The sequence below is a fragment of the Parahaemophilus parainfluenzae genome (genome assembly GCF_001053575.1).
Lineage (GTDB): Bacteria > Pseudomonadota > Gammaproteobacteria > Enterobacterales > Pasteurellaceae > Haemophilus_D > Haemophilus_D parainfluenzae_S.
The window spans coordinates 1-57,671 of sequence record NZ_JVSL01000041.1 but is presented as its reverse complement, the minus strand read 5'-3'; the positions used below and the strand labels follow the sequence as shown (position 1 = coordinate 57,671).

At 38.8% G+C, this 57,671-nt stretch carries 48 protein-coding genes and 1 CRISPR repeat array (1 of these 49 running past the window's edge); of the genes, 32 read left to right on the top strand and 16 right to left on the bottom strand.

The window, feature by feature from the left end:
- The 8 genes from mscK to AC979_RS09645 form a co-directional block, all read left to right on the top strand.
- Positions 1 to 1,975, top strand: partial view of a mechanosensitive channel MscK gene (gene mscK / locus AC979_RS09680; protein ID WP_049374009.1) — the 3' portion only. It extends 1,370 nt beyond the left edge of the window; 1,975 of the gene's 3,345 nt are visible here — the last part of the coding sequence; its start codon lies off the left edge, out of view; it ends in the stop codon at positions 1,973 to 1,975.
- Between the two features lie 15 nt (positions 1,976 to 1,990).
- Entirely contained in the window at positions 1,991 to 3,064 is a 1,074-nt protein-coding gene (gene aroC, locus AC979_RS09675) for a chorismate synthase (RefSeq protein ID WP_049374008.1), read from the top strand.
- Positions 3,065 to 3,127: 63 nt separating this feature from the next.
- Positions 3,128 to 4,000, top strand: a complete 873-nt coding sequence (gene mepA / locus AC979_RS09670; RefSeq protein WP_014065622.1) for a penicillin-insensitive murein endopeptidase — start codon at positions 3,128 to 3,130, stop codon at positions 3,998 to 4,000.
- Between the two features lie 10 nt (positions 4,001 to 4,010).
- Positions 4,011 to 4,778, top strand: coding sequence for a TSUP family transporter (locus AC979_RS09665; RefSeq protein ID WP_049374007.1), 768 nt, complete (start codon positions 4,011 to 4,013; stop codon positions 4,776 to 4,778).
- Positions 4,779 to 4,787: 9 nt separating this feature from the next.
- A complete protein-coding gene (gene lpxM, locus AC979_RS09660; RefSeq protein WP_049374006.1) occupies positions 4,788 to 5,747 on the top strand; it encodes a lauroyl-Kdo(2)-lipid IV(A) myristoyltransferase in 960 nt (319 codons plus the stop codon).
- A 113-nt stretch (positions 5,748 to 5,860) separates the two neighbouring features.
- On the top strand, positions 5,861 to 6,403 hold the full coding sequence (gene apt / locus AC979_RS09655; RefSeq protein WP_049374005.1) for an adenine phosphoribosyltransferase: 543 nt from the start codon (positions 5,861 to 5,863) through the stop codon (positions 6,401 to 6,403).
- Positions 6,404 to 6,419: 16 nt separating this feature from the next.
- Complete coding sequence (gene dnaX, locus AC979_RS09650; RefSeq protein ID WP_049374004.1) at positions 6,420 to 8,579, top strand: DNA polymerase III subunit gamma/tau; 2,160 nt, start codon at positions 6,420 to 6,422, stop codon at positions 8,577 to 8,579.
- A 39-nt stretch (positions 8,580 to 8,618) separates the two neighbouring features.
- Positions 8,619 to 9,467: a DUF808 domain-containing protein gene (locus AC979_RS09645; RefSeq protein ID WP_049374003.1), complete on the top strand. Its 849-nt coding sequence runs from the start codon at positions 8,619 to 8,621 to the stop codon at positions 9,465 to 9,467.
- 66 nt (positions 9,468 to 9,533) lie between these two features.
- Here the strand turns inward: AC979_RS09645 and proA are convergent, their stop codons facing one another.
- Positions 9,534 to 10,787, bottom strand: a complete 1,254-nt coding sequence (gene proA, locus AC979_RS09640) for a glutamate-5-semialdehyde dehydrogenase (RefSeq protein WP_049374002.1) — start codon at positions 10,785 to 10,787, stop codon at positions 9,534 to 9,536.
- Between the two features lie 240 nt (positions 10,788 to 11,027).
- Between proA and AC979_RS09635 the strand changes: the two genes are divergently transcribed.
- On the top strand, positions 11,028 to 11,666 hold the full coding sequence (locus AC979_RS09635; RefSeq protein WP_049374001.1) for a hypothetical protein: 639 nt from the start codon (positions 11,028 to 11,030) through the stop codon (positions 11,664 to 11,666).
- Between the two features lie 30 nt (positions 11,667 to 11,696).
- Entirely contained in the window at positions 11,697 to 12,077 is a 381-nt protein-coding gene (locus tag AC979_RS09630; protein ID WP_049374000.1) for a hypothetical protein, read from the top strand.
- A 156-nt stretch (positions 12,078 to 12,233) separates the two neighbouring features.
- On the opposite strand, the gene AC979_RS09625 is transcribed toward AC979_RS09630, so the two are convergent.
- Entirely contained in the window at positions 12,234 to 12,896 is a 663-nt protein-coding gene (locus tag AC979_RS09625; RefSeq protein ID WP_049370286.1) for a trimeric intracellular cation channel family protein, read from the bottom strand.
- A 133-nt stretch (positions 12,897 to 13,029) separates the two neighbouring features.
- On the opposite strand from AC979_RS09625, the gene AC979_RS09620 reads away from it, so the two are divergent.
- Positions 13,030 to 13,830 (top strand): hypothetical protein, encoded by an 801-nt coding sequence (locus AC979_RS09620; protein ID WP_049373999.1) that lies wholly within the window; start codon positions 13,030 to 13,032, stop codon positions 13,828 to 13,830.
- On the top strand, positions 13,830 to 14,708 hold the full coding sequence (locus AC979_RS09615; protein WP_049373998.1) for a DMT family transporter: 879 nt from the start codon (positions 13,830 to 13,832) through the stop codon (positions 14,706 to 14,708). Before AC979_RS09620 ends, AC979_RS09615 begins: the two co-directional genes overlap by 1 nt.
- Positions 14,709 to 14,759: 51 nt before the next feature.
- On the opposite strand, the gene AC979_RS09610 is transcribed toward AC979_RS09615, so the two are convergent.
- Positions 14,760 to 14,978, bottom strand: a complete 219-nt coding sequence (locus AC979_RS09610; protein WP_049366004.1) for a YdcH family protein — start codon at positions 14,976 to 14,978, stop codon at positions 14,760 to 14,762.
- A 238-nt stretch (positions 14,979 to 15,216) separates the two neighbouring features.
- Here AC979_RS09610 and serS point away from each other — a divergent pair, with 238 nt between their 5' ends.
- Entirely contained in the window at positions 15,217 to 16,506 is a 1,290-nt protein-coding gene (gene serS, locus AC979_RS09605; protein WP_049373997.1) for a serine--tRNA ligase, read from the top strand.
- Between the two features lie 157 nt (positions 16,507 to 16,663).
- Positions 16,664 to 17,608 carry a dicarboxylate transporter/tellurite-resistance protein TehA gene (gene tehA, locus AC979_RS09600; RefSeq protein ID WP_049373996.1) on the top strand — a complete coding sequence of 315 codons (945 nt, stop codon included), beginning with the start codon at positions 16,664 to 16,666 and terminating at the stop codon, positions 17,606 to 17,608.
- 78 nt (positions 17,609 to 17,686) lie between these two features.
- Here tehA and AC979_RS09595 read toward each other — a convergent pair whose 3' ends face one another.
- Positions 17,687 to 18,400, bottom strand: coding sequence for a UTRA domain-containing protein (locus tag AC979_RS09595; protein WP_049373995.1), 714 nt, complete (start codon positions 18,398 to 18,400; stop codon positions 17,687 to 17,689).
- Between the two features lie 192 nt (positions 18,401 to 18,592).
- On the opposite strand from AC979_RS09595, the gene malQ reads away from it, so the two are divergent.
- From malQ to AC979_RS09575, 4 genes are read left to right on the top strand one after another with little or no spacing between them, the layout of a single operon-like run.
- Complete coding sequence (malQ, locus tag AC979_RS09590) at positions 18,593 to 20,098, top strand: 4-alpha-glucanotransferase (RefSeq protein ID WP_049373994.1); 1,506 nt, start codon at positions 18,593 to 18,595, stop codon at positions 20,096 to 20,098.
- The gene (gene glgP, locus AC979_RS09585) at positions 20,098 to 22,365 is read left to right on the top strand and encodes a glycogen/starch/alpha-glucan family phosphorylase (protein ID WP_049373993.1); all 2,268 of its coding nucleotides are present in this window, start codon (positions 20,098 to 20,100) and stop codon (positions 22,363 to 22,365) included. Before malQ ends, glgP begins: the two co-directional genes overlap by 1 nt.
- 9 nt (positions 22,366 to 22,374) lie before the next feature.
- Entirely contained in the window at positions 22,375 to 23,166 is a 792-nt protein-coding gene (locus AC979_RS09580) for an endonuclease/exonuclease/phosphatase family protein (RefSeq protein WP_049373992.1), read from the top strand.
- Between the two features lie 10 nt (positions 23,167 to 23,176).
- A complete protein-coding gene (locus AC979_RS09575; protein ID WP_049373991.1) occupies positions 23,177 to 24,841 on the top strand; it encodes a PTS transporter subunit IIBC in 1,665 nt (554 codons plus the stop codon).
- Positions 24,842 to 25,042: 201 nt separating this feature from the next.
- On the opposite strand, the gene rnb is transcribed toward AC979_RS09575, so the two are convergent.
- The 3 genes from rnb to AC979_RS09560 all read right to left on the bottom strand — a co-directional run bounded on the left by rnb (position 25,043) and on the right by AC979_RS09560 (position 28,718).
- Positions 25,043 to 27,022: an exoribonuclease II gene (gene rnb, locus AC979_RS09570; RefSeq protein ID WP_049373990.1), complete on the bottom strand. Its 1,980-nt coding sequence runs from the start codon at positions 27,020 to 27,022 to the stop codon at positions 25,043 to 25,045.
- A 66-nt stretch (positions 27,023 to 27,088) separates the two neighbouring features.
- A complete protein-coding gene (locus tag AC979_RS09565; RefSeq protein ID WP_014065603.1) occupies positions 27,089 to 27,877 on the bottom strand; it encodes an SDR family oxidoreductase in 789 nt (262 codons plus the stop codon).
- An 85-nt stretch (positions 27,878 to 27,962) separates the two neighbouring features.
- The gene (locus tag AC979_RS09560; protein ID WP_049373989.1) at positions 27,963 to 28,718 is read right to left on the bottom strand and encodes a Nif3-like dinuclear metal center hexameric protein; all 756 of its coding nucleotides are present in this window, start codon (positions 28,716 to 28,718) and stop codon (positions 27,963 to 27,965) included.
- 438 nt (positions 28,719 to 29,156) lie between these two features.
- Between AC979_RS09560 and AC979_RS09555 the strand changes: the two genes are divergently transcribed.
- The 3 genes from AC979_RS09555 (at position 29,157) to AC979_RS09545 (ending at position 31,414) form a co-directional block, all read left to right on the top strand.
- Entirely contained in the window at positions 29,157 to 29,474 is a 318-nt protein-coding gene (locus AC979_RS09555; RefSeq protein ID WP_049373988.1) for a hypothetical protein, read from the top strand.
- Positions 29,475 to 29,487: 13 nt separating this feature from the next.
- Entirely contained in the window at positions 29,488 to 30,666 is a 1,179-nt protein-coding gene (locus AC979_RS09550) for a hypothetical protein (protein ID WP_049373987.1), read from the top strand.
- Between the two features lie 160 nt (positions 30,667 to 30,826).
- Positions 30,827 to 31,414: a hypothetical protein gene (locus tag AC979_RS09545; RefSeq protein ID WP_049373986.1), complete on the top strand. Its 588-nt coding sequence runs from the start codon at positions 30,827 to 30,829 to the stop codon at positions 31,412 to 31,414.
- Positions 31,415 to 31,482: 68 nt separating this feature from the next.
- Here the strand turns inward: AC979_RS09545 and AC979_RS09540 are convergent, their stop codons facing one another.
- Positions 31,483 to 32,418: a Kdo(2)-lipid IV(A) acyltransferase gene (locus AC979_RS09540; RefSeq protein ID WP_049373985.1), complete on the bottom strand. Its 936-nt coding sequence runs from the start codon at positions 32,416 to 32,418 to the stop codon at positions 31,483 to 31,485.
- A gap of 97 nt (positions 32,419 to 32,515) precedes the next feature.
- Between AC979_RS09540 and hldE the strand changes: the two genes are divergently transcribed.
- Both hldE and rpsO read left to right on the top strand, forming a co-directional pair.
- Positions 32,516 to 33,946, top strand: a complete 1,431-nt coding sequence (gene hldE, locus AC979_RS09535; RefSeq protein WP_049373984.1) for a bifunctional D-glycero-beta-D-manno-heptose-7-phosphate kinase/D-glycero-beta-D-manno-heptose 1-phosphate adenylyltransferase HldE — start codon at positions 32,516 to 32,518, stop codon at positions 33,944 to 33,946.
- 130 nt (positions 33,947 to 34,076) lie between these two features.
- On the top strand, positions 34,077 to 34,346 hold the full coding sequence (rpsO, locus tag AC979_RS09530; protein ID WP_005628925.1) for a 30S ribosomal protein S15: 270 nt from the start codon (positions 34,077 to 34,079) through the stop codon (positions 34,344 to 34,346).
- A 113-nt stretch (positions 34,347 to 34,459) separates the two neighbouring features.
- Here the strand turns inward: rpsO and prlC are convergent, their stop codons facing one another.
- Positions 34,460 to 36,499 carry an oligopeptidase A gene (gene prlC, locus AC979_RS09525; protein ID WP_049373983.1) on the bottom strand — a complete coding sequence of 680 codons (2,040 nt, stop codon included), beginning with the start codon at positions 36,497 to 36,499 and terminating at the stop codon, positions 34,460 to 34,462.
- A gap of 230 nt (positions 36,500 to 36,729) precedes the next feature.
- Between prlC and AC979_RS09520 the strand changes: the two genes are divergently transcribed.
- From AC979_RS09520 to AC979_RS09505, 4 genes are all read left to right on the top strand, one after another.
- Positions 36,730 to 37,092, top strand: a complete 363-nt coding sequence (locus tag AC979_RS09520) for a YbaN family protein (protein ID WP_049370318.1) — start codon at positions 36,730 to 36,732, stop codon at positions 37,090 to 37,092.
- A complete protein-coding gene (locus AC979_RS09515; RefSeq protein WP_049373982.1) occupies positions 37,085 to 38,647 on the top strand; it encodes a peptide ABC transporter substrate-binding protein in 1,563 nt (520 codons plus the stop codon). Before AC979_RS09520 ends, AC979_RS09515 begins: the two co-directional genes overlap by 8 nt.
- 136 nt (positions 38,648 to 38,783) lie before the next feature.
- Complete coding sequence (locus AC979_RS09510; protein WP_049373981.1) at positions 38,784 to 39,425, top strand: MerR family transcriptional regulator; 642 nt, start codon at positions 38,784 to 38,786, stop codon at positions 39,423 to 39,425.
- Positions 39,422 to 42,871 carry an acyl-[ACP]--phospholipid O-acyltransferase gene (locus tag AC979_RS09505; RefSeq protein WP_049373980.1) on the top strand — a complete coding sequence of 1,150 codons (3,450 nt, stop codon included), beginning with the start codon at positions 39,422 to 39,424 and terminating at the stop codon, positions 42,869 to 42,871. Before AC979_RS09510 ends, AC979_RS09505 begins: the two co-directional genes overlap by 4 nt.
- Before the next feature lie 91 nt (positions 42,872 to 42,962).
- Here the strand turns inward: AC979_RS09505 and AC979_RS09500 are convergent, their stop codons facing one another.
- The 4 genes from AC979_RS09500 to AC979_RS09485 all read right to left on the bottom strand — a co-directional run bounded on the left by AC979_RS09500 (position 42,963) and on the right by AC979_RS09485 (position 47,669).
- Positions 42,963 to 44,267, bottom strand: coding sequence for a sodium ion-translocating decarboxylase subunit beta (locus AC979_RS09500; RefSeq protein WP_049373979.1), 1,305 nt, complete (start codon positions 44,265 to 44,267; stop codon positions 42,963 to 42,965).
- 10 nt (positions 44,268 to 44,277) lie between these two features.
- The gene (gene oadA / locus AC979_RS09495; RefSeq protein ID WP_049373978.1) at positions 44,278 to 46,068 is read right to left on the bottom strand and encodes a sodium-extruding oxaloacetate decarboxylase subunit alpha; all 1,791 of its coding nucleotides are present in this window, start codon (positions 46,066 to 46,068) and stop codon (positions 44,278 to 44,280) included.
- Between the two features lie 15 nt (positions 46,069 to 46,083).
- A complete protein-coding gene (locus tag AC979_RS09490) occupies positions 46,084 to 46,350 on the bottom strand; it encodes an oxaloacetate decarboxylase subunit gamma (protein WP_049366163.1) in 267 nt (88 codons plus the stop codon).
- A gap of 287 nt (positions 46,351 to 46,637) precedes the next feature.
- A complete protein-coding gene (locus AC979_RS09485; RefSeq protein WP_049373977.1) occupies positions 46,638 to 47,669 on the bottom strand; it encodes a branched-chain amino acid aminotransferase in 1,032 nt (343 codons plus the stop codon).
- 481 nt (positions 47,670 to 48,150) lie between these two features.
- Here AC979_RS09485 and AC979_RS09480 point away from each other — a divergent pair, with 481 nt between their 5' ends.
- Together AC979_RS09480 and rlmM are read left to right on the top strand one after the other, a co-directional pair.
- Complete coding sequence (locus AC979_RS09480) at positions 48,151 to 49,041, top strand: transcriptional regulator GcvA (protein WP_049373976.1); 891 nt, start codon at positions 48,151 to 48,153, stop codon at positions 49,039 to 49,041.
- Positions 49,038 to 50,126 (top strand): 23S rRNA (cytidine(2498)-2'-O)-methyltransferase RlmM, encoded by a 1,089-nt coding sequence (gene rlmM / locus AC979_RS09475; RefSeq protein ID WP_005698765.1) that lies wholly within the window; start codon positions 49,038 to 49,040, stop codon positions 50,124 to 50,126. The genes AC979_RS09480 and rlmM overlap by 4 nt, the downstream gene beginning before the upstream one ends.
- 58 nt (positions 50,127 to 50,184) lie before the next feature.
- Here rlmM and cmoB read toward each other — a convergent pair whose 3' ends face one another.
- Positions 50,185 to 51,150 carry a tRNA 5-methoxyuridine(34)/uridine 5-oxyacetic acid(34) synthase CmoB gene (cmoB, locus tag AC979_RS09470; protein ID WP_049373975.1) on the bottom strand — a complete coding sequence of 322 codons (966 nt, stop codon included), beginning with the start codon at positions 51,148 to 51,150 and terminating at the stop codon, positions 50,185 to 50,187.
- A complete protein-coding gene (gene putP, locus AC979_RS09465; protein WP_049373974.1) occupies positions 51,150 to 52,664 on the bottom strand; it encodes a sodium/proline symporter PutP in 1,515 nt (504 codons plus the stop codon). The genes cmoB and putP overlap by 1 nt, the downstream gene beginning before the upstream one ends.
- Before the next feature lie 117 nt (positions 52,665 to 52,781).
- Here putP and rng point away from each other — a divergent pair, with 117 nt between their 5' ends.
- Both rng and AC979_RS09450 read left to right on the top strand, forming a co-directional pair.
- Positions 52,782 to 54,257 (top strand): ribonuclease G, encoded by a 1,476-nt coding sequence (gene rng / locus AC979_RS09460; protein WP_049373973.1) that lies wholly within the window; start codon positions 52,782 to 52,784, stop codon positions 54,255 to 54,257.
- A 441-nt stretch (positions 54,258 to 54,698) separates the two neighbouring features.
- Entirely contained in the window at positions 54,699 to 55,049 is a 351-nt protein-coding gene (locus AC979_RS09450; protein WP_049373971.1) for an Imm8 family immunity protein, read from the top strand.
- A 66-nt stretch (positions 55,050 to 55,115) separates the two neighbouring features.
- Here the strand turns inward: AC979_RS09450 and AC979_RS09445 are convergent, their stop codons facing one another.
- Positions 55,116 to 56,513, bottom strand: a complete 1,398-nt coding sequence (locus tag AC979_RS09445; protein WP_049373970.1) for an MATE family efflux transporter — start codon at positions 56,511 to 56,513, stop codon at positions 55,116 to 55,118.
- Positions 56,514 to 56,557: 44 nt separating this feature from the next.
- Between AC979_RS09445 and AC979_RS09440 the strand changes: the two genes are divergently transcribed.
- The gene (locus AC979_RS09440) at positions 56,558 to 57,169 is read left to right on the top strand and encodes a riboflavin synthase subunit alpha (RefSeq protein WP_049371236.1); all 612 of its coding nucleotides are present in this window, start codon (positions 56,558 to 56,560) and stop codon (positions 57,167 to 57,169) included.
- A gap of 68 nt (positions 57,170 to 57,237) precedes the next feature.
- A CRISPR array of direct repeats spans positions 57,238 to 57,669; the repeat unit is 36 nt; unit sequence GTTGTAGCTCCCTTTTTCATTTCGCAGTGCTATAAT.
- Positions 57,670 to 57,671 lie beyond the last annotated feature (2 nt).

The window sequence follows — 57,671 nt, the reverse complement described above, 5'->3', positions numbered from 1 at the left end:
AGATTGGATCAAAAAACTGCCAATGTCACTCAAGGCACAACTTGATGGTATTGGAAAGAAAATCGGCTTCCCAACAAACTTTGATAATTTGCCGTATTTACTCACTTATGTCTTTATTTTGTTTGTGATTGGTGGGTTGATTTTCAAATTTAAAGAATCGATTAAACAACGTTTGAGCGTGATTAATGGCGAAATAAATACGCTTCGTTCGGATAGCCAATGGCATACACCACTTGCGTTATTTTATACTGCACTTTTATCTTTATCAGGTACCCTTTGGTTCTTAGCGGCTTGCCAACTTTTAGGCTTTTTCTTCGTGAAAAATCCACAAGAGTTTTGGGAGTGGTCGCTCAGTATGGCGGGCTATTGGTGGTTCTTTAGCTTTATTTTAGCTATTCTTCGTCCGAATGGTATTTTAGTGCGCCACTTTGGTTTTGCTAAAGAGAGTGCAGCTAGCCTACAAGATGTCACGAAACGTATTATTGTTTCTGTTGTGTTATTACTAAATACATCAATTTTCAGTAATGTCATGGATACCGGCTTAGCCAATGACATCCTCGGCGAAATTAATACGATTGTTGCTTTGCTTTTCTGTATTGTGATTATTGCACCACGTTTTGTTCGTACAGAAAAATCCTTGAGTTCAACGACAACAGATAAGCGTGATAGAACCATTTTCAAGATCGTGCGAATCTTATTGCAATTGGTACCTGTTGTTTTAATTGCGTTAATTGCTTTAGGGTATTACTACACCGCCTTAAATTTAATTACACATATTATTAATACTTATATTGCATGGGTTGTGTGGTCGTTGGTGCGTCATACAATTTATCGTGGTGTCACAGTAGCATCAAGACGTTTAGCTTATCGTCGTTTACAAGAGAAACGCCAGCAAAAACAACCGGATTCAAATGATGCTTCAGCCTCTGATGATGTGGTCGTGATTACCGAACAAGAAGAGGGATTAGCCTTAAATGAAGTACGTAGCCAGTTACTACGCTTTGCCGATCTCTTTATTTGGACCGCACTTTTTGCCATCTTCTATTATGTATGGTCAGATTTAGTTACAGTTGTAAGTTATTTGCGTGATATTACTTTGTGGCAACAAACCTCAACGACTGAAGCAGGCGTGGTGACAGAAACGATTTCACTCTTTAACTTGATTGTTGCGTTAATCATTGTTGTGATTACCTATATTTTAGTGCGTAACATTCAAGGTATTTTAGAAATATTGCTCTTCTCGCGAGTGAAACTTTCGCAAGGTACGCCTTATACCATTACAACATTATTAACCTATATCTTGGTTGCAGTGGGTGGCGCATGGGCATTTTCAACGCTCGGAATGTCATGGTCTAAATTACAGTGGTTATTTGCCGCTCTTTCCGTTGGTCTCGGTTTTGGTATGCAGGAAATTTTTGCGAACTTTGTTTCCGGTATCATTTTATTATTTGAACGTCCAATTCGTGTGGGCGATACCGTAACCATCAATGATGTAACGGGTACGGTGGCAAAAATCCGTATTCGCGCTATTACCATGATTGATCCGGATCGAAAAGAAGTAATTGTGCCAAATAAATCTTTTGTTACTGGACAAGTGACTAACTGGGCATTATCTAATACCGTTACTCGTTTAGTGGTGTCAGTTGGCGTGGCTTATGGATCAGATTTAGAACTGGTGAAACGTTTATTATTACAAGCTGCAAATGAGCAACCAAACATCTTAAAAGATCCAGAACCAAGAGCGCTATTTTTAACCTTTGGTGCGAGTACCTTAGATCACGAACTACGTGTTTATGTTGGGCAAGTGTCTGAGCGAAATGATACGCTTGATGCACTCAATCGCCGTGTGAATGAGTTATTTGCAGAAAATAATATTGATATTGCATTCAATCAATTAGATATCTTTATTAAGAATAAAGATACTGGCGAAGAAATTCCATTTATTGATGTGGCGAAATTAGCCAAAAATCATTAATTAAAGAGAGAAAATATGGCAGGGAATACTATCGGACAACTTTTTCGTGTGACGACCTTTGGAGAGTCTCACGGTATTGCATTAGGCTGTATCGTAGATGGCGTACCGCCGAATCTTGAATTATCGGAAGCCGATATTCAACCTGATTTAGATCGTCGTAAACCGGGTACATCACGCTATACCACACCGCGTCGTGAAGACGATGAAGTGCAGATTTTATCAGGGGTATTTGAGGGTAAAACAACGGGTACCAGCATTGGAATGATCATTAAAAATGGTGATCAACGTTCACAAGATTATGGCGATATCAAAGATCGTTTCCGTCCAGGGCATGCAGATTTTACCTATCAACAAAAATACGGTATTCGTGATTATCGCGGTGGTGGTCGTTCTTCTGCACGAGAAACCGCCATGCGTGTTGCTGCGGGTGCGATTGCGAAGAAATATTTACGTGAGCAGTTTGGCATTGAAGTGCGTGGTTTTTTAAGCCAAATCGGCGAAGTGAAGATTGCGCCTCAAACTGTCGGCAAAATTGATTGGGATAAAGTGAGTAGTAATCCATTTTTCTGTCCGGATGAAAGTGCGGTTGAAAAATTTGATAAATTAATCCGTGAATTGAAAAAAGAAGGCGATTCGATTGGTGCCAAACTAACGGTGATTGCAGAGAATGTCCCTGTTGGTTTAGGTGAGCCTGTTTTTGATAGACTTGATGCCGATTTAGCCCATGCGTTAATGGGAATTAATGCCGTTAAAGGTGTAGAAATTGGCGATGGTTTTGCCGTGGTTGAACAGCGTGGAAGTGAACATCGTGATGAAATGACACCAAATGGTTTTGAAAGCAACCATGCTGGCGGTATTTTAGGGGGCATTAGCTCTGGTCAGCCAATTATTGCGACCATTGCACTAAAACCGACATCCAGTATTACCATTCCTGGACGCTCGATTAATTTAGAAGGTGAGCCCGTTGAAGTCGTGACAAAAGGCCGTCATGATCCTTGTGTCGGTATTCGAGCAGTACCCATCGCAGAGGCAATGGTCGCGATTGTGTTACTCGACCATTTATTGCGTTTTAAGGCGCAATGCAGATAACTCTTTTAAATTAAGCTTATTTTTTCTTTTATTGAAGATAAGGTCATTCGTTTAGGAAATCTTATGAATAAATCTTTAGCAAAATTACTTTCAAGTGCGGTTGTTTTAGGGAGTGTTTTTTTCTCGCTACAAACAACGGCCTCGCCACAAGACTGGCAACGAATTAAACGTCCAATTCCAGCAACAGACGGTAAAGCGAATCCTATTGGTAGCTATTCGAATGGTTGTATTATCGGCGCGGAGCCATTGCCTTATAAAGGTGAGGGGTACCAAGTCATTCGTATGAATAAAAATCGCTATTATGGTCATCCGGATATGATTGCTTACTTACAGCGTCTTGGACAAAAAGCGAAGTCAGCAGGCTTACCAACGATGTTAGTGGGAGATATTGCTATGCCTGGTGGCGGTCGCTTTTTAACAGGGCATGCAAGCCATCAAATGGGATTAGATGCGGATATTTGGTTGCGTATGGGCACCATGACAGACAGTGAAGCGTTAAATTCTGATGGAAAAGGCTTGCTTGTGGTGAACCGTCAAACACAACGTGTTGATGAAAATGTGTGGAATAACAATCATGCAACGCTAATTAAATTGGCTGCGCAAGATCCAAAAGTCACCCGTATTTTTGTGAACCCCGCGATTAAATTAAAACTTTGTCAAACTGCAGGAGATGATCGGGCTTGGTTACACAAAATTCGTCCATGGTTTGGACATGATTCGCATTTCCACGTGCGTATTGCTTGTCCGAAAGATGCCGCTTATTGTGAAGATCAAGCACCGGTACCAGCAGGTGATGGATGTGGTGATGAACTTTATTCTTGGTTTGAACCCGCAAAACCAGGTTCAGGCTCTTCTAAACCAAAAGTGACACCGCCAGAACCGTTCTTGTGCCAACAAGTGTTGAGTTCGCCAAATAGTAGCGAATGGTTAGAGTAGGAGTTAAATCATGGAGTTGGGGATTGATATATTAGCCATGCTTTTTGCTGCTGCCTTTATTGCCGCATTTATTGATGCGATAGCGGGTGGCGGAGGCTTAATTACAATCCCTGCCTTATTAATGACAGGTATGCCACCAGCAATGGCATTAGGCACAAATAAATTACAAGCATTTGGCGGTGCGTTGTCGGCAAGTATTTACTTTTTGCGTAAAAGAGCAGTCAATTTATCGGAGTTTTCTTTCATCTTACTGGTGATTTTTATCGGCTCGGTGATTGGTACCTTGCTTATTCAAAGTTTAGATGCGTCATTAATTAAAAAAGGGCTTCCATTTCTCATTTTAGCGATAGGTCTATACTTTTTATTTACGCCTAAATTGGGCGAAAGTGATCGTAAACAACGAATTTCTTACGCTGTTTTTGCGTTATGTTTTGGTTCATTACTGGGTTTTTATGACGGCTTTTTCGGGCCAGGGACGGGTTCATTAATGAACCTAGCTTGTGTGACACTACTTGGATTTAACTTAACCAAAGCGACCGCCCATGCGAAAGTGATGAATTTAACCTCAAATTTAGCCTCATTAATTTTTTTCCTAATTGGTGGTCATGTGATTTGGACTGTCGGTTTAGTGATGATGGCAGGAAGCCTGATAGGTGCCAATTTAGGAGCTAAAATGGTGATGGCAAAAGGCAAACAACTGATTAGACCGATGGTGGTGATAGTGTCATTTATCATGACGATAAAAATGGCGTATGATCAAGGTTGGTTTCATTTTTAATGATTGATTATGACAGATTCTCAAAAAAAATTACGTATTACGGCTCGAACAGGCTATGAACCGCATTTTTCATGGTCATATTTGCACCCTAAAAATTGGGGCATTTGGCTCGGTATTTTTGTGCTTTTGTTATTGGCTTTTGTACCATTTCGTTTACGTGATAAAATGGCCGAGAAACTGGCTCGTGCGCTGACGAAAAAAATCGGTAAACCACGTATTCGTGCCGAGATTAATTTGAAACTCTGTTTCCCAGATTGGACGGCTGAGCAGCGTGATAAAGTGATTGAAGAGATGTTTGTGACGGTCGCACAAGTCATGCTTGGTATTGGTGAAATTGCCATTCGTTCTAAAAAACATTTACAAAAACGCAGTGAATTCATTGGTCTTGAGCATATCAAACAAGCCAAAGAAGAAGGGCATAACATCATTTTGATGGTGCCACATGGTTGGGCGATAGATGCCTCAGGCATTATTTTGCATACACACGGCATGCCGATGACGTCAATGTATAACCCGCACCGAAATCCGTTGGTGGATTGGTTATGGACTTTAGCGCGTCAACGTTTTGGTGGCAAAATGCATGCTCGCCAAAATGGTATTAAGCCATTTTTAGCACATATCAAACAAGGTCAAATGGGCTATTATCTTCCTGATGAAGATTTTGGTGCTGAGCAAAGTGTCTTTGTGGATTTCTTTGCTACTTATAAGGCAACGCTTCCTGGGTTAAACAAAATGGCAAAATTAGCGAAAGCGGTGGTTATTCCAATGTTCCCTCGCTATAACGCCAAGAGTGGGAAATATGAAATGGAAATTCGCCCACCGATGCAATTAAGCGACGATCCTGAGCAATCGGCCCGTGCGATGAACGAAGAAATAGAGTATTTCGTCACGCCAACACCCGAACAATATGTCTGGATTTTACAGCTTCTTCGTACTCGAAAAGACGGGGAAGATATTTACCCAGATTAATTCATTTTATTTACAAAAGTGCGGTCAAAATTCACCGCACTTTTGCATTTTTATATGCTAGAATGCGAGCCTAAAAACAGGATTTTTTCTTACTCTTTTTTGAGCAATTATTTATGAACAAACAACTTGAATTAATCAAATCTTCTATCAAATCTATCCCAAATCATCCAAAAGAAGGCATTATTTTCCGTGATATCACGAGCTTACTTGAAGTGCCTGAGGCTTTTAAAGCCACAATCGATTTGATCGTTGAAAAGTATAAAGATCAAGGACTCACAAAAGTAATTGGTACTGAGTCTCGTGGATTTATTTTTGGTGCGCCAGTTGCATTAGCATTAGGCTTGCCATTTATCCCAGTTCGTAAACCGGGCAAATTACCTCGTGAAGTGATTGCACAGTCTTATCAATTAGAATACGGTCAAGACACCCTTGAATTGCACACTGATGCCATTTCGCAAGGTGATAATGTGTTAATCATTGATGACTTGTTAGCAACGGGTGGAACAGTTGAAGCTACCGTGAAATTAGTTCAACGTTTAGGTGGTGAAGTGAAACATGCTGCTTTTGTGATTAATTTGCCAGAATTAGGGGGCGAAAAACGCTTACGTGATTTAGGCATTGATTGCTACACCTTAGTAAATTTTGAAGGCCATTAATTTTTAAAGGGATGCGATGAGCTACCAAGTTTTGGCCAGAAAATGGCGACCAAAAAACTTTTCTGAAGTAGTGGGGCAAAGCCATGTGCTCACTGCTTTGGAAAACGGTTTAAAAGAAAACCGTTTGCATCATGCTTATTTATTTTCCGGCACCCGTGGCGTGGGTAAAACCTCTATTGCTCGTTTATTTGCGAAGGGCTTGAACTGCGTAAATGGTATTACTGCCGATCCTTGTGGTGAATGTGAAAACTGCAAAGCGATCGAAGCGGGCAACTTTATTGATTTAATTGAAATCGATGCGGCTTCTCGTACTAAAGTAGAAGATACGCGTGAGCTATTAGACAATGTGCAATATAAGCCGGTAGTGGGGCGTTATAAAGTCTATCTCATCGATGAAGTCCATATGCTTTCCCGCCATTCTTTCAATGCGTTGTTAAAAACCTTGGAAGAACCACCTGAATATGTGAAATTCTTATTGGCTACAACGGATCCACAAAAATTGCCAATTACGATTTTATCCCGTTGTATGCAATTTCATCTTAAAGCATTAGATGAACCGCAAATTTCAGCACATCTTAATCGCGTGCTTACTGCCGAAAATATTCCTTTTGATGCGCCCGCATTAGATAAATTAGCCAAAGCGGCACAAGGTAGTATTCGTGATAGCTTAAGTTTAACGGATCAAGCCATTGCCATGGGCAACGGTAAAGTTTCCACCGATGTGGTGAATACCATGCTTGGGCTGTTAGATGAAGACCAACCGATTGAAATCATTTACGCCTTACACCAAGGTAACGGTGAGCGTTTAATGAAAACCATCCAAACGGTGGCAGAAAAAGCGGGCGATTGGGATGAATTATTGGCAGAGACGGCTGAGAAATTACATCAAATTGCATTAATGCAGTTACTCGCTAAAAATGCTATGGACGAAAACGATCATCTTGGTTTTCTAGCCAAACATATTTCACCGGAAGACGTACAATTCTTCTATCAAGTGATTGTATCGGGTCGAAAAGAATTGGCCTCCGCACCAAATCGTCGAATTGGCGCAGAAATGACATTATTGAGGGCATTGGCATTCCACCCAAAGTTCCTTACGGCAGCACAAACGCCTAAACAAGGCGGGCTATCCCCTGAACAAAATACACAGAAAAGTGCGGTTGAAAATCAGCCCGTTTCTGATTATGTAGATATGCCAGTGCTGTCGCAAAATATCAAAGCAAATTATTCTGCACAAGCGCAAAAGCCGATGGCTCAATCGGCGGTTGTGCATTCTTCACCTTCTCAACCTGTTTCCACTCAAACCACATCTTCATTGAATTTAGCTAGCCTTGCTGCGCTAGAAGCATTGAATCAATTAACGCAAATTGAGCAATCAGAGCGCCAACATCATCATGATGAACAGCAAGCCGCCGTAGAAGAAACCTTGCATCATCTCCAAGCGTTAGATGAGCAAAAAAATTCGCCAAAAATGACCGCACTTCCTGTGCGAGAGATGACACCACCGAAAGCTGCGCAAACGAAAGCTACGCAAACGAAAGCAGCAGTGTCAAATCCAATTACTCAACAAGCAGAAGCGTTAAAGCAAAGTGTTGAGACAGTTGAAAATACCATTGATGACAATGCTGAAATGGATGCGGAAGAGCAGGAAATTCTGGATGCGGAAACTTACCGTTGGGAGTGGAGTAATCCGGATTTAGCTAAAGTGGATAGCGGTGTGCGACCTTCTGATATCAAACAGGCGATTTTAAAAGATGTGACACCAGAATTGCGTGAGAAAATTATTCAAATTACGCAAAAACAAGATCCTTGGACGGATATCGTTGAACGCTCTGGCGTGACTGGTTTCTCAAAAGAGTTGGCATTAAATTGCTTTATTAAGTCGCAAACCGAAGATGAGCTTCAACTCGGGCTTCATTCTGAAAAAGCCCATTTAAAACAAGATCGAAATGTTAAAAATTTAGTGGATCATCTTGAACGTTTATATGAAAAACCAGTCAAATTGTCGATTTTTGTTGAAGATTCCGCTGTTTTAACCCCGATGGATTACCGCAAAAAAGTTTATCAGGAGTTGCGTGAACAGGCACGTACGGATTTACAGCAAGATAAAAAACTGCTTTTATTACAAAAAGAGTTTGATGCGAAGTTGGATGTTGAAAGCATTCGACCAGTCTAAAACTCATTTCTCTAAATTTTAACTTTATAAAGGAAAAATATGGCGTTTAGCTCTCTTTTTACTCTTATTGATGACATTGCATCGATTCTTGATGATGTCGCCTTGATGACCAAAATAGCAGCCAAGAAAACCGTTGGTGTAGTAGGTGATGACTTAGCCTTAAATGCTAATCAGGTAACAGGGGCATCTTCCGAGCGTGAATTACCCATTGTTTGGGCAGTAACCAAAGGATCGTTAGTCAATAAAGTCATTTTAATTCCAATTGCTTTACTGCTTTCTGCATTTTTACCTTGGTTGATCGTGCCACTTCTGATGATTGGTGGGGCATATTTATGTTTTGAAGGTGTAGAGAAAATTCTGCATAAATTTATTGCCCATGAAGAGCACGAAGAAAAAACAACCTTTAATGAAGCCGCTAAAATTAAAGGGGCAATTCGTACGGATTTTATTCTTTCTGCTGAAATTATTATTATTGCATTGGGCGAATTAACCGAAGCGAGCTTGCTCACTCGCATCATTTCTCTTTCGATAGTCGGTATCGGAATTACTATTTTTGTTTATGGCTTGGTCGCATTGATTGTTAGAGCGGATGATTTCGGTTTATACCTTATCAAAAAAGGTGGTGTGGCGAAGTCAATCGGGAATGCAATTTTAGTGATTATGCCAAAATTTATGCGTTCACTTAGTTTTATCGGTACGCTTGCGATGTTCTTAGTCGGTGGCGGTATTTTTGTACATAATGTGGATTTCATTCATCATTTGCTCGCTGATTATCAATTAGCAGATGGCTTATTAGGTAATGTGGCAACGTTAGTCGTGGGTGTGATTGTAGGCGCGATTGCTTGTGCGATTGTATTGCCCGCGATGAAATTATTCGGTAAACACTAAAAACGAGATAAAAAATAACCGCACTTTGATTGTTTCAAGGTGCGGTTTTTTTATGGATGGAACAGATTATTTGCGAGAAGTGTAATCGCCAACACAAACCCATTTATAGCTGGTTAAGGCTTCTAATCCCATTGGGCCTCGAGCATGAAGTTTTTGAGTACTTACCGCCACTTCTGCACCTAAACCAAATTGTCCGCCATCGGTGAATCGAGTACTTGCATTAACATACACGGCTGCCGCATCTACTTGATTGATAAATTGAGTGGCTAGTCGTTGATTTTCCGTCAAGATACTTTCTGAATGTTGCGTGCCATATTCACGAATATGAGCAATTGCCGCATCCATATCTTCAACGACCACAACATTGAGATCCAATGAGCCCCATTCTTGGCGTAGTGCTTGTTCAGTCACTTCTTGCACATCGACATTTGCAGCTTGAAGAATAGAAAGTGCGGTCGATTTTGCATGGAATTTCACTTTTTTCTCAGCTAAATATTTCGCGAGTTTTGGTAGGAAGGTTTCTGCAATCGAGCGTTGAACTAAAAGCGTTTCCAACGTATTACATGTGCTTGGACGTTGGCATTTTGCATTAGCAATCACTGCAAGGGCTTTTTCTTGGTCAGCACTTTCTTCCACAAAAAGATGGCAAACGCCCACACCACCGACAATCACCGGAATAGTAGAATGTTGTTTACAAAGCTCATGTAAACCGGCGCCCCCGCGAGGAATAATCATATCCACATAGCGATCCAATTTAAGCAGTTGCATCACAAGTTCACGATTCGGATCCGTAATGGCTTGGACTGCATGGCGTGGTAATCCTGCTTGTTCAAGGGCATTTTGTACCACTTCTACTAAAATTTGGTTGGAATGTTGTGTTTCCTTTCCGCCCCGTAAAATCACGGCATTACCGGTTTTTAAGCAAAGGCTTGCTACATCAATGGTGACATTGGGACGTGCTTCGTAAATGGTTCCAATTACACCAAGCGGAGTACGAACTCGTTCGATCTTTAATCCGCTATCCAAGGTGCACCCATCAATGATTTTACCCACTGGATCGGCGAGCGAAATCACATGGCGCACATCATTCGCAATGCCTTTTAGACGATCTTCGGTTAATAAAAGGCGATCAATTAAGGCTTCAGATAAGCCATTTTGTTTTGCGACTTCAATATCTTTTTGGTTTGCAGCAAGAATACGCTCCGCTTGTTGTTCTAATTGATCCGCAATAATACTGAGTGCATGATTTTTTTCAGTGGTGTTTAACTGCGCTAAAATAAAGGCTGCATCTTTGGCCTGCTTGCCCATTTGTTCTAACATATCGAATCCCTTGTTATTGCAACAAAATATGGTGTAGCTTATCGTAAAAATGAGCACGGTGAAATGATTAAATTTAAGGATTTTGTGAATTCGGTGTGAATGGGTTATGATTTGCCCGACTTTATGACGTAGGGAAGTATTTAAAATTTACAGGTTCTACAGATAGTACTATTTACAGTTGTAAAATAGACAACAATAAAACTTTTGAAAAAACATGACGAATAGTTTGGGAGATAAAATATGAAAAAACTATCAAAATTGCCAATAAATAATTCATTATGTTTTAGAAATATCGACTTTAATGGATTTTCGAGAAGTAACAAATGGGTGGGTTACTTTGGAGCAAATGATTTAGGTGATACGGCTAACATAAAAAGAGCTTCTAAATTGCTTGAAAGATTTTTTTCTGAAGATTTGGACGGTTTTTTCCTTATTAGTGCTCTAGTATATGATGATAATTCAGAGGTAGATGATGAATTAAAACAATCTGGCTATTTAGAAGAATACTTGAGTTTATATGAAGAAGCCAAGAAGAGTAATTTCTTAAATGAGTATACTGGTGTTTATGAAGATTATTTTGAATCAATCGATTTGAAAAATGAGCCACAACCTCCAATAAGTATATTTAACATGCATTTTGATTCCAATAAGATCTTCTTGTATTGTGAGTTGGTCATTGCTTTTTATTTTGGAAAAGTTTGTGGTGGTATTTGTTTTTTAATTAATCCTAAGTTAGGAATTGCACTTTATCCACATGATGATATTGGTTATGGCTGTATCTCTCTTACAGATGACACATCTTTAGCGGAGCGTTTCCTCGAATTTTGTAATGAAGATAAATATTTCTATTCTATTCTTGATGAAGAACTTAAGAGTTAATTTTTCTTAAACAATAAAATAAAGGCTAGTATGACATTATTTGATGAGTGTATAGAAGCTCTTTCAGACGATTTTAGTCTCCTGACAGAGGAAGAAGAGAAAGAGGTTCTAAATATTTTTTATAAATATCCATTTGAGTATGGAAATATAGATAAATTAAAGGAAGGTGTTGTTACTTTAAAATTTGATAAATTGATTAAATTGGTTGAAGAAAAACTTAAATCTTCAGAAGTTTATGTTTTAGCCGATATAAATGGAGTACCTATCTTTAAAACTAATTTATTCTTAGCTTTAGAAAAAATAGATGATATATCTGCATTATCAACAAAAGTGTTTTTGCTTGGGGATGGTTATTTGGCTCAGATAGTGCCCCAAACACCTCCATTAGATATTGTAGCCTTGAATTCTTAGTAGTTCGTGAGTCTGGGGTTTTAGCATTGTGCAATCAAAGTGTTAGAACATAAAATGTGTTTGGTTTTTAAGAAATTTTTAAATGCTTTTATCTTATGACCCATCATACTATCTCTTTAATTAGAGAAATCTAAATTTACATCTTATCCATTATTTCTATTTCGTTTTCTTCGGTAATTTATCATTTGTTTCCTCTTCTTGCTCTTGGAAATCGAAAACAGGTAATCCCCAACCAAATCGAACTGCAAGTAAGCGTAATGCAAAACCACTGAATAACGTGAGTAAAATTGAAAGCGTGTGTTCTACTTGAAGGTGTTGTAATGCCATATACATAGCGGCAGAGAAGAATGACACGCTGGCGTAAAGTTCTTTTTGGAATACAAGGGGAATGCGGTTACAGAGTAAATCACGCAACACACCACCAAATGCACCTGTCACGGTTGCAGCAATGGATGTCACGGTAAAGCCATAACCCATATCAATGGCAATCTGCGCACCGATAATGGAATACACGATTAATCCCAAGGCATCTAACACCAAGAAAATCGTGCGGAAGTAGCGCATGAAATGTTTGATGAAGGGGGCGATAAAAACGGTTAATACCGCTGCACCAGCCACCATAATGAAATATTCAGGATGTTTAACCCAGCCAAGCGGGTAGTGCCCAAGTAGAACATCGCGTACCGAACCGCCGCCAATCGCCGTCACGCAGGCAATAATAATTACCCCAAAAATATCCATTTTTTCTCGTCCAGCGGCTAATGCGCCGGTAATTCCTTCGGCAGTTATTCCAATAATATAAAGTACGCTTAATAGCATTTTTTTGTGGTTCCTAAAGTGCGGTTACAATTTTACTTATTTTAAAAGGGAATGAGTCAAAATGCACGAAAGCCATTAAAAAAAGCTGTAAATTTTGGCATAATGACGCCTTCTTTTTCTAATCGAGAATCTTATGTCAGAAGAACAATCCAAACCCTTAGCCGCATTTCTTGCTCTCTTGCCAATTGGGTTGCTATTAATTATTGAATTTTTTGCAGAGTCTTTGCAATCTGCTGAAAAACTGATTCCTCATTTAGCCTTTGGTGTGCTGATTGCGCAGTTACTTTGTTTAGTTGCGTTTATTAAAGGCGAAATTTGTCCAGGACAACGTGGACGTTTAATCAAAGCAAATGTCTGTTTTGCACTTTATTGGTTAGTTTGGCTTGGAATTAGCTTAGCCTCACCACATCATTACGTGATGACTGATATTGTCAGCTTATGCGGGTTATCTGCCGTATATGCAGTGTGGAAACAACCTAAAGATGAATCGGCTCGTCGTGGTTTTCTCTTAATGGCATCGTTGGTGAGTGGATTGGGTGTAATTGCCTATTTGATGATTTTCTTTGGCAATCCAATATCAAATTTCGTGCAATATAATCCATTGGCACAAGCGGTGATGGGTGTATTGTTAGCGAATTTATGTTTATCTGTTTCTCGTAATCGTTTACAAGGTTTTATTGCATTACAGCCATTATTGATGATTTTATTGCTTGCGCTAAATGCCTTGGCAGTACTGATCTTTATTATTTATCAAGGTGTAAGTGCGGTCAGTTTTGATGGTGTTTTCGCATACGGTATTTATTTTGTTCTTCATTTAGTAATAGCAGGGGTATTGCTTTTGCACAGTGTTAATAAATGGAAACTCAGTTATAACAGCTTACTCATTTTATTCTTTATGGCGGCGAGTTTGGCTGTCTGGGCAATGTTTATTTAATGGATAAAATAAAATCTTACGCCGCCCCGATGTTAGTCGTGGGCTGCGTGCTATTTGGTTTAGGAAGCCTGATTGTTAAGTTTGTGCCCGTGGGTGGTTATGCCATTGCATTTTGGCGTTTACTTATTGCCTCTTTTATTTTCTGGTTCTTAATAAAATTAAAAAGACAGCGTTTCCCTAAAAGCCGTAAAGCGATGATGTATGCCACATTAGCCGGCATCTTTTTAGCCTTTGATTTATCCTTTTGGCATGAAAGTGTATATGCCGTAGGGCCGGGTATTTCAACATTGCTGAATAGCTTGCAGATTTTCTTTTTGGCCGCAATTGGCTATTTTTTCTTTGGTGAACGCCAAACGAAATTACAAATGTTAAGCCTTTTTTTAGCGGTTGCGGGTGTAGTCTTAATCTCAGGGGAAGAGTTACAACATAATTTTGACGGCATGTATGGCATTATCATTGGGCTCATTTCGGCAGGCATGCTTGCCGCTTCAATGATTATGATTAAAAAAGTGCACGAAGAAGAACCCACCGCTTTATTTTCGTTAATGTTTATTTTGAGTTTAAGTGGTGCGATTGTCTTAATTATTCCTTCGCTAATTTTTAATTCTGATAATCTTTATCCCACCACTTTCACCGATTGGGGATTGGTGTTTATTTATGGTGCAGTGATGCAATGTGTCGCCTGGGGCATGATTGCTTATACTATTCCTTATTTATCGTTAGGTTTAACGGGTTTGTTGCTTCTTTCTGAGCCGGTGGTGGCGCTTGTGATTGATTATTTTGGCTTGGATAAGCCCATCAATCATTGGCAATGGGCGGGGGCAGTGCTGACATTAGTGGCGATTTATCTAGGCTCTCAAAAAAACAAAACCGCTTAAAACAAAAAAGTGCGGTAAATTTCACCGCACTTTGTCTTCACATTAAACCAATTACTCAGCTGCTTTCTTTTTCAAGTATTGATAGAGCTCGTCTTTAATCCGTAATTTTTCTTTTTTCAAGTTCTCAATTTCCGTATGAGTAGCGAGTTCTATGTTATCAATCTTATTTTTGATCTCTTGGTCTAACACATTGTGTTTTTCAAACAAGCGATCAAAATAAGCATCTTTGTTTTTAAGCTTAGTGATTAAATCGCGAAATTCAGGAAACATAGGTTACTCCTCTTGGTTAACGTTCATTTTTATTATAGAACTTTTTTTTGCTGTTTCTAGTGCCTCATTCTCAGAATTTGACAGAGATCACAAAATTAAATCATGGCAAAGTGCGGCCATAAAATTGGATGTTTTTGAAGAGGTTAATAAAAGAAAAATCAGGCTTTTAACTGGTTTATTTGCTCAAAGCACGCTAGAATAAAGGTATCTGTTTCATAATGAAAAATAGGGAATTCCAATGATCGATCCAAATTTACTCCGTAATAATCTGGCTGAAGTAGCAGAAAAATTAAAAGTAAAACGTAACTTTATTCTTGATACGGAAAAACTTACCGCATTAGAAGAACAACGCAAAGATTTACAAGTAAAAACTGAAACATTACAAGCAGAGCGTAACGCGCGTTCCAAAGCCATTGGTGCGGCAAAAGCACGTGGTGAAGACATTGCACCATTATTGGCTGAAGTGGATAACATGGGCGAACAGCTAAACGAAGCGAAAACTCAACTTGATGCTGTGTTAGCAGAAATCAATCAAATCGCGTTAAGCATTCCAAACCTTCCAGCAGATGAAGTGCCATTAGGTAAAGATGATACTGAAAATAAAGAAATTTTACGTTGGGGTACACCGCGTACATTTGATTTTGATATCAAAGATCACGTGTCATTAGGTGAAGATGCCAATGGTTTAGATTTTGCTGCAGGGGCTAAATTAGCAGGTGCGCGTTTTGCGGTAATGAAAGGTCAAATTGCTAAAATGCACCGTGCATTAGCACAATTCATGTTAGATCTTCATACCGAACAACATGGTTATTTAGAAACCTATGTGCCTTATTTAGTTAACCATGCGACCCTTTATGGGACAGGTCAATTACCAAAATTCGGTGAAGACTTATTCCATACTTTAGCGCTAGAAGGCGAACAACCTTACGCATTAATTCCAACAGCGGAAGTGCCGGTTACTAACCTTGTACGTGATGTGATTGTTGATGAAGCAGATTTGCCAATCAAAATGACCGCACATACACCATGTTTCCGTTCTGAAGCGGGATCATATGGTCGTGATACCCGTGGTTTAATTCGTATGCACCAATTCGATAAAGTGGAAATGGTACAAATCGTTGATCCAGATAAATCTATGGAAGCGCTTGAAGAATTAACAGGCCATGCAGAAAAAGTATTACAACTTTTAAATTTACCATATCGTAAAGTATTACTTTGTACTGGTGATATGGGCTTTGGTTCTTGCAAAACTTACGACTTAGAAGTGTGGGTGCCTGCACAAAATACTTATCGTGAGATTTCTTCTTGCTCAAATATGTGGGATTTCCAAGCCCGTCGTATGCAAGCACGTTGTAAAGCGAAAGGGGATAAGAAAACTCGCTTAGTACACACATTAAATGGTTCTGGTTTAGCAGTCGGTCGTACTTTAGTAGCCGTGCTTGAGAACTACCAAAATGCAGACGGCTCAATTACGGTGCCAGAAGTATTACGTCCTTACATGGGCGGATTAGAAGTGATCTGCAAATAATCCAAAATATATAAATTCAATTTAGGGCTAATGTTTATTAGCCCTTTCTTTCATCTAGAGAAATGAGATTTTTATTCTAGTCTTTGAGATAAATCCACATCAATATTCATGCATTTAGAGGTAATCTTATAAGGTATCAATTTTTAGGAGAATAATAATGACTGATAAACGACCATTTCCATTACCAACAGGCTATTTTGCGATTCCATTAGGTTTAAGCGCTTTATCTTTAGCCTGGTTGCATATGGGCGATACGCTCTCTTTTTCTCTAAATGTGAGTGATATTATTGGCATAACGTCTGTTTCAGTATGGGCACTTTTCGTCTTGCTCTATATTTATAAAATGATTTATTTCTCTCAAGAAGTACAAGATGAATATTGTTGTCCGATACGTTTTTCTTTTCTTGCATTAATACCGATTACAACGATGTTAAGCGGGGATGTTCTGTATCGCTGGTTTCCTCTTATTGGTGAGGGATTAATTTGGATCGGGACAATTGGGCAATTATTGTTTGCTTCAGTGCGAATTAGTGCGTTATGGAAAGATGGCACATTTGAGGAAAAATCGACACTGCCACCTTTTTATTTGCCCTCTGTGGCGACTAACTTTACAAGTGCCTCATCATTAGCCTTGTTAGGCTATCAAGATTTAGGCTATTTGTTCTTAGGTGCAGGGATGATTGCTTGGATTATTTATGAACCGGTGTTATTCCAACGTTTACGCGTGTTGCAGATTGAACCCCAATTTCGTCCAACAATGGGGATCATTCTTGCCCCAGCATTTGTGGGCTCGTCGGCTTACTTATCGCTTAATGGGGGAGAGATCGATCTTTTCGTTAAGCTCTTATGGGGATACGGTTTTTTACAAATGTTCTTTTTAATTCGCCTGTTTCCTTGGATTAGTGAAAAAGGACTGAATATTGGGTTCTGGGCTTTTTCATTCGGATTAGCTTCTTTAGCGAATGGGGCGGTTTCTTTTGTTCATCATAACGTACTGAGCGGATTGGCAAACGGTGCATTTATCTTTGCTAACGTGATGATGAGCGGTTTGGTGCTGATGACATTAGGAAAAATTTTCAAAGGACAATTTTGGTTAAAATAGCTTAAATAAAAAGTGCGGTTAAAAATGACCGCACTTTTTTTATGAATTTTTTAAATAACAACCTATCATTTACAAAAACTAGGCATGTCGTTTTGCTGTTGATGTAAATGCAATTTTATCTGGTCGATAGCTAATACTCCCATATTGAAACGGTCGACCATCAGCCAAATAAGTGGTACTCGTCACATTCACAACCATGTCATACTCACCAAGATCAATTGCCTTTTTTTCTTCTTCGTTTGCATAGCGAAAGACAATTTTTCGTTGTGAGTGACTAATTTTTAATTTTAATTCGTTTTCCAAATAGTGATAAATAGAATGTTCTGCGATTTCTCGGCTAATAAACGGCACGATGCGGCGATCAAAATAAGAAACCTCATATTCAACTGCCTCTCCATCAATTTCACGCAGACGAGCAATGCGATAGAAATCGATCTGATCATTGACGTTAAAGATATCCATCAATTCTTCTTCACCTTGCACAATATACAAGCTGGTTAATGTGGTTTTTACTTGATGTGTTGAGGCACTATTTAATTCGCTGACGGTTTTAATTTCGGAAAGCATTTGTGGTTTAGATAAATCATGCTTTAAAACAATCGAATTTCTGCCTTGTTGCTTTTGAATATAACCATCGATTTCAAGTAAAGAAAGCGCTTTTCGAATAGTATCTTTGGAAAAACCATAGCTTTGCATGAGTTCATTTTCACTCGGGAGTTCTTGCAATGGTGCTAAATTACCATTATTAATTTGGCTTTTTATCTCGTTATAGACCTGCTTGTACTTGCTCATTTCTTATCCTTTTATCAGCCGCTCCATAAATGTGTTAATAGCATATCATAAAATCCTTAATGTTATACGTATAAATTTTAATGAAAACCAATCTTTTACGAAAATGTTTTAAACTTTTACGTATATGTTGTTGCATTAAAATATGTTTAGGTTAGAATAAGCGAAAAATGATGACGTCCTAAAGGAGATATTATGCTTACTCGTTCAAGTGGTGTTCTTATGCACATTACCTCACTACCAAATGCATTTGGGATTGGTAGTTTTGGGCAATCCGCTTATGATTTTGTCGATTTTTTAGTTGAAACCAAACAAACTTATTGGCAAATTCTTCCACTCACTACCACCAGTTATGGTGATTCTCCTTATCAATCTTTCTCTGCGGTTGCAGGTAATACTCATCTTATTGATTTTGATTTATTAACTCAAATGGGCTTGTTGAAAGAATCGGATTATGCTTCGGTCAATTTTGGTGATGATCCAACTAGCGTGGATTATGAACGTATCTTCTACGCGCGCCGTCCGATTTTAGAAATAGCCGTGAAAAATTTTTTAGAGAATCAATCATTCCAAGCTGATTTCAAACACTTCGAGAAAAGCAATCGTTTATGGTTGGATGATTTTGCTGAGTTTATGGCAATTAAAGAGCATTTTGGCAATCAAGCATTGCAAAAATGGGATGATAAAAAAGCTGTGGCTCGAGATCCAAGTGCATTGGAAAAATATCGCACCATGTTAGCGGAGCAAATTCAGTACTTTAAAGTGACGCAATATTTCTTCTTTAAACAATGGAGCGAGTTAAAACATTACGCGAATCAAAAAGGCATTAAGATTATCGGTGATATGCCGATTTACGTGGCTGCAGATAGCGTAGAGGTTTGGACAAAACCAGAACTCTTCCAATTAGATGAAGAACGCAATCCGCTTTTTGTCGCGGGGGTCCCAGCCGATCAATTCAGTGCAACAGGACAACTTTGGGGCAATCCGCTTTACGCTTGGGAAGAACATAAAAAACAAGGCTACGCTTGGTGGATTCACCGCATTGAAGAAAGCTTCAAAATTTATGATGTACTACGTATCGACCATTTCAAAGGTTTCTCTGATTATTGGCAAGTAGACGGAAAAGCAGAGGTCGCTAAAGATGGTAGCTGGCAGCCAGGCCCAGGTTATGACTTATTTAAAGCCGTTAAAGAGCAATTGGGCGATTTACCGATTATTGCCGAAGATTTAGGTAATATTGATGACAAAGCCAGAAAATTGCTTGCAGATTGTAATTACCCAGGCATGAAGATCCTGCAATTTGGTTTTGAAGATGTCAGCGGAGAAAGCTTAGATAGCCCGCATTATTGCATCCCGCATTCCATTGTTTATACCGGTACACATGATAACGATGTGACCAATGGTTGGTATAACAGCCTGACTGAACAACAGCAGCAATATATCAATGATTATACGCATCGCCATGAGGATGAATCGATTTGCCAAGCGATGATTCGTCAGCTTTTTGCAACGGTTAGCAATACCACGATTGCCACAATGCAAGATGTTTTAGATTTGCCAGCGAGTTCAAGAATGAACGTGCCTTCAACAATTGGTGGAAACTGGCAATGGAGAATGCAGCAATCAGATTTAACGCAAGATAAAAAAGACTTTTTAGCAAAAATGACCACGTTATATCAACGTGCGAATCAGGAAAAATAATGATGAAATTTAGTACCTTTGTAAAAAACGAAACCAATAAATCGCTTGAACAATTAAGCGATAAAGAAACTTATATTCAATTATTAAATTACGTAAAAACACTCTCAGCAGATAAACCTAAAAACACAGGTAAACGTAAGGTTTATTATATTTCTGCAGAATTCTTAATTGGTAAATTACTTTCTAATAACCTGATTAACCTTGGTGTGTATCAAGATATCAAAGCGGAATTAGAAAGTGTGGGTAAATCATTAAGCCATATTGAAGATATTGAGCCAGAACCATCTTTAGGAAATGGTGGTTTAGGGCGTTTGGCTTCTTGTTTTATTGATTCCATGTCTACCCTTGGCTTAAATGCTGAGGGGGTTGGTTTAAATTATCATTATGGGTTGTTCAAACAGGTCTTTAAAAAGAATGAACAACATGCTGAACCTAATGATTGGATTGAAGATAATTCTTGGTTAATTCCAACAGATATTAGCTATGAGGTGCCATTTAAGAAATTTACATTAACCTCTAAATTAGATCGTATTGATATTTTAGGTTATAAGAAAGACACGAAGAACTATCTCAATTTGTTTGATATTAAATCAGTGAATCCTAAACTGATTAAGAAAGGTATTGAGTTTGATAAAACTGCGATTGAAGAAAATCTGACTTTATTCCTTTACCCAGATGATTCAGATAAAAATGGGGAATTATTGCGTATTTATCAACAATACTTCATGGTATCAAATGCGGCACAATTGTTAATTGATGAGGCGATTGCGCGTGGCAGTAACTTACATGATTTAGCCGATTATGCGTATGTACAGATCAACGATACACATCCTTCAATGGTGATTCCTGAATTAATTCGCTTATTAACGGAAAAACATCAGATTAAATTTGCAGAATCGGTTGAAATCGTACGTAATATGGTGGGCTATACCAACCATACGATTTTGGCTGAAGCGCTAGAAAAATGGCCACTCGATTATCTAGATGAAGTGGTGCCACATTTAGTGGTGATCATTAAGAAATTAGATAAATTAGTGCGTGCAGAATATAAAGATTCAGCAGTACAAATTATTGATAAACAAAAACGTGTGCATATGGCGCATATGGATATTCACTTTTCAAATTCTGTAAATGGTGTGGCAGCATTACATACGGAGATTTTGAAAAATTCAGAACTTAAAGCGTTCTATGCGTTATATCCTGAAAAATTCAACAATAAGACAAACGGCATTACTTTCCGTCGTTGGTTAGAGTTTTCTAACCAACCATTAGCCGCTTACATTAAAGAATTGATTGGTGATGAGTATTTGCATGATGCAACGAAATTAGAGAAATTGTTAGCCTTTAAAGATGATAAAAAGGTTCATCAACAATTAGCGAAAATTAAGTTTGAAAACAAATTAGCACTAAAAGCGTACCTTAAAGAAAATAAAGGTATTGAGTTAGATGAAAATTCAATCATTGATACGCAAATTAAGCGTTTCCATGAATATAAACGCCAACAAATGAATGCGCTTTATGTGATTCATAAATACTTAGAAATTAAAGCGGGTAAATTACCAAAACGTAAAATTACGGTGATTTTTGGCGGAAAAGCGGCACCTGCTTATGTAATTGCACAGGATATTATTCACTTAATTCTTTGTTTATCTGAGTTAATCAATAATGATCCTAAAGTGAACAAGTATTTAAACGTACATTTGGTGGAAAACTATAATGTGAGCGTAGCGGAAAAACTGATTCCAGCAACTGATATTTCAGAACAAATTTCACTTGCCTCTAAAGAAGCTTCTGGTACAGGTAATATGAAATTTATGCTTAATGGCGCGTTAACCTTAGGCACAATGGATGGGGCTAATGTTGAAATTGCAGAATTAGCTGGTGCTGAAAATATCTATACATTCGGTAAAGATTCAGAAAGTATTATTAAACTTTATGAAACAGCAGGTTATGTTTCAAAAGAGTATTATGAAAACGACAAAGAGATTAAAAGAGCGGTCGATTTTATTCTGAATCCTGTCGTGGTGAAATTAGGCAATAAAACACGTTTAGAACGTCTTTATAACGAGTTATTAAATAAAGACTGGTTTATGACGTTAATTGACTTTAATGCTTATGTTGAAGCGAAAGAACAAATCTTAGCTGATTATGAAGATCAGGATAGTTGGAATGAGAAAGTGGTGCACAATATCGCAAAAGCGGGCTTCTTCTCATCAGATCGCACGATTGCTCAATATAATGCAGACATTTGGCATTGTGAGAGCTAAGGGGAAGCAATGAAACTACTTACCCTGAATGTACATGCTTGGTTAGAAGCTAACCAAACGGAAAAAATAGAGATTCTTGCTGAGGCTATTGTGGAAAAGGGTTATGACATCATTGCCTTACAAGAGGTTAATCAATTGATGTCGTCTCCTGCTATTTCGCCAACGTTAAAGCAAGATAACTATGGTGTCATTCTGTTAAATAAAATCAATCAACGCGTTGCACAGAAATACTCGCTTTTTTGGAGCAATTCGCATATTGGTTACGATAAATATGATGAAGGCATTGCGTTTTTAACGCGGTTGCCTGTTTATGATGTTGATGCGTTTTATTGTAGCCAACATCAACGTCTTGACTCGATTCTCTCGCGTAAAATCATTGGCTTGACAGTAGAATATCAAGGCCAGTTAATTGAATGTTATTCTTGCCATATCAATTTGCCAAATTGTGATGGGGAAAACCAACTTGATAATGTTCGTTATATTGTAGAGCGAAGTCAAAGTGCGAATCTTAAAATCCTGATGGGTGATTTCAATACTGATGCAATAAGCGATCAGCAAGCTTACCAGCAGATTAAATCCTTAGGCTTATTCGATACATTTGAAATGGCAGAGCAGAAGGATAGCGGTATTACTGTGGAGAAAGCGATTGACGGCTGGAAAGGCCATAGTCAAGAAAAGCGATTAGATTATATTTTTTTAAACCAAGCAAAAAGGGTTTTATCCAGTCAGGTTATTTTTAATGGCAAAAATAAACCGATTGTTTCCGACCATTTTGGCGTAGAAGTAGCTCTCATCTTGTAGGAGAATCAATATGAAAAAAATGCTCAGTTTTGAATTTTGGCAAAAATTCGGTAAGTGCCTAATGGTTGTGATTGCCGTGATGCCAGCCGCTGGTTTAATGGTGAGTATTGGTAACTCACTGCCTTTGATTAGCGATGCGGAATGGCTAGCGCTTGTCGGAAACATTATCGCCCAAATTGGTTGGGGGATTATTGGTAACCTCCATCTATTATTTGCTTTAGCGATTGGTGGTAGCTGGGCAAATGAGCGTGCAGGCGGTGCATTTGCAGCTGGCCTTGCTTTCATTTTAATTAACTTAATTACCGGTAACTTTTTCGGTGTAAAGCTTGAAATGCTAGCCGATCCAAATGCTCACGTAAGTACCATATTGGCCGGTGAAATTCCTGTGGCGAATTACTTTGTGAATGTGCTTGGGCAACCTGCGTTAAATATGGGCGTGTTCGTTGGTATTATCGCGGGTTTTGTGGGGGCAACAACCTTCAATCGTTACTACAATTTCCGTAAATTACCTGAAGTATTAACGTTCTTTAATGGTAAACGTTTTGTTCCTTTCGTTGTCATTTATCGTTCCGTATTAGTGGCGATCTTCCTATCATTATTCTGGCCTTTAGTTCAAACAGGAATTAATCATTTCGGTCAATGGATTGCGAACTCACAAAACTCAGCACCAATTTTAGCACCATTTATTTACGGTACCTTAGAGCGTCTATTGCTTCCATTCGGTTTACACCACATGTTGACTATCCCAATGAACTACACTTCATTAGGCGGTACTTATGAGTTCTTAACTGGTGCACAACAAGGTAAACAAGTATTTGGTCAAGATCCACTTTGGCTTGCCTGGGTGACTGACTTAATCAACCTAAAAGATGCAGGTAATTTAACCCAATATAACGACCTTCTTTCAACAGTGACACCAGCTCGATTCAAAGTAGGACAAATGATTGGTTCAACTGGTATCTTAATGGGCTTGACACTCGCGATGTATATCAACGTAGATGAAGATAAGAAAAAACTTTATAAAGGTATTTTCCTTTCATCTGCACTTGCCGTGTTCTTAACAGGTGTAACAGAGCCAATCGAATACATGTTTATGTTTGTTGCATTACCGCTTTATATTGTTTATGCCTTAGTACAAGGTTGTGCTTTCGCTATGGCAGATATTGTTGACTTACGTGTGCATTCATTCGGTAACATTGAGTTCTTAACACGTACACCAATGGCGATTAAAGCCGGCATTGGTATGGATGTGATCAACTTTATTTGGGTATCCATCCTGTTTGCCATTGCCATGTTCTTTATCGCAAACTTTATGATTAAGAAATTTAACCTTGCCACAGCAGGCCGTAATGGTAACTATGATGCAAAAGGTTCAGATGAAGCTTCTAACAATGAGCCAAAAGTGGCGAATGCTAGTACGCAAGTTATTCAAATCATCAACTTACTTGGTGGACGTAATAATATTGCAGATGTTGATGCTTGTATGACACGTTTACGTATCACTGTACATAATCCAGATTTAGTCGGTGATGAAGCAAGCTGGAAACAAGCAGGCGCAATGGGCTTTATTGTGAAAGGTTCTGGTATCCAAGCGATTTATGGACCAAAAGCAGATGTTTTAAAATCAGATATTCAAGACGTGCTTTCATCTGGCGTAGAAATTCCTAAAATGTAATTCTACCTAAATATCTATTTTATCCCCGCCTTCAAGGCGGGGATATCATATCAATATCTCATCTTGATGTTCTTCAATATATCCCAATAATCCTTTTATTTAATACTATAGACGTACAAAATATTTTTATAACTTAGGTTCTATAAAAAAATACCGCCTGTTGTGTAACGAGCGGTATTTCTAGATAGAGGGAAGTGGTCATTAAATGATTAATTGACCGACAATACTACGAGTTTCTTCTCGAACTTCGGTGAGTTTTACTTTCACTAAATCACCGATTTTGTAACGGCGCTCCCCTTGAATATACAGCGCTAATTCATCAGCATTCACTTGCATTTCATCTTTATTTGGATGCAATGTAGAAGCAGGTACGAACATAGATGCGCCATTTTCTAATAATTGAACACGTAAACCACCACGCATCACATCTTGTACTTCTGCATCAAATTCCACATTTTCAGCGACTTTGTCAGCAAGGTAGCGACAATATAGCCAATCGGCAATATCACGCTCAACCAAGCGATTTTGACGACGGGCTTCTTGTAAGCGAGCAAGGACTTCATCTTGTGGTTTTTCACAAGCTTGCTGTGTGAGCACGGCTTTAATTAAACGATGGTTCACCATATCGGAATATTTACGGATAGGCGATGTCCAGGTCGCATAACCTTCTAATCCAAGCCCAAAATGTGGAGCGAGTTCGGATTTAAACTCCGCAAAGGTTAAATAACGACGTAAACGGAATTCTAAATAGTCACCTTCAATCGGTTCAATATCATGACGCATTTGGCAATAACCTTTTAAGGTTGCCAAATTTTCCACTGAATAACGCTCTGCAAGTTCGGCTTGATTTTCTTCATTAGCTAAATTTGCCATTAAGAAATTATGGGCATTTTCTAAGAATTTCTTATCAAAGCCCGTGTGTGTATTAAAGATACCGGTTTGTGCATGCTCCGCTAAGAATTGAGCTGCACAAATGTTGGCAATAATCATGGATTCTTCCACGATTTGATTTGCAATACGACGATATTCCGCCTTAATTTCTTTTACTTTGCCATTTTCAGCGAGAATAAAGGAGTAATCCGGTTTCTCTTTAAATAGCAATGAATGGGTTTTACGCCATTGAATACGCGCTTGAGTAAATTGATGTAACCAATCAATTTGCTGGGCAATTTCTGGTGTTTCCGGTTGCCATGCATCCGGTACTTGTTCTAAATAATCTGAAATCTTGTTATAGGCTAATTTTGCTTTAGATTGCACATAAGCGGACACAAAACGCGGTTTAGCCGTAATATTACCTGCAAGATCCGTTTCAATGTAACACACTAATGCAGGACGAGTTTCATTTGCCATTAATGAGCATAATTCATCAGATAATTCACGCGGCAACATAGGAATGTTGAAGCCCGGCAAATAATTGGTGAAACAACGCTGTTTCGCATCTTTTTCAATTTGTGAATCTAATGCAATGTAAGCTGTGGGATCCGCAATGGCAACGATTAATCGCCAGCCAGTTTGCATACCATTTTGCTCGATAGGTTCAATGTAAAGGGCATCATCCATATCCTGTGTGCTTTCAGAGTCAATAGTAACAAAATGAAGTGCGGTCAGATCTTCACGAGTTTGTTGATCTAACATCTCATAGCTTTCTGCACCTTGTACCGGATGACGAGATTGTTCATGGCGTGCCAACGTAACCCACCAAGGAGCTAATTCATCATCAGCACGGCAGATAAATTGATTGATGGTGGCATAGAAAAAGCGATCATCACGTAATGGGTGCGTTTTCAAATTTGCGACGACCCAGTCGCCTTCTTGTAATTCTTCTTTTACTGATTTGGCTTGTTGCGCACCAATGGGTTGGTTGATACTTGGATGATCAACCAAAACTTGCAATTTCTTGTCTTTATTGAATCGCACTTTGGCAATAAAGCGAGTGAGCATTGGTTCAATTAATTCTTCAGGTTCAGCTTGTTCTTTATCGCCTTGCTTTTCAATGGTGGCTTTGATTTTGTCACCGTGCATTACTTTTTTCATCGCAGGCGGGGCAATAAAGTAGCTTTTTTTATCGCACTCTAAAAAACCATAAGCTTTATCTGTACTTTTTACCATGCCTTCAACGTGTTCTTTGCTGTCGTGGATTTGTTGCTTAAGTTGTGCGAGTAATGGATTATCTTGGAACATAGTTATATTTAAAAAAAGAGAAAAGGCAGACTGAAAAGCCTGCCTAAAAATAGATTGTACGAAAAATTATTCTTCGCCTAATTCGCCCATTGCGGTGATGCTGAAACCTGCATCTACGTGAACGATTTCACCAGTAATACCAGATGCTAAATCGGAGCATAAGAATGCTGCAGAGTTACCCACATCTTCGATAGTGACAGTACGGCGTAATGCTGCTGTTTTCTCGAATGTGGCAAGCATTTTCTTGAAGTTTTTAATACCTGATGCCGCTAAGGTACGGATTGGACCTGCAGAAATTGCATTCACACGAATACCTTCTTTACCTAAGTCAGCTGCCATTACGCGAGTAGCCGCTTCAAGAGATGCTTTCGCTAAACACATCACGTTGTAGTTAGGAATTGCGCGCTCTGCACCTAAGTAAGAAAGGGTTAATAACGCTGCATTTGGATTTAAGTAAGGACGTGCCGCTTGTGCCATAGCAACAAAGCTGAATGCACTGATGTCGTGAGCGATACGGTAGCCTTCACGAGTTGCTGCGTTTACGTAATCACCATCTAATTGATCGCCTGGTGCGAATGCGATAGCGTGTACGAAACCATCAAATTTTTCCCAACGTTTGCTTAATTCTGCAAAGCAGTTTTGGATGCTTTCATCGGTCGCTACGTCTAAAGGAAGGACGATGTCAGAACCAAATTCTTTTGCAAATTCTTCTACGCGTGGTTGTAATTTATCGTTTAAATAAGTGAAAGCAAGTTCAGCACCTTGTTCTTTCATTGCTTTTGCGATCCCGTAAGCAATAGAACGGTTGCTTGCAAGACCTGTCACTAAAATACGTTTACCAGTTAAGAAACCCATATTTTTTCCTATGTTTGAGTTAAAAAAATCGACGAGATTATACTTGTTTTGTGTGCTTTCGGCAATCAATCACACTTTGTACCAGTTAGGCGGGATTATCAATATCTTTAAATTCTACATCCAAGCCATATTCAGCCGCTAGCCATTCACCTAATGCCTTAATGCCGTAGCGTTCTGTTGCGTGGTGACCAGCCGCAAAGAAATGAATACCTTGCTCACGAGCTGAGTGAATTGTTTGCTCCGAAACTTCGCCCGTAATAAAGGCATCACAACCTTGTGCTGCCGCTAAATCAATATAGCCTTGTCCGCCACCGGTACAAATACCTACTTTACGGATTAAGTGCAGTCCGTTTTCGGTGCAAATTAACGGTTTACGGTGAAGCACTTGTTCAATACGGTGCGCAAATTCTTCAGCGGTAACGGGATCTTTTAACGTTCCCAAAACAGGAATGCTGGTTGCGCTATTTTCTAAAGGTCGAAGATCGCTAATCCCCAATAACTGAGCAAGTTTTGCGTTGTTACCTAATTCAGGGTGAATATCTAAAGGTAAATGGTAGCCATATAAATTGATATCATTCACAAGTAAGGTTTTGATGCGTTTGCCTTTCATGCCACGAATACACGGATTTTCGCTTTTCCAAAAATAACCGTGGTGGACAAGTACCGCATCAGCTTGTTGCGCAACGGCATAATCAATCAAAGCTTGGCTTGCGGTGACCCCCGTGATGATCTTTTTGATCTCTGATTTGCCTTCTACTTGCAAACCGTTAGGGGCGTAATCATTTATTCTGTCTGTGCTAAGTTTTTCGTTTAGTAAACGTTCAAGTTCTAGATTGTTCATCATTTTTGAGAAAAAAGAAAAAGGTGAGATATGGTAAGGGATTTAAAAAAAAATGGCTAGTGCAAAAGGAGTGGGGGGGAATGCACTAGCCAGTAGTGTGTTTGTAATAAAACAAGTTTACTATCTAAAACGAGATTCATTATATATTTTATTATATAAAGATCAAGGGGGATTTTAGATATTTTTAAAAATAGAATTATTGACAGATTTACCAGCCCTCAATGATAGTTTTTTACAAAATTTTATAGGCAGAACTCGCGGAGTTAGTTGCATAATAGAGCAATTAACTCAAGGTATTATTGATTGCATAACTAATTGTTTTAAAATTGTTTTATTCCAAGAAGTATACTTCTTTTAGTTGGTATTGACATACCAACTAAACAAACACTGATAAAAATATTTTTAATTAACATTTAACATAAGGAATCGGAGTAAAACATGCCAAAAATTGAATTATCAAGTAAATGGTCTTGTGATGGGCGTGAGTTAAAACCTAAATCAGGAGCAACTTCACAAAATACTTGGGTGTATGACGGTCGTTATCTAAAACCTAAATTTTCAGCAACATCAAAAAATACTTGGGTATATGACGGACGTGAATTAAAACCTCAATTTTCAGCTAATTCACAAAATAGTTGGGTAATTGAAGGGAATAAAATTAAACCTCAATTTAGTTCAAATTCGAGTAATACTTATGAGTTTAACGGGCACTCAATTTTAGTTGCTTTTGGTCAAGTTGTTTTAAAACTTTGGTAAGAGAGAGGTAGTTATGTCTAAAAAAATTAGAAGCAGTGCAATTTATAAAGATTTAATTATCGAATCTGCTGAAGATTATACCGTTACTATCAGATGCCGTGACAGAAAAACACGAAACATGTTAAGAGAAATTTCTGAAGATCTTGGTTTTGAATATTCTGATGAATGGAATACTCGTTATTTTGGCCATCGATTAATTAATTTCATTAATGGCGTTGATACCCGTAGAGAAACAACAAAACTCGCAGAGGATAAATTCCCAGAAGAACTTTTCTCAGATACTGATACTACAGAGTATATTTCTGATGAGGATTGGGAATGGTGGTGTGGATTATCAGATACACTAAAATATATTGTGTTATGGAATATTAAAGATGAATTTCTTGATGAAGACCATGGCCTAACTCCTGAATATGATGATTTAAGTCAGGAAATTTCTACAGAACTAGATCTTTATGATAGAAATGGTGCAATCGCTTTCTATTTGAAAGATTATATTGTAGGTGTACATTTCTCAGATGGTAATTTTGAACCTGGAATAACTCATAAATTTGTCATTCCGGATAATGTGTTTAATATTAGAGAGTTGCCTAAATTGTCACATATTAAGCAATTGTCTTCATTATCGTTCCATGGTTGGGGGGGCGGTTTTGGTTCGGAGGAAATTGAGTTGCTTGCTCAAATTCCTCAACTGAAAGAACTGGATCTTACGACTAATAGTGTTTCTGGAGATGCTCTAGAAAAATTATCCTCGTTGACTAATTTAAGAACTCTTTCTTTACCATATTCGGGGGATTGGAGTGCTGATGAGTGTAGTATGTTAGCCTCATTAGGTGATAAACTACCAAATTGTGTAATTAATCTACATGTTGGTACTTATGAGGATATTAGTAATCTTGCTACATTAAAAGGTCTTAATGTATCATCACTTTCATTCAGAGATTGGGATGAGTCTGTAAAAGAAGATGTAATAGATTTGATAATTTCATTCTCTAGTATTAAAGAATTAGATCTTTCTGGTAATAAAGTAGATATTCAATCATTAGCTAAATTAGCGTCTTTGCCTAATTTAAGCACCCTTTATCTAGAAGATACTAAGGATTTTGATTACTATAGTATAGAACCTGACAGTGATGAGTGTCATCAACTTCAAAGTGCATTACCAAATTGTAAAATTAGGTATAGCATGTAACAAGTTGGATTTACGATTGACTGACTTTATAAATAACACCGTGTGTAATACATGCGGTGTTTATTATTTTTATTGTGGGATGGCAAGTATATAGAAGTAAATATTATTTATTCATTTTTGTGTTCCCATATTTAAATAAATTTCAAGTATTGGAGAAAATGTGGAAAAGTCTTTACCTCCTAAGCCCAGTGTTTCAGAAGTTAATAAATATCTAAATGAATGGATAAATCTTGAAGGTTATACTTCGCAAGAAAGGGCGTTAAATAAACTTTTTCTAGAGTTATTACCTGGAAATTCTGAAATAACTGATATTTTATTAAAGGCATCATGTTTAAATGATTTTTATAGCACAAGAATATTTGCTATTTATCCTGTGGCAAAACGTATTTTAAGTATTAAAGATCTAGATAAACGTTTAAAGGCTGGTGATATCAAATTAGTTCGTGAATTAGGAAACGTAAAAATTGGTGATAACAAGAGGTATTTTTATTCTTTTGCGACTAAATATTGTAGTCATCATAATCCAATTGCTTTTCCAATTTATGACAGCTATGTGGAGAAAGTTCTCGTTTATTTTAATAAAGTCGATAAATTTTCATCTTTTAAAATAAAAGATTTAAAAAATTACAGAAAGTTTAAAGGGATTTTATTAGATTTTCAAAGATATTATAAATTAGGAGGATTTAATTTAAAAGAGATTGATCGATATCTCTGGTTATTAGGTAAGGAGTTTTTTTCGAAGAAATAATAACTTATTCTTAATATAAAAGGCTAGATTCTTTATAGTATCTAGCCTTTTCAGTAGAAGCACCTTTTTTACGAATACAAACTTGGTTCATCCTCAGTTGGACGCGTTTTAAATCGGCGGTGTAGCCACATGTATTGTTCGACACCTTTTAAGATTTCTTTTTCCACAACTTTATTCATTCTTGCAGCGATTGCTGTTTCATCTGAAAGATTGGAAAAATCCACCGGTGGCGAAATACTGACCGTATAGCCTGAGCCGTCTTTATTACGCAATGGGGCAAAAGGCACGACTTTACAATTTGGCGCGGATTTAAGCAGATAATAACTTCCAGTCGTGGTTGCTGCTTCTTGAACAGCGAAGAAAGGCACGAATACCGCATTTTTTCTGCCGTAATCATGATCGGGCGCATACCAAATGGTTTCACCTTTGCGCAAGGCTTTGAGCATGCCACGTAGATCTTTTCGGTTCAGCATATCTTTATTTGAACGTAAGCGACCTTTAATTTGTAACCAATCCAGTACATGATTGTCATTGGGGCGATAAACGCCTACACCAGGATGATGTAAGCCCACTATACGCGCACCTAATTCAAGAGTAAGAAAATGGACACCCACAAAGATAATGCCATCTTGGGCGTTCTCTTTTAAATAATTTAAGCCCTCAATTTTTGACCATTTTTTAATGCGAGCATCAGACCAAAACCATGCCATGCCGGTTTCAATAATCGCCATCCCAACGGCGCGTAAGTTTTCTTGCAAAATAGCTTCACGTTCTTGCTCGGGTATTTCTGGAAAGCAGAGCTCAAGATTTCGGCGTGCGATAGCGGCACGGCGTTTTCCCACTTTTAATTTTGAGAAAAGCCAGCCTAAGCCATTGCCGATGTGGCGTAGAATTGGATAGGGAAGTAACAAAAGGCTTCGCCAAATCGCCACACCGAGCCAAAATCCCCAGTATTTAGGGGCTAGAAAGTGCGGTTGAAATTGAGGGAGTTTTTCGTTTTTCATAATTCTTTTTTGGTTAGTTCTGCGTGTAGTTTATCGCAAATTTGAGTTGTGGTAAAATTGCGCCAAATTTTTATTATTCCAACAGAGAGATTTCAAAATGGCTCAATATTCTGCCAATTTTAATCAAGCAAAAGTATTAGTGTTAGGCGATGTGATGCTTGACCGTTACTGGTTTGGTGCGACTAATCGTATTTCACCGGAAGCACCGGTTCCTGTGGTTCGCGTACAAGATAATGAAGAGCGTGCAGGTGGTGCAGCAAACGTGGCAATGAATATTGCTTCTCTTAATGTACCTGTGCAAATTTTAGGTTTAATTGGTCAAGATGAAACAGGGACAGCCTTAACCAATTTATTACAGCACCAAAAAATTGACTGTAATTTTGTGGCATTGAATACTCACCCAACTATTACGAAATTACGTATTTTGTCTCGTCATCAACAATTACTTCGTTTAGATTTTGAAGAAGATTTCAAAAATGTGGAATGCCAAGAGTTGCTTGCAAAATTAGAAGCGGAAGTGAAAAATTTTGGTGCATTGGTGCTTTCTGATTATGGCAAAGGCACGTTAAAAGATGTACAAAAGATGATCCAAATTGCACGTAAAGCGAACGTTCCCGTGCTGATCGATCCAAAAGGGACAGATTTTGAGCGTTACCGTGGTGCCACTTTACTCACACCAAATATGTCTGAGTTTGAAGCGGTGGTGGGTAAGTGTGATTCTGAAGAAGAAATTATTGAGAAAGGTTTAAAATTAATTTCAGATATCGAATTGACCGCACTTTTAGTGACCCGTTCCGAAAAAGGCATGACATTACTTCGTCCAAATCAAGAACCGTTCCATCTACCAACTGTTGCAAAAGAAGTGTTTGATGTAACAGGTGCGGGTGATACCGTAATCAGCGTATTAGCAACCGCACTTGCAGATGGTCGTTCTTTTGAAGAATCTTGCTATTTAGCCAATGTGGCGGCAGGTATTGTGGTCGGTAAATTGGGTACATCAACGGTCTCTACCGTGGAATTAGAGAATGCGATCCATGGTCGTTCTGAAACGGGCTTCGGTATTATGTCAGAAAGTCAGTTAAAAACTGCAGTAGCTCATGCTAAAGCGCGCGGTGAGAAAATTGTGATGACAAATGGTTGTTTCGATATTCTTCACCCAGGCCATGTATCTTATTTAGAAAATGCTCGCAAACTTGGCGATCGTTTAATTGTTGCAGTGAATACAGATGACTCAGTTAAACGCTTAAAAGGCGAAAGTCGTCCAATTAACAATCTGAATGCACGTATGGCAGTATTGGCTGGTTTAGCGTCAGTGGATTGGGTGGTCTCTTTTGATGAAGATACACCACAACGTTTAATCGGTGAGATTTTACCTGATTTATTGGTGAAAGGCGGCGATTACAAACCTGAAGAGATTGCCGGCAGCAAAGAAGTGTGGGCGAATGGTGGTGATGTTCGTGTATTGAATTTCGAAAATGGCTGTTCAACTACAAACGTAATTGAAAAAATTAAAGCGCTGAAAGATTAATTTATTAAGGAATGAGTAGAATAAAGCTTGCCTTTATCCTGCTCAATCGTTAAAATTCAGGCTCCTTGTCATCGCTGAGTTAGAGATCGGCGAATGATGTATTAATAACACTGCCTTTTAGGAGTAAAAAATGTCTCTAAGTACTGAAAAAAAAGCAGCAATCGTTGCTGAATTTGGTCGCGATGCGAAAGATACTGGTTCTTCTGAAGTTCAAATCGCATTATTAACTGCACAAATCAACCACTTACAAGCTCACTTTGCTGAGCATAAAAAAGACCACCATGGTCGTCGTGGTTTATTACGTATGGTTTCTCGTCGTCGTAAACTTTTAGACTACTTAAAACGTACTGATCTTGCTTTATACCAAAGCACTATCGCTCGTTTAGGTTTACGTCGCTAATTTTTATTACGATAGTAAAAATAAAAGCCTTCGAATTACCGAGGGCTTTTTTATTTTCGGCATATTGGAAAATAAAAAAACGGTCAAAAATTTGACCGCTCTTTTTTAGTTCATTAGTTTGCAATGCCTTTATGACGAAGCAATGCGTCTAATTGAGGTTCACGTCCACGGAAGCGTTTGAATAAGACCATTGGTTCTTCAGAGCCGCCGCGAGTGAGAATTTCATCCAAGAAAGATTTACCCGTAACCGGATTGAAAATCCCTTCTTCTTCAAAACGAGAGAAGGCGTCTGCAGATAGTACTTCAGCCCATAGATAGCTGTAATAACCGGCTGCGTAACCGCCAGCAAAGATATGGCTAAAGCTATGTGGTGCTCTTGCCCATTCAACGCCTTTAATTACGGCAACTTTATCTTTCACTGCTTTTAAGGTATCAAGTACTTGATTAGCTTTGCCTGGTTCAAAAGTATGATGAAGGGTAAAATCAAACAAGCCAAATTCAAGTTGACGTAACACAAACATCGCTGCTTGGTAGTTTTTCGCTTTGAGAAGTTGATTTAATTTTTCTTCTGGTAACGGTTCGTGCGTTTCAAAGTGACCAGAGATAAAATCAAGGGCTTCTTTTTCCCAACACCAGTTTTCCATAAATTGACTTGGGAGTTCTACCGCATCCCAAGGTACACCATTGATACCCGCAACATCAGGTACGTCAACTTTGGTGAGCATATGGTGAATGCCGTGACCAAACTCATGGAAAAGAGTCGTGACTTCATCATGGGTGAATAGTGCAGGTTTATCACCAATAGGCGCGTTGAAGTTACACGTTAAATAGGCAACCGGTTTTTGAATTGAACCGTCAGCATTACGTTTTCTGCCGATGCAATCATCCATCCATGCGCCGCCACGTTTATTTTCACGTGCATAAAGATCGAGATAGAAACTACCACGTACTTCATCAGTTTCATCAATTAAATCAAAGAAACGCACATCTTTATGCCACGTATCTACGCCAAAACGTTCAACTGCACGAATATTAAAAATACGTTTAATTAATTCAAATAATCCCGAAATAACGCGATCTTCAGGGAAATAAGGACGAAGTTCTTCATCATTGATCGCATATAAATGTTGTTTTTGTTTTTCAGAATAGAAACTGATATCCCAAGGGGCAAGTTCCGTTACGCCAAATTCTTTTTCACAATAAGCTTTAAGTTCCGCTAATTCTTTCTCACCTTGCGCTTTTGAACGATCTGCAAGGTTATTTAAGAAATCTAACACTTGTTGTGGATTTTCTGCCATTTTGGTCGCAAGTGAGCGTTCAGTATAGGTATTGAAACCTAGCAGTTTCGCTAGTTCCACGCGTAACGTCATGATTTCTTCAATGATCGCTGTGTTATCCCATTTACCTGCGTTTGGACCTTGATCAGAAGCGCGAGTTGCATAAGCACGATACATTTCTTCGCGTAGTGCTGCATTTTCGCAATAGGTCATGATTGGCAAATAACTTGGGATTTCTAGCGTAAAGCGATAGCCTTTTAAGCCTTTGCTTTCAGCAGATTGTTTTGCTGCAAGTAATGCCGATTCAGGAAGACCTGCTAATTCACTTTCATCTTCAATGACTTTTTCCCAGCCCATGGTGGCATCGAGTACATTATTGCTAAATTGTGCGCTTAATTCAGATAAGCGAGCAACAATCTCACCATAACGTTTTTGTTTTTCTTCAGATAAACCGATACCTGAAAGCTCAAAATCACGTAGTGCATTTTCAATGGCTTTCTTTTGCGCCACTGAATAAGTGGCAAATTCAGGGCTATTTTTTAAGGATAAATAGGCATTGTATAACCCTTCGTGTTGGCCTACCCAAGTGCTGTATTCAGAGAGTAGTGGTAAGCAGGCTTGGTACGCATCACGTAATTCAGGGCTGTTTTTAACTGAATTTAAATGGGAGATGGGAGACCAAGCACGGCTTAGGTGTTCGCCTGCTTCAGAAAGGGGTTCAATAAAGTTTTCCCAAGTAAAGTGCGGTTGTTTTAGAACTTGTTCAATGGCTTGACGATTTTCTTCGATGAGTTTTTGGATTGCCGGTTGAATATGTTCTGGTTTGATTTGAGAAAACGGAGGTAAGCCTTCAATATGAAGTAATGGATTAGACATAAATATTCCTTTTGGTAACTGTTTCTTTAGTAAATTGCGACAAATTCTATAATATCAAGGTTGAAAAATCTAAAAAATCAGTAATAATTGCGTATCACTTTTATTTAGGGTTTATGATGAACGGCGCTTCCTTTTTTTCTATTATCATTTTTTCTGGCATCATTGCTCTTACGATTGTTATAGGTGTTGTTTCACTTAAGTTTTTCCCAAAAACTTCTTTAACCAAGGCTATGTATGTTGTTCTTGGATTCATTTCTTTAATATTAGGTGTTATTGGTATTTTTTTACCTATTCTTCCGACAACACCTTTTTTACTGCTTACACTTTATTCTTTTGCGAAAGGTTCTTCTCGTTTAGAACAATGGTTTTTAGGGACGAAGCTTTATCAAAAGCACCTAAAATCCTTTAATGAACGTCGTGCATTAACAAAAAAAGCAAAAATTTCTATTCTAACCTTTTCAACTACGATGCTTTTAATTGGCTTTTACTTTACTCCAAGTGTAGTGGGGCGAACGATCATTGCCATTTTAATTGCGGTAAAATATTGGTTCTTTTTCTTTTGGATTAAAACAGAAGACGTTGAAAATGGATAATTCTTTCTTTACTTGGCTTAAAAGTGCGGTCATTTTCGGTATCGTTTTTGGATTGAGTGGTTGTGATAAATTAAACAGTCCTAAATCTACAAACGCGGCAGCAGAAGAGCAACCAACACAAAGTCAGTCTATCGAACAAGAAAATACATCAAAACCGAGTAGGACTTTACTGACTCGGGCGTTTACTCATTCTCCTTCTTTTGAGCCTTGGTTTGTGCGTTATCCTGAACAAGAAAACTTATTGCGCGATTTATATGAAGGCTTAACGGCTTATGATCAGGAAGGACGAATCGTGCCTGGTATCGCAGAAAGTTGGCAAACAAAAGATAACAAAACTTGGATCTTTACCTTGCGTGAAGGGCTTCGTTGGTCAAACGGTGAACCTTTAGTTGCTCAGGATGTCATGCTTTCTTGGCAAGCATTGTCTCAATCAAATAGTCCATTAAGATCTTATTTGGCTTATCTTAATCTAAAAAATGCGAAAGGCGTTTTAGAAAAAAATAAACCTTTTAAGAGCTTAGGCATTTATGCAGAAAATGACCGCACTTTACGTATTGAGCTTGATAAACCAACACCGTATTTGCCGGAAATGTTGGCGCATATTAGCCTTGTGCCACAATATAGTGATCCTGATTCCCCTGTGACTAATGGGGCTTATATGATCGAAAGTGAAAGTGTGAGAAGCATACACTTAGCGAAAAACCCCTATTATTGGCAGAAAAATAATGTCGCTTTTGAACGCGTAGCCTATTTGCCTTTTGTTGCACCTAAATTGGCTGAATTTGATGTGGTGGTTGATATGCCGGAAGTACACTCAGATCTTCAGCATTTTCCGCAGCTTTGTGGATATTTTTATGAATTTAATCTGAAAGATCCTAAAGTTGCTAAGGCCGATGTGCGTAAGGCGATTGCGTCGTTGGTTTCGGTTACGAATATTGTGAATAATGAGATTCCAGCGGCAATTCCAAGTTCTTATTTTTTACCGAAAGCTATGCTAAATGGACAAGATTCAAGATGGGAGCCCGTTGTTGCCGAGCAGTTATTGGCTCAAAATAAAATTGATGAAAGACATCCGCTACATTTAAATGTGCTTTATGATGAAGCGCCATTGCATGTGAATATCGCGCAACGTTTAGTAGGGCAATTAACGCAATCAGATATGTTGCGTGTAGATGCTCAACCAGTCAATTGGCAAACATTACAGGATAAACGTCAAAAAGGTGATTTCCAAGTCATTCGTTCAGGCTGGTGTGCGGACTTTAATCATCCGATGGCATTTTTAGGCTTGTTCTATTCTAAAAGCCCCGATAATAAAAATGGCTATGCTAATGCAGAATACGATCAACTTTTTGAGCAAGCACTGAAAAGCTTAAATGAAAAAGAGCGGTCAGAAATTTACTTAAAATTAAGTGAGAAAATCCAGCAGGAAAACCTTGCGTTACCGCTTTTCCAATACACTACACCGGTTTATATTTCTCCAACTATTATGGGAGCGAAGAAAAATCCAGTAGGGGTCATTTATAGCAAAGATCTATGGCGAAAAGTGGAAAGCTAAAACTGATTAAGAAAGTTGTTTATCATGCGATAAACAACTTTTTTATTAAATTTAATTAAAAGTGTAAAGTAACACTATTTACTTTTTATTTTTATCCGCTACAATACACAACAAATCAACTTAGAGGGAAATCCTGATGTTAAAAATGAATGATTTAGTTAAGCTTAGTCAGACACCAAAATCCACGGTGCTGTACTATGTGAAAGAAGGTTTGTTGCCAGAGCCGGTGAAAGATAAACCGAATTTTCATCTCTATGATGAATATTGTGTAGAGTTGCTCAGTTTTATTAAGTATCTACAAAGCAATTTCAATGCGACGATTTCACAAATTAAAGCACTTTTTGCTCATCCTCATTTTGATTGGAATAATCCTTATGAAAGTCTTATTGGATTATTGGATATCATCATGGGTGCTGAAAATGAAGTGTTCACTATTGAGCAATTATGTGCAGAATTTCATCTTTCCGCTGAACAAATCGAAGAGATGGTAGCGGAAGGATTATTGAATCCTCGTGAAGGCATTTTTACAGCAAAAGAACGTGATATTCTGGCGATCTTGTCTCGTTGTGATGAAGCCGAAATGGATGTAGTGAAAGCTTATTTAGCTGCAGCAAAAATGTTAGCAGAAAAAGAGGTGAATGTGACTTTAGCGGCATTAGCTAATAGCGAACAAAAAGATGAAAAATTAAAACATTTATTTGATTTGTTGTTGGTGTTAAAACCTTATCTCTTGAATATGAAAACCTTCAATCTTTATCAAGCGGAGAGTGCGAAATGAAACTCTTAAAATATGCTGGCTTTGTGCCTTATTTAGCCATTGCCTTTATTAATGCCAGTGTGGATTTGGCACATAAAATTACCATTCAAAATGTATTATTGAAAAGCTTTTCAGGTGAGAGCTTGGTGGTTTTAACGGCATTAATTAATGCGATGATTTTATTGCCATTTATTTTCTTATTTTCCCCTTCGGCATTTATTAACGATAAATTTTCGCGCACCAATGTGATTCGTTATAGCAGTTTAGCGGCTGTGGTGATCAGTGCGGGGATTTTAGTGAGTTATATGACGGGAATGTTTGCGCTTTCCTTTGTACTCACATTGATTTTGGCAGCGCAAAGTGCGGTCTATTCTCCAGCCAAATATAGCATTATTAAATCGATTGTGGGCACTGAAAATATCGGTATGGCAAACGGTGTGATTCAAGCGCTCACCATTGTGGCTATTCTATTTAGTTCTTTTGCATTTTCTTTCTTATTTGAAGCGCATTATGTGGCATCAGATGATCCGAATGAAGTATTACAAAGTGTTTGGGTGATAGGTGTGGCGTTAGTATTGCTGAGTGCATTAGAAGCCTATTTTGCTTTTAAAATCCCATTCTTTAAGCAAGAAGCTGAGAATACAGAAGGTCAGTTTGATATGAGAAAATACCTTTCTTTAGGGTATTTAAAAGATAACGTTCGCACATTAAAAGCAGATCAAAATATTTGGTTGAGTGTTATTGGATTAAGCCTATTTTGGGGCGTGTCACAAATTATTGTGGCGGCATTCCCTGCGCATTATAAAGCGATGTTCAATGAAGATAATGCCATTGTTATTCAAGCGATTCTTGCGGTGAGTGGAGTTGGGCTTGCGCTTGGTTCATATCTTGCTGGTCGAGCTTCTCGTTTGCATATTGAGTTAGGTATTGTTCCGCTTGGTGCGTTGGGTATTTGTGTGTCGTTATTCTTCTTAACTCTAGCTCAAAGTGGGGTGGTATTAGCACTTTGTTCTTTTGTCTTTGGTTTTTCTGGCGGTTTATTGATCGTGCCATTGAATGCGACGATTCAGTATTTTGCATCTGAGAAAATCAGCGGCAAAATTATGGCGGGTAACAACTTTGTGCAAAATGTGTTCATGGTGGTCTTTTTGCTATTAAGCATTGTTTTTGTACAACTTAATGTTTCGACTCAAGGTTTATTCTTAGTGACTTCTGCTGCATGTTTTGCTGCAAGTTTATATACCATGTCGAAAGTACCCCATTTATTTACACGTTTATTCTTACTCTTTGCGTTAAAAGCGAATTACCGTTTTCATGTGGATGGCTTAAAAAATCTTCCACAAAGTGGTGGTGTGTTGTTATTAGGTAACCATATTAGCTGGATTGACTGGTTAGTGTTACAAGCGGCTAGCCCGCGTGCGATTAAATTTGTGATGTATCGTCCAATTTACAACAAATGGTATCTCACTTGGTTCTTCCGTATTTTCAAAGTGATCCCAATTGGTGGAGGCTCAAGCCGTGAATCTATTGAAACTATTCGTGAATATTTAGCACGTGGTGAAGTGGTGGCGTTATTCCCAGAAGGTCATATCAGCTATAACGGCCAAATCAATGAGTTCCAAAAAGGCTTTGAGCACGTATTAAAAGATTTAGAGAATGTGACGACTGTTCCTTTCTATTTACGTGGATTATGGGGTAGCAGTTTCTCTCGTGCGGATTCTTTCTATAAGAATTTAACTAAACGCCAAGGCAAACGTGAAATTTTAGTAGCATTCGGTAAACCCATTCATGGTTTTATTGATGCGACAGCGATGAAGCAAAAAGTACTCGAACTTTCTTTCTCCGTATGGGAAAAAGTCATGAGTAAACGTAAACCACTTATGCACCATTGGTTGAATTCGGCAAAATCGAATTTATTCAAAGAAGCTGCGGTGGATGCGCAAGGCACTAAACTCAATAACCTGAAATTTATTGCTGCCGTATTGATGTTTGTGAAAACCTTGAAAGCTGCTTTAGGGAATGAAAAAAATGTTGGCGTGTTATTACCAAGTTCATCAATCGGGGCAATTATCAATATGACCTTAATGGTGATGGGCAAAGTACCGGTAAATTTAAACTACACGCTAAGCCCAGAAGTGATGGAAAAAGCGTTGAAAAAAGCTAATATTTCGCAAGTCATTACCTCTGAAAAATTCTTGGATAAGTTGAACACAAAAGGTTTTGACTTTAACCAAGTGGTGGCTGATAAAGCCCTCTTTATGGAAAATTTAGGGAAATCGATCACTAAAGCGAATAAAGTGCGGTCATTTTTAACGGCGTTTTTAGCGCCACAATGGTGGATTAAATTACGTTACTTTGCAGATGTAAGCTTGGAAGATAATGCAACCATCTTATTCAGTAGTGGTAGTGAGGGTGATCCAAAAGGCATTGAATTAAGCCATAAAAACTTACTGACAAACATTAAACAGATCGGTGAATTATTAAATTTCCATAAAGATGATGTGATTTTGAATTCCTTACCCATTTTCCACTCATTCGGCTTAACTGTGACAACTTTATTACCATTGTGTGAGGGCATTAAAATGGTAAGTGTAGCGGATCCGACAGATGGGGCGACAGTAGGAAAAATGTGTGCTCGACATCGGGTGAGTATTTTATTTGGTACTTCAACTTTCTTTAGATTGTATGTACGCAATAAGAAATTCCATCCGTTAATGCTACAAAACGTACGTATGGTTATTGCGGGCGCCGAAAAATTGAAAGCAGATGTGAAAGAAGCCTTCAAACTAAAATTTGGCTTGGAAATTTACGAAGGTTATGGGGCGACTGAAACAGCACCGGTAGCTAGTGTTAATATGCCTAATTTACTTGATCCGGAAACCTTACAAGAATTTACCTTCAATCAAGCTGGTACAGTCGGTATGCCATTACCGGGTACCATTATCAAAATTGTGGATCCGGAAAGCTTGCAAGAATTACCAGTTGGCGAAGACGGCTTGATCTTGATTGGTGGTGGACAAGTCATGAAAGGTTATTTGAATGCACCAGAAAAAACAGCAGAAGTGATTGTTGAAATTGATGGTGTGCGTTATTACAAGACCGGCGATAAAGGTCACATCGATCATAACGGTTTTATTACCATTGTGGATCGTTATTCTCGATTTGCTAAAGTCGGCGGCGAAATGATTAGTCTCGGTAGTGTGGAAGAGAAACTTTCACAAGTATTTGATGAAGAAAATCAATTCGTTGCGGTAGCTGTAAGCGATGATAAAAAAGGCGAGAGCATTGTGCTTTTAATTAAGTCTGCACTTTCTTTAGATGAGATCAATGAAAGCATTAAAGGATTAAATGTACCGCCGATTATGCTCCCAAGCCAAGTCTTCTTAGTGGATGAAATTCCGATGCTTGGAAGTGGTAAAGTGGATTTCAAAGGCGCGAAGAATCTGGCGATGAGTTTGGTTAAGTAAAGAAAATCGTAATAAATAAAAGAGCGGTCAATTTGACCGCTCTTTTTGTTATTTAATGAACCTCATTTAGGTGTTTTTCAGTATTTTTACCTTACATCAACGTACCGACATATTTTAACATGACCCCAGCGGCAATAGCTGAGCCAATTACACCAGCAACGTTTGGTCCCATCGCGTGCATAAGTAGGAAGTTTTGGTTATCTGCTTCCAATCCGATTTTATTGGAAACGCGAGCGGCCATAGGAACGGCAGATACACCAGCAGAACCAATGAGCGGATTAATTTTGTTTTTGCTGAATTTATTCATCAATTTGGCCATTAATACACCGCTACCTGTACCGATTCCGAAAGCAATGACACCAAGAATTAAAATGCCTAGCGTCTGCGGTTGTAAGAATTTATCGGCGATAAGTTTAGATCCCACAGACAAGCCAAGCACAATGGTTACAATGTTAATCAAGGCATTTTGTGTGGTGTCACTTAAACGTTCTACTACGCCACTGACGCGCATGAGATTACCGAAACAGAACATCCCGAGCAGTGGGGCTGCATCCGGTAAGAGTAAACCAACGAGCAACAGCAAAATCACCGGGAACAAGACTTTTTCACGATTACTCACATGGCGCATTTGCGTCATGCGGATTTTGCGTTCTTCTTCTGTGGTTAACGCTTTCATAATCGGCGGTTGAATCAACGGCACTAATGCCATATAAGAATAGGCCGCCACCGCAATAGCGCCAAGCAATTCAGGCGCCAGTTTGCTGGTAAGATAAATCGCTGTCGGACCATCTGCACCACCAATAATGCCGATAGATGCAGCTTGAGGCAGTGTAAATTCAATAATACCGAAATAATTTAACGCTAACGCACCGAGCACGGTAGCGAAAATACCGAATTGAGCAGCTGCACCAAGCAGTAATGTCTTCGGATTGGCTAATAACGGACCAAAATCTGTCATTGCACCTACGCCCATAAAAATGACCAATGGTGCAATGCCGTAGCTGATCGCAACTTTATAGAATAATGCCAAAATACCGGCGCTGTAACCCATATCCACAGATAACGCTTCTAATTGATTTATCATCGATATCGGCGCAGAATTTAGTGCTGTTTTAATTGCAGCAAGATCGGGTGAAACACCCAACTGCGCGGCGATTACCGCAATTTGCTCTGGTGAGCCGAGATGAAGCAAATTCTCCAATGCTGTCATAGCAAGACCTGCCTCAGGGATATTTGACAATAGTCCGCCGAAACCAATTGGCAGTAACAACAATGGTTCAAATTTGCGCGAAATGGCAAGCCATAGCAACAGTAGGCTCACAGCGATCATTACCGCTTGCCCCCATTGCAGATGGAATATACCCATTCCTTTAATTAACGCAATAATACTCTCCATAGACCATTCCTTATGCTAAGGTCATCACGGTGTCACCCACCGCTACCGCATCACCAGCTTTGACGCAAATGCCACGTACGGTACCAGCCTGTGCGGCTTTCACTTCAGTTTCCATTTTCATGGCTTCGAGAATGAATAATACATCGCCAGCTGCTACGGTTTGACCTTCTGTTGCAACAACTTTCCAAATATTACCTGCCATCGGAGCCGTTACCGGTGTGCCGCCCGTTGCTGGCGCTGGAGTCGTTTGTGGCGCAGCTTGAGGAGCAGTAGTCGCCACATGAGAGATATCACCGCCCTCACTTACTTTCACCACAAAGGCTTTACCTTCCAATTCCACAGTATAAACAGAGGAGCCAGAAGCAGATGGTGCAGCTTTAGAAACAGGTTTATTTTCCACCGAACTTTCATTGCCAGTTGGAGCAGGTTCAAAGGCGGCTGGGTTGTTGCGGTTTTCTAAGAATTTCCACGCAATTTGCGGGAAGAGCGCCACGATTAAAGCATCATCCACAGCGTTGTCTGCCAATTTCACCCCTTTCGCTTTAGCTTGTTCAGCAACTTCAGCTTCAATTTTCGCCATTTCAGGCGCAATGTGATCGGCTGGACGGTCAGTTACTGGTGCCGCACCTTCTAATACTCGAGCTTGCAACGCACTATCTACTGGTGCAGGTGTTTTACCGTATTCACCTTTTAAAATACCGGCAGTTTCTTTCGCAATGGTTTTGTAGCGTTCACCAGTGAGAACATTAATAACCGACTGTGTACCAACAATTTGAGAGGTTGGTGTAACGAGAGGAATATAACCTAAATCTTTGCGTACGCGTGGGATTTCTTCTAATACTAAATCTAATTTATCGGACGCATTTTGTTGTTTTAATTGGTTTTCCAAGTTAGTAAGCATGCCGCCTGGCACTTGTGCTACTAAAATACGGCTATCTACACCGCGTAATTGGCCTTCAAATTTGGCATATTTTTTACGCACATTACGGAAATAGGCAGCAATTTTTTCCAAGCGAGGAATATCCAAACCGGTGTCATATTCAGTACCTTGTAAGGTGGCGACTAGGGATTCAGTTGCAGGGTGACCATAAGTACCTGACATAGAAGAAATTGCCGTATCAATACCATCTACACCTGCTTCAACCGCTTTTAATAGCGCCATTTCTGCCATACCAGTGGTGGAGTGGCAGTGTAAATGCAATTCTACGTCGAAACGTTTTTTGATTTCGCGCACTAAGTCTGCCGCCGCCATTGGATTTAAAATACCAGACATGTCTTTGATGACTAAGCTGTCGATACCGATTTCAAGTAATTGTTCAGTCGTATCAAGCCAGGTTTGCATGGTATGAACTGGGCTGGTGGTATAACTTAAAGTCCCTTGAGCATGACCACCAAATTTACGTACTGCTTGCAACGCTGCTTTCATGTTGCGCGGGTCATTGAGCGCATCGAATACGCGGAAAACATCCATACCATTCGCTACACAACGTTCTACGAAACGTTCTACTACATCATCAGCATAGTGGCGATAGCCTAATAGGTTTTGGCCACGTAATAACATTTGTAATGGAGTTTTTGGACAAGCTTTTTTCAATTCACGCAAACGAACCCAAGGATCTTCACCTAAAAAGCGAATACAGCTATCAAATGTTGCACCGCCCCAAGCTTCCAACGACCAATAGCCAATATCATCTAATTCATGAGCAATTGGTAACATATCATCAAGACGCAAGCGCGTTGCGAAAAGTGATTGGTGGGCATCACGAAGCACCAGTTCTGTCATTTTAATTTTTTTAGCCATGGTAAAATCCTTATTTTATTTGAACTGTTGGGTACGGCGATGGTGTGCGATAGCCGCTGCAATCACAGGACGTAACCGCTCAAAATCGTCAGTAGGTGCCGCAGAAAGTGCGGTTGAATTTTGGGAAGTTTTGGGTTCGGGTTGAGGTTCTGGAAAGAATCGGTTGATAAGTTTAGACATCAATCCAATTGCCCAAATTAAAATGAGCAAAAAGACCAATACAAAACCCATCCCTGAAAACATCAGGTTAATTCCTTCGCCTATAAGTGCAGAGGGAGTCATCATTTTTCTTCCTTATTTGCTTGAAAAAATGGACAATTTTATTCTAATCGATCTGTTTAAATAAAACTGTGATGAAGATCATAATTTGAAATATAGGCACACAATAAAAGGGGAAATGTGCGGTTGATTTTGAAGTATTTTGGCGTGAGTTAAATATTATTAATGAGGTATTTCTACTGAAACATACTTTATACAAAGCGTGTAAAAAACTAAAAGGACTAAGTTCTATAGTGACAGAACTTAGTCCTTGAATTAAATGAATCTCGATTTGTTGATAGAAAGGAAAATTATTCTACTTTTACAATCCAGCCTTCAGGTGCTTCCACATCACCGAATTGGATGCCGGTTAGCTCGTTGTAAAGTTTACGTGTCACAGGGCCTACTTCAGTTTCTGAATAGAATACGTGGAATTTGCCTTTGTGTTGAATACCACCTACTGGCGTAATCACTGCGGCAGTACCACAAGCACCCGCTTCGGCGAATTGATCAAGTTGATCGATATAGACATCACCTTCAATGGCTTCCATACCTAAACGTTCTTTTGCAATGTGAAGCAATGAGTATTTAGTGATACTCGGTAAAATAGAGTCAGAAGCTGGCGTGATAAATTTATTATCTTTGGTAATACCAAAGAAGTTTGCCGCACCCACTTCTTCAATCTTAGTGTGAGTTTTTGGATCGAGATAGATCGCATCTGCAAATTTACGTTCTGGTGTACCTTGTTCTGCGGCTAGTTCATGTGGAAGCAAGCTTGCCGCATAGTTACCACCCACTTTTACACCACCTGTACCCATAGGTGCAGCACGGTCGTAATCCGTAGTAATAAAGTTAGATGGCGCTAAACCACCTTTGAAGTATGCGCCTACTGGACAGCAGAATACAGAGAAAATAAATTCTGGTGCGGTTTTTACACCGATATTCGCGCCAGTACCAAAGAGGAATGGACGTAAATATAATGTTGCGCCAGAGCCGTAAGGACCTAACCATTCTTGGTTTGCTTTTACCACTTCTTTACAAGCACGGATAAATAATTCTGTTGGCACTTGTGGCATTAATAAACGATCAGAGGTATGTTGCATGCGTTTTGCATTTTGATCAGGACGGAATAAGTTGATTGAGCCATCTTTACAACGATAGGCTTTTAAGCCTTCAAAGCATTGTTGACCGTAGTGAATTGCAGTTGAACCTTCGTGGATATGTAGCATATTATCAGTGGTAAGTTTCCCTTCATCCCATTTACCATCTTTCCAATGTGCGATGAAACGATAATCTGTTTTGATATAACTAAATCCAAGATTGTTCCAGTCTAAGTCTTTCATTTTGCTTCCTTAATTTGTATAAATAATTTTATGAATGGAAATGCAGTTAATCTACACCATAACGGCAACTATGAAAACCTTTAAACACAAAAATATTGTGATTTCTCAAAATTTTTATTGGATTTTTAAATTTGTGAAGTTGGTCAGGAAATAAAATTTTGCTTATGTTAGAATGCGGGAATAAAAAAACGCCGCTCGAAATGAGCAGCGCTTAACCAGAATGGTTTAATATATACAGGAAGTAAATGAGTAACTTAATTGTTACTCCAGTTCGGAGAACCGAACTATATGCAAACACAACATCATACTTAAGTCTGAAACTCATTAACTTGTAAGGAATTACCAATCATTAAGTATGGGTATATTGTAGGTAGAAGGTGATGGAAGGACAAATGATGTTTTTTTATTTGACGTATAAAAAAAACTAATCCGAATTAGATCTTAATCATTATAAACTAAAATTTAGCCGTTGGGAAGAATTATGTATAAACGTTTGCCTCCCTTGAATTCATTGAAGTCTTTCGAATCAGCTGCACGACATTTAAGCTTCACAAAAGCTGCGGATGAACTTTTTGTGACACAAGCCGCAGTGAGCCATCAAATAAAATTATTAGAAGATTTTTTAGGTGTCGAGCTTTTTATACGTAAAAATCGTTCACTCGAATTGACGGAATTTGGGAAAGCCTATTTTGTTGATATTAACAAAGTCTTGCGAAAATTAAATGAAGCGACTGAACGTTTATTAACGCTTAAAGCTGAACCTCATTTGGCCATTAGCGTGCCACAAACCTTTGGTATTCAATGGCTTGTGCCTCATTTGAGTGATTTTAATAAGCAACACCCTGAAATTGAAGTACGCTTGAAGGGCGTCGATCAAGATGAAGGTTTATTGAATAAAGAAATTGATATTGCCATTTATTATGGAAAAGGTGATTGGGAAAATTTACAAGTCGATCGTTTAGGTGAAGAAAACCTCGTGATTTTGGCCGCGCCTTCGTTGCTTGAGAAAATCCCCGTTCGTTGTCCTGATGATTTGAAAAAGCATACGCTGATTCATACGCATACTCGAGATAACTGGCAAGCGATGGCGGATTACCTCAAATTAGATGATTTGAATATTCAGCAAGGTCCGTTATTTAGCCATACTTTTATGGCATTGCAAGCGGCCGTTCATGGTCAGGGTATTGCGCTGGCTAATCGTATTTTGGCTCAGCAAGAAATTGAAAACGGTCATTTGCAAATTGTGTTACCAACCGAATTACGGGATCCGAAATCATTCTATGTAGTCAATCATTTAGATCGTTTAGATGATGAACAAATTCAAGCCTTTAGAACATGGATTAAAGATTCAATTAAATTAGGGAAAATATGAATAAATTAGCCTTATATTGTCGAATTGGTTTTGAAAAAGAAGTCGCTGCAGAAATTACCGACCGAGCTTCTGAGCGTGGTGTATTTGGTTTTGCTCGCGTGGTAGAAAACAGCGGCTATGTCATTTTTGAATGCTATCAACCAGGTGATGCAGATCGTTTAGCAAGAGAAATCCCTTTTAATCGTTTGATTTTTGCACGTCAAATGATCGTTGTGTCAGATCTCTTAGAAAATCTCGATCCTCAAGATCGTATTTCGCCAATTCTGGCTCAATATGAACGCATTGCAGAAGACATTAATCTTAAGCAAGCGGTAGAGCTATTTGTTGAAACAGCAGATACGAATGAAGCCAAAGAGCTTTCGACATTTTGCCGAAAATTTACTGTGCCGTTGCGCCAAGCATTGAAAAAGAAAGGTTGGTTACAAGGCAAACCGAATGCAAAGCGCGGTCAAATTTTGCATTGTTTTTTCACGCAGCCGAATTGTTGCTATGTGGGGTATTCCTATCTTGGTAATAACTCCACTCACTTTATGGGAATCCCACGTTTAAAATTCCCAGCGGATGCACCAAGCCGTTCAACTTTAAAATTGGAAGAAGCGATTTTAACCTTTATTCCTCGAAATGAAGAAAGTAAACGCTTGAATGAAAATATGGTTGGTGTTGATCTCGGTGCTTGCCCTGGCGGCTGGACCTATCAATTAGTGAAACGTGGTTTATTTGTGTATGCAGTTGATCACGGCAAAATGGCGGCGAGCTTACATGATACTGGCAGAATAGAACATTGCCCAGAAGATGGATTTAAATTCCAACCACCAAAACGCAAGCATATTGATTGGCTTGTGTGTGATATGGTGGAGCAACCAAGTCGAATTGCGAATTTAATAGGAAAATGGTTGATTAACGGCTGGTGCCGAGAAACCATTTTCAACTTGAAATTGCCAATGAAAAAACGCTATCAAGAAGTGATGTTGTGCTTAGAAAATCTTGCGGTGATGTTGGCAGAAAAAGAACTGGAATTTGATATTCAGGCGAAGCATTTGTATCACGATCGTGAAGAGATTACGGTACATATTGCTTTAAAATAAAAAAGCAAAGTGCGGTCAAAAAACATGGAATTTTTGACCGCACTTTTTATTTAAACCATTATTTATTCGCTAAAATCACTGCGCGAGTTGGGGCTTGATAGCCTTCGATGGTTTTACTGTGATCGTTTGGATCTAAGAAATCAATCAAACTTTCATTTTCTAACCAATCCGTTTTACGCTGTTCTTCTAATGTTGTGGTGGCGACATCCACACAACGCACATTAGTAAAACCGACTTTTTTCAACCAATTGATGAGCGCTGCAACGGAAGGAATAAAATATACGTTCTTCATTTTTGCATAGCGATCTGAAGGCACTAATACCGTATTCACATCGCCATCAACCACTAAGGTTTCTAACACCAATTCGCCACCTTTTACTAATTGGTTTTTTAGCTGTGTGAGATGATCGAGCGGTGATTTACGGTGATAAAGCACACCCATTGAGAATACCGTATCAAATGCCGCAAGTGGTTGCATTTCTTCAATACCTAATGGGATTAAGTTAGCTCGACGATCGTTATTTAGTAATTTTCGAACCGCTTCAAATTGGCAAAGGAAAAGCTCAGTAGGATCAATACCAACGACCATTTTTGCGCCTTCACCAACCATTCGCCACATATGGTAGCCGCTACCGCAGCCCACATCTAAAATGGTACGATCTTTTAATGGTGCAAGATGAGGCAAAACACGATCCCATTTGAAATCAGAACGCCATTCGCAATCCACGTGAATATCAAATAAATGATAAGGTCCTTTTCGCCACGGCATTAATTGCTTCAAATGATGGATAATGCGTTGTTTTTCGCCCTCTGATAGTGGGATAGTGCAGTCAGATTTCACCGCATTTTTTAAATCGATAGTGTCTGCCTGTAAATCAGGGAGAAAGTCCACGATTTTTGACCATTTTGCATAATCACCATGGGTTTGTTTTTCCCATTCTTTTAATTGCAAAGGCAATGTTTCTAGCCAAGCAGATAAATTTGTGGTGGCAATTTGTTGATAAAAAGGACGAAAATCAATCATTATTTTGCTTCCTTATAGGCTTTTTCTGCTTTCTCAAAAGTTTCTTTAACTTCATTTTCAGGTTCTGCAGAAAGGAGGGAAACCACAATAATCGCCAGGCTAGCAAGGATGAATCCCGGGATCATTTCATACACATTAAACCATTCACTGGTTTCAGGAATCACCGATTTCCAAGCAAAAACAACCACTGCGCCGACAACCATGCCAGCCATCGCCGCTGATGAAGTCATACGTTTCCAGAATAAGGAGAAAAGCACGACCGGACCAAATGCAGAACCAAACCCTGCCCAGGCAAATTCAACGAGTTTTAATACTTTGCTGTTTTCATCTTGTGCAATCCAAATTGCAATGCCCGCGATAACTAAAACCATTGCACGACCTAGCCAAACAAGCTCTTTTTCAGAAGCTTTTGGACGAATAAAACCTTTATAAAAATCTTCAGTAATAGAGCTTGAAGAAATTAATAATTGTGCAGAAAGTGTACTCATTACTGCCGCCAAGATCGCAGAGAGTAGAATACCGGCAATCCATGGATTAAAGAGCAATTTAGCCAGTTCAATAAAGACTTGTTCTGGTTCATTATTTACCACACCAGCCACATTTGGGTTTGCAAAGAAATAAGGAATCCCGAAGAAGCCAATACCAATTGCACCGGCAAGACAAATCACCATCCATGTCATACTGATGCGGCGTGCTTTAATAAGAGATTTCACCGAGTAAGCCGCCATAAAACGAGCAAGGATATGCGGTTGACCAAAATAACCTAAGCCCCAAGCCGCTAAACTTAATAAACCTAATGGTGTAGTAGAACTAAATAAATCAGTAAAGTCTTTATTTGCTGCGCTTTCTGCTTGATGTAGCACTTCAGTAAATTGTGATGCATCACCCAAACTTAAAAAGATAAAGAGAGGCGTTAAAATCAGTGCAAAAATCATCAATGTGGCTTGAATGGTATCCGTCCAGCTTACAGCTAAAAATCCACCGATAAAGGTATAGACGATGGTCGCTAATGCGCCGTACCAAATGGCGGTGGAATAGTCGACTGAGAATAGGTTTTGGAATAATTTTGCTCCCGCAACCACACCTGAGGCACAGTAAATCGTGAAGAATGCTAAGATGATTGTTGCAGACACAATTTTTAAGAGATTATGTGATGTGCCAAAGCGATGGTGGAAATATTCCGGTAGTGTGAGAGCATTGTTGTTAAATTCGGTATAGATCCGTAAACGACCAGCCACGAGTAACCAGTTAAAATAAGCTCCGAGAATTAAACCAATGGCGATCCAACCTTCTACTAGGCCAGACACATATACCGCACCTGGCAAGCCCATTAATAACCAGCCTGACATATCAGATGCGCCAGCAGACATGGCTGTCACAAAACTTCCGAGTTTACGGCCACCTAAAATGTAATCGGATAAGTTGTTTGTATAATAATAGGCAAGGACACCGATTAAAATCATGCCGAAAATATAAATACTAAAAGTAATAAGTGTTGGGTCTAAACCAAACATTAAGTACCCCAAAAAAAGTCATGAAAATTTGAGAAAGGTCATATTTTACCTTATTTGGGTCTATTATTCTATTTTCCTTTTCGATAGACTTATACCATTAAAACTAAGGTCGAAAAAATGGATTCTGTTGAATTATTAATGAATGTTACGCCCAATGAAACTCGCGTTGCGTTGGTGGAAACGGGCGTTTTAAAAGAAGTTCATATTGAACGTCAAGCCAAACGTGGCATCGTGGGGAATATCTATAAAGGACGAGTAACCCGTGTTTTACCGGGAATGCAGTCCGCATTTGTGGATATCGGTTTAGAAAAAGCCGCATTTTTACACGCTTCCGATATTGTTTCACATACCGAATGTGTGGATGTGAACGAGCAAAAGCAATTCCGAGCAAAAAGCATTTCTGAACTCGTACGCGAAGGGCAGGATATCGTAGTCCAAGTGGTAAAAGATCCTTTGGGCACTAAAGGTGCAAGATTAACTACCGATATTACATTACCTTCTCGTTATCTCGTCTTTATGCCAGAAAATAGCCATGTTGGTGTCTCGCAACGTATTGAAAGCGAAGAAGAACGCGCAAGACTAAAAGCGTTAGTTGAGCCTTTTTGTGATGAGTTAGGCGGCTTTATTATTCGTACTGCTACCGAAGGTGCAACAGAAGAAGAATTGCATCAAGATGCAGAATTTTTAAAACGTTTATGGCGTAAAGTGCTTGAGCGTAAAGGCAAATATCCAACTCGTTCTAAAATTTATGGCGAGCCTGCATTACCACAGCGTATTTTACGTGATTTTATCGGCGCCAATTTAGAGAAAATTCATATCGATTCCAAACTTTGTTTTAACGAAGTGAAAGAATTTACCGATGAATTTATGCCTGAATTGAGTGAAAAATTAATGCTTTATACGGGCAGTCAGCCGATTTTTGATATTTATGGCGTAGAACGTGGTATTCAAAATGCCTTAGAGAAACGCGTGAATTTAAAATCAGGCGGCTATCTCATTATTGAGCAAACCGAAGCCATGACGACCATTGATATCAATACGGGAGCATTCGTTGGTCATCGAAATTTAGATGAAACCATTTTTAACACCAATATTGAAGCCACTAAAGCTATTGCTCAGCAGCTACAACTACGTAATTTAGGCGGTATTATCATTATTGATTTTATTGATATGCAAACCGATGAGCATCGCAATCGCGTGATTGAATCCTTGGAAGAGGCCCTATCGAAAGATCGCGTAAAAACCAATGTAAATGGCTTTACTCAACTTGGCCTAGTGGAAATGACGCGTAAACGTACTCGCGAAAGTTTAGAGCATGTATTGTGTGATGAATGCCCAACTTGTCAAGGTCGTGGACGTGTGAAAACCGTCGAAACAGTATGTTACGAAATTATGCGTGAGATCATTCGTGTTAACCACTTATTCTCGAGTGAACAATTTGTGGTGTATGCGTCTCCTGCTGTGGCGGATTACTTAATCAAAGAAGAATCTCACGGTTTATTGCCAGAGATTGAAATGTTCATCAGCAAACAGGTTCAAGTCAAAACAGAACAGTACTACAACCAAGAACAATTTGATGTAGTAGTGATGTAAAAGACAAAAGTGCGGTCAATTTTGACCGCACTTTTTATCCTTAAACTTAGATAGAATATGAGTGACTCAAAGGTAATAGAATAATGAAATATGTTTTTGGATATTTTGTGAGTATTCTGGCTTTTTCTTTGATTTATTTTGTTGCTATTTTTTATGTGCAATTTGATTCGGGAGTTAATAACATAAATTATGTTCTTCTAGCAAAAGAGGCAATAGTAGCAAGTTTGAAACTTCATATTCTCATTCTTCCTATTATATTTCTAACAACTAAAAGAAAAACAAAATAGCATGATGGAGCACTTTATATTTGTGTGTGAAAGTACTCTGTACAAATTATTTTTTACTTTTAAATGGCATAAATTTTCTGATGTTAGTTTTTAATTGCTTGTTGATAAGTTTTCATTTATAAAACGTATAGTTTAGAGTTCATAGGGGAAGTAAATGCTTATAGCTGATTTAAAATGGATTGATTATGGCTTTTCGATGAGGGATGAGGCATCCTTACTAGTTCTTAAGCCAGCTTATTGCTTAAATTTAACATTAGCAATAGGAACAAAAGGAAATTCTGGGAGTGACTATTTTTATACTAATGTTTTTAATGTAGGAATGGTGCAAAGAGAAAAGGTCTTGGTGATAAATAAAGGAATGGTTGTTGCTCTGAAAACATTAGATGACATAGAAAATTATTTGTCACTCATGATAAATAGTATATCAGGAGAAACCTGGGATGATATTGTTATTCAGTTACAAAAATATTTTGATTGGGAATATGAAGGGTATAGAGAAGTTTAAAAAGCATCAAATTTTAAATTCAAGAATAAAAAGTGCGGTCAAAATTGACCGCACTTTTTACTTTAACTACTTCAATCTTTCTAACTGTTGAATAATGGCTTCATCAGATTGTGATTGGATTTTTCGCATCCGAATAAAGAGTAAAGCCGCAGCAATGGTTAAGGCAATGATAAACGCAACCCAAAAACCTTTTGCGCCGATGCTTGGAACAATCCAATCCGTTCGTGAAAGAATATACCCAACCGGAATACCTACGCCCCAATAGGCAAGTAATGTGATATAAAGGATAATTTTGGTGTCTTTATAGCCACGTAAAATACCGCTCACGACGACTTGCACTGAATCTGAAAATTGATAAATCGCCGCTATCGCTAATAAGCTGCTTGAAAGAGCAATAACGGTGGCATTATCGCCTACAATCAATGTAGCGATCTCTGCACTAAATACCCAAATCACCAACGCCAATACACTTGCCGCAATCAAGCCAAGCATAATAGCGGCGTAAGACATGATTTTGGCTTTTTGTGGTGCATGATTACCCAGTTCTTGAGCCACTAAAATGGTTGCCGCCATGGCAATAGACATGGGGAACATAAAGGCTACGGCACTGGTGTTTAAGGCAATTTGGTGGCTGGCGACCACATCCGCGCCTAATGGGGAAAGTAATAAACTACTTAATGCAAAGAGTGAGACTTCACTACACAGCGCAATGGCAATAGGCAAGCCAAGTGCGGCCAATTTTTTCAGTGTTTTGATATCTGGCTTTTCAATAATCTTTTCAAAGACTTTCAGACTACGTTCATTATAGTTTTTAGCTGAATAGGTAATCATCAAGATCGCCATCGCCCAGTTAACAATAGCCGTTGCCACACCACAACCGACACCACCCAATGCCGGTGCACCAAATTTGCCGTAAATAAACATATAATTCAACGGAATATTCAGCATTAACCCCATGAAGGTAATCACCATAGCGGGTTTTGTTTTGGCAATGCCATCATTCAAACAGCGGAAATTAATCAGCAATAAATAGGCAGGCAAGCCCCATACCATCGCACGCAAATAATTCATCGTCACATCAGCCATGTGGGCATCCATATTCATGAACTGTAATATGAAATCATTATGATAGATGATGAGTGCAAGGGGAATCATCACTAAAAATGAAATCCAAAGGCCTTGTCTCACTTGGTGAGCAATGCGATGGCGCTGCCCTGAACCATTTAAATAGGAAATTGTTGGAGGCAAGGCGAGTAATAATCCTTGCCCGAAAAGTACCAAAGGTAGCCAAATAGAGGCACCAATACCAACACCGCCTACATCAGCCGAGCTCACACGCCCCGCCATAATCACATCTACGGTGCCCATGCCTGTTTGAGCTAATTGGGCAAGCCCGATAGGTGTCGCAATTCGGATAAGTTTTTGAATATCAATACGGTATTGAGAAAAAAGACGAGAATTCATAAATTTGCTATAATATTGGAAAAATTTTTAATGAAGGAATAATAATGTTTACAGGTATTGTACAGGGCATCGCCCAAATTTATGCAATTAAAGACAGTGATAATTTTAGAACACAGATCGTAAAATTACCAGCTGAAATGCGAAAAGGCTTGGAAATCGGTGCATCAGTGGCGAATAATGGCGTGTGCTTAACGGTGACTGAAATTCACGACGATCTTGTGAGCTTTGACTTAATGCAAGAAACCTTGCGCATCACGAATCTAGGCAGTTTAAAAGCCGGGGATTTTGTGAATATCGAACGTGCAATGCAAATGGGCGCCGAAATTGGTGGGCATATTTTATCTGGTCACGTTTATTGTACCGCAAGTGTTTCACAGATTATCGAAAGCGAAAATAATCGTCAGGTTTGGTTTAAATTACCTACTAAAGACGTGATGAAATATATACTCACCAAAGGATTTATCGCGATTGACGGCATCAGTCTTACTATTGGTGAAGTGAAAGACGATGAATTCTGCGTGAATCTAATCCCTGAAACTTTACACCGAACACTTATAGGTAAACGCCAAATTGGTGATTTAGTGAATATCGAAATCGATCCACAAACACAAGCGATTGTGGATACAGTGGAACGATATTTAGCAGCTAAAGCTTAGTTGGAATGAAAAAAGTGCGGTAGAAAACAATGTTGTTTTCTACCGCACTTTTAATTCTTCCGAAGGAAGGGATAGCTCCCTTTTTCATTTCGCAGTGCTATAATCCTCGGCTAAGAACACACCATCCAAACCGTGTTGTAGCTCCCTTTTTCATTTCGCAGTGCTATAATATGTCGCTGTAAAGGCATTCCATTTGTTTGGTTGTAGCTCCCTTTTTCATTTCGCAGTGCTATAATGCAAGGCAAGGTGATATTCCCCGCAGTCGAGTTGTAGCTCCCTTTTTCATTTCGCAGTGCTATAATCCGCTAATTGACGTATCAGCATTGATTTTTGTTGTAGCTCCCTTTTTCATTTCGCAGTGCTATAATTTCTAATACCCATTTTCCGTATCGGTGAGCGTTGTAGCTCCCTTTTTCATTTCGCAGTGCTATAATACGCCTAATTGTTGACGGTCGAAGATTTGAGTTGTAGCTCCCTTTTTCATTTCGCAGTGCTATAATTT

What these genes read in the sequence shown, in the direction of transcription:
- AC979_RS09595 (WP_049373995.1), bottom strand. Translation starts at nt 18,400, where the DNA reads ATGAGCAAGTACAAGCAGGTCTATAACGAGATAAAAAGCCAAATTAAT.
- AC979_RS09630 (WP_049374000.1), top strand. Translation starts at nt 11,697, where the DNA reads ATGACATTATTTGATGAGTGTATAGAAGCTCTTTCAGACGATTTTAGT.
- dnaX (WP_049374004.1), top strand. Translation starts at nt 6,420, where the DNA reads ATGAGCTACCAAGTTTTGGCCAGAAAATGGCGACCAAAAAACTTTTCT.
- AC979_RS09450 (WP_049373971.1), top strand. Translation starts at nt 54,699, where the DNA reads ATGCTTATAGCTGATTTAAAATGGATTGATTATGGCTTTTCGATGAGG.
- aroC (WP_049374008.1), top strand. Translation starts at nt 1,991, where the DNA reads ATGGCAGGGAATACTATCGGACAACTTTTTCGTGTGACGACCTTTGGA.
- proA (WP_049374002.1), bottom strand. Translation starts at nt 10,787, where the DNA reads ATGTTAGAACAAATGGGCAAGCAGGCCAAAGATGCAGCCTTTATTTTA.
- AC979_RS09480 (WP_049373976.1), top strand. Translation starts at nt 48,151, where the DNA reads ATGTATAAACGTTTGCCTCCCTTGAATTCATTGAAGTCTTTCGAATCA.
- glgP (WP_049373993.1), top strand. Translation starts at nt 20,098, where the DNA reads ATGATGAAATTTAGTACCTTTGTAAAAAACGAAACCAATAAATCGCTT.
- prlC (WP_049373983.1), bottom strand. Translation starts at nt 36,499, where the DNA reads ATGTCTAATCCATTACTTCATATTGAAGGCTTACCTCCGTTTTCTCAA.
- malQ (WP_049373994.1), top strand. Translation starts at nt 18,593, where the DNA reads ATGCTTACTCGTTCAAGTGGTGTTCTTATGCACATTACCTCACTACCA.
- AC979_RS09500 (WP_049373979.1), bottom strand. Translation starts at nt 44,267, where the DNA reads ATGGAGAGTATTATTGCGTTAATTAAAGGAATGGGTATATTCCATCTG.
- AC979_RS09635 (WP_049374001.1), top strand. Translation starts at nt 11,028, where the DNA reads ATGAAAAAACTATCAAAATTGCCAATAAATAATTCATTATGTTTTAGA.
- rpsO (WP_005628925.1), top strand. Translation starts at nt 34,077, where the DNA reads ATGTCTCTAAGTACTGAAAAAAAAGCAGCAATCGTTGCTGAATTTGGT.
- AC979_RS09580 (WP_049373992.1), top strand. Translation starts at nt 22,375, where the DNA reads ATGAAACTACTTACCCTGAATGTACATGCTTGGTTAGAAGCTAACCAA.
- rng (WP_049373973.1), top strand. Translation starts at nt 52,782, where the DNA reads ATGGATTCTGTTGAATTATTAATGAATGTTACGCCCAATGAAACTCGC.
- mepA (WP_014065622.1), top strand. Translation starts at nt 3,128, where the DNA reads ATGAATAAATCTTTAGCAAAATTACTTTCAAGTGCGGTTGTTTTAGGG.
- AC979_RS09520 (WP_049370318.1), top strand. Translation starts at nt 36,730, where the DNA reads ATGTATGTTGTTCTTGGATTCATTTCTTTAATATTAGGTGTTATTGGT.
- AC979_RS09560 (WP_049373989.1), bottom strand. Translation starts at nt 28,718, where the DNA reads ATGAACAATCTAGAACTTGAACGTTTACTAAACGAAAAACTTAGCACA.
- oadA (WP_049373978.1), bottom strand. Translation starts at nt 46,068, where the DNA reads ATGGCTAAAAAAATTAAAATGACAGAACTGGTGCTTCGTGATGCCCAC.
- AC979_RS09625 (WP_049370286.1), bottom strand. Translation starts at nt 12,896, where the DNA reads ATGCTATTAAGCGTACTTTATATTATTGGAATAACTGCCGAAGGAATT.
- AC979_RS09555 (WP_049373988.1), top strand. Translation starts at nt 29,157, where the DNA reads ATGCCAAAAATTGAATTATCAAGTAAATGGTCTTGTGATGGGCGTGAG.
- AC979_RS09610 (WP_049366004.1), bottom strand. Translation starts at nt 14,978, where the DNA reads ATGTTTCCTGAATTTCGCGATTTAATCACTAAGCTTAAAAACAAAGAT.
- AC979_RS09485 (WP_049373977.1), bottom strand. Translation starts at nt 47,669, where the DNA reads ATGAAAGACTTAGACTGGAACAATCTTGGATTTAGTTATATCAAAACA.
- AC979_RS09645 (WP_049374003.1), top strand. Translation starts at nt 8,619, where the DNA reads ATGGCGTTTAGCTCTCTTTTTACTCTTATTGATGACATTGCATCGATT.
- AC979_RS09445 (WP_049373970.1), bottom strand. Translation starts at nt 56,513, where the DNA reads ATGAATTCTCGTCTTTTTTCTCAATACCGTATTGATATTCAAAAACTT.
- AC979_RS09540 (WP_049373985.1), bottom strand. Translation starts at nt 32,418, where the DNA reads ATGAAAAACGAAAAACTCCCTCAATTTCAACCGCACTTTCTAGCCCCT.
- serS (WP_049373997.1), top strand. Translation starts at nt 15,217, where the DNA reads ATGATCGATCCAAATTTACTCCGTAATAATCTGGCTGAAGTAGCAGAA.
- lpxM (WP_049374006.1), top strand. Translation starts at nt 4,788, where the DNA reads ATGACAGATTCTCAAAAAAAATTACGTATTACGGCTCGAACAGGCTAT.
- AC979_RS09510 (WP_049373981.1), top strand. Translation starts at nt 38,784, where the DNA reads ATGTTAAAAATGAATGATTTAGTTAAGCTTAGTCAGACACCAAAATCC.
- AC979_RS09665 (WP_049374007.1), top strand. Translation starts at nt 4,011, where the DNA reads ATGGAGTTGGGGATTGATATATTAGCCATGCTTTTTGCTGCTGCCTTT.
- AC979_RS09505 (WP_049373980.1), top strand. Translation starts at nt 39,422, where the DNA reads ATGAAACTCTTAAAATATGCTGGCTTTGTGCCTTATTTAGCCATTGCC.
- apt (WP_049374005.1), top strand. Translation starts at nt 5,861, where the DNA reads ATGAACAAACAACTTGAATTAATCAAATCTTCTATCAAATCTATCCCA.
- AC979_RS09620 (WP_049373999.1), top strand. Translation starts at nt 13,030, where the DNA reads ATGTCAGAAGAACAATCCAAACCCTTAGCCGCATTTCTTGCTCTCTTG.
- AC979_RS09550 (WP_049373987.1), top strand. Translation starts at nt 29,488, where the DNA reads ATGTCTAAAAAAATTAGAAGCAGTGCAATTTATAAAGATTTAATTATC.
- rlmM (WP_005698765.1), top strand. Translation starts at nt 49,038, where the DNA reads ATGAATAAATTAGCCTTATATTGTCGAATTGGTTTTGAAAAAGAAGTC.
- AC979_RS09565 (WP_014065603.1), bottom strand. Translation starts at nt 27,877, where the DNA reads ATGGGTTTCTTAACTGGTAAACGTATTTTAGTGACAGGTCTTGCAAGC.
- hldE (WP_049373984.1), top strand. Translation starts at nt 32,516, where the DNA reads ATGGCTCAATATTCTGCCAATTTTAATCAAGCAAAAGTATTAGTGTTA.
- AC979_RS09490 (WP_049366163.1), bottom strand. Translation starts at nt 46,350, where the DNA reads ATGACTCCCTCTGCACTTATAGGCGAAGGAATTAACCTGATGTTTTCA.
- rnb (WP_049373990.1), bottom strand. Translation starts at nt 27,022, where the DNA reads ATGTTCCAAGATAATCCATTACTCGCACAACTTAAGCAACAAATCCAC.
- AC979_RS09615 (WP_049373998.1), top strand. Translation starts at nt 13,830, where the DNA reads ATGGATAAAATAAAATCTTACGCCGCCCCGATGTTAGTCGTGGGCTGC.
- AC979_RS09575 (WP_049373991.1), top strand. Translation starts at nt 23,177, where the DNA reads ATGAAAAAAATGCTCAGTTTTGAATTTTGGCAAAAATTCGGTAAGTGC.
- tehA (WP_049373996.1), top strand. Translation starts at nt 16,664, where the DNA reads ATGACTGATAAACGACCATTTCCATTACCAACAGGCTATTTTGCGATT.
- putP (WP_049373974.1), bottom strand. Translation starts at nt 52,664, where the DNA reads ATGTTTGGTTTAGACCCAACACTTATTACTTTTAGTATTTATATTTTC.
- AC979_RS09515 (WP_049373982.1), top strand. Translation starts at nt 37,085, where the DNA reads ATGGATAATTCTTTCTTTACTTGGCTTAAAAGTGCGGTCATTTTCGGT.
- cmoB (WP_049373975.1), bottom strand. Translation starts at nt 51,150, where the DNA reads ATGATTGATTTTCGTCCTTTTTATCAACAAATTGCCACCACAAATTTA.
- AC979_RS09440 (WP_049371236.1), top strand. Translation starts at nt 56,558, where the DNA reads ATGTTTACAGGTATTGTACAGGGCATCGCCCAAATTTATGCAATTAAA.